This is a genomic window from Enterobacter sp. GER_MD16_1505_Eko_090 (genome assembly GCF_003331015.1).
In the GTDB taxonomy this organism is placed as follows: Bacteria; Pseudomonadota; Gammaproteobacteria; order Enterobacterales; family Enterobacteriaceae; genus Enterobacter; species Enterobacter roggenkampii.
In genome coordinates this window covers 173,015-230,685 of sequence record NZ_PUQF01000007.1, presented here as the reverse complement: position 1 = coordinate 230,685, position 57,671 = coordinate 173,015, and the positions used below count along the sequence as shown (strand labels likewise).

General features: G+C 55.2%; 52 protein-coding genes, 1 tRNA gene, 1 other RNA gene, 1 pseudogene and 1 other annotated feature (2 of these 56 running past the window's edge). Of the genes and pseudogenes, 28 read left to right on the top strand and 27 right to left on the bottom strand.

The window, feature by feature from the left end; genetic code table 11:
- Positions 1–1,355 carry the 3' portion of a YchO/YchP family invasin gene (locus C6A40_RS10505; protein WP_045334915.1) on the top strand. 58 nt of this gene lie to the left of the window's left edge, so 1,355 of the gene's 1,413 nt are visible here — the last part of the coding sequence; its start codon lies off the left edge, out of view; its stop codon occupies positions 1,353–1,355.
- Here C6A40_RS10505 and narL read toward each other — a convergent pair.
- Both narL and narX read right to left on the bottom strand, forming a co-directional pair.
- Positions 1,352–2,002 (bottom strand): two-component system response regulator NarL, encoded by a 651-nt coding sequence (gene narL / locus C6A40_RS10500; protein WP_114191278.1) that lies wholly within the window; start codon positions 2,000–2,002, stop codon positions 1,352–1,354. The genes C6A40_RS10505 and narL overlap by 4 nt on opposite strands.
- Positions 1,995–3,791, bottom strand: a complete 1,797-nt coding sequence (gene narX, locus C6A40_RS10495) for a nitrate/nitrite two-component system sensor histidine kinase NarX (RefSeq protein ID WP_045334913.1) — start codon at positions 3,789–3,791, stop codon at positions 1,995–1,997. The genes narL and narX overlap by 8 nt, the downstream gene beginning before the upstream one ends.
- A 309-nt stretch (positions 3,792–4,100) precedes the next feature.
- On the opposite strand from narX, the gene C6A40_RS10490 reads away from it, so the two are divergent.
- From C6A40_RS10490 to narI, 5 genes are all read left to right on the top strand, one after another.
- Entirely contained in the window at positions 4,101–5,498 is a 1,398-nt protein-coding gene (locus C6A40_RS10490) for a NarK family nitrate/nitrite MFS transporter (protein WP_045334910.1), read from the top strand.
- A 380-nt stretch (positions 5,499–5,878) separates the two neighbouring features.
- Positions 5,879–9,622: a nitrate reductase subunit alpha gene (locus tag C6A40_RS10485; RefSeq protein WP_045334908.1), complete on the top strand. Its 3,744-nt coding sequence runs from the start codon at positions 5,879–5,881 to the stop codon at positions 9,620–9,622.
- On the top strand, positions 9,619–11,154 hold the full coding sequence (narH, locus tag C6A40_RS10480; protein ID WP_114191277.1) for a nitrate reductase subunit beta: 1,536 nt from the start codon (positions 9,619–9,621) through the stop codon (positions 11,152–11,154). Before C6A40_RS10485 ends, narH begins: the two co-directional genes overlap by 4 nt.
- A complete protein-coding gene (narJ, locus tag C6A40_RS10475; protein ID WP_045334906.1) occupies positions 11,151–11,861 on the top strand; it encodes a nitrate reductase molybdenum cofactor assembly chaperone in 711 nt (236 codons plus the stop codon). The genes narH and narJ overlap by 4 nt, the downstream gene beginning before the upstream one ends.
- Positions 11,861–12,538 (top strand): respiratory nitrate reductase subunit gamma, encoded by a 678-nt coding sequence (gene narI, locus C6A40_RS10470; protein ID WP_045334905.1) that lies wholly within the window; start codon positions 11,861–11,863, stop codon positions 12,536–12,538. The genes narJ and narI overlap by 1 nt, the downstream gene beginning before the upstream one ends.
- Here the strand turns inward: narI and C6A40_RS10465 are convergent.
- Positions 12,535–13,431: a DMT family transporter gene (locus tag C6A40_RS10465; protein WP_045334903.1), complete on the bottom strand. Its 897-nt coding sequence runs from the start codon at positions 13,429–13,431 to the stop codon at positions 12,535–12,537. The two genes, narI and C6A40_RS10465, sit on opposite strands and share 4 nt — an antisense overlap.
- Positions 13,432–13,538: 107 nt before the next feature.
- On the opposite strand from C6A40_RS10465, the gene C6A40_RS10460 reads away from it, so the two are divergent.
- Positions 13,539–13,982 carry an Lrp/AsnC family transcriptional regulator gene (locus C6A40_RS10460; RefSeq protein ID WP_032663340.1) on the top strand — a complete coding sequence of 148 codons (444 nt, stop codon included), beginning with the start codon at positions 13,539–13,541 and terminating at the stop codon, positions 13,980–13,982.
- 59 nt (positions 13,983–14,041) lie between these two features.
- On the opposite strand, the gene C6A40_RS10455 is transcribed toward C6A40_RS10460, so the two are convergent.
- The 4 genes from C6A40_RS10455 to C6A40_RS10440 form a co-directional block, all read right to left on the bottom strand.
- Positions 14,042–14,172: non-coding RNA, RtT sRNA (locus C6A40_RS10455), on the bottom strand.
- A 45-nt stretch (positions 14,173–14,217) separates the two neighbouring features.
- Positions 14,218–14,302 (bottom strand) — tRNA-Tyr (locus C6A40_RS10450).
- A 158-nt stretch (positions 14,303–14,460) separates the two neighbouring features.
- On the bottom strand, positions 14,461–15,303 hold the full coding sequence (gene purU / locus C6A40_RS10445; protein ID WP_045334901.1) for a formyltetrahydrofolate deformylase: 843 nt from the start codon (positions 15,301–15,303) through the stop codon (positions 14,461–14,463).
- A gap of 46 nt (positions 15,304–15,349) precedes the next feature.
- Positions 15,350–15,808 (bottom strand): YchJ family protein, encoded by a 459-nt coding sequence (locus C6A40_RS10440; RefSeq protein WP_045334899.1) that lies wholly within the window; start codon positions 15,806–15,808, stop codon positions 15,350–15,352.
- A gap of 114 nt (positions 15,809–15,922) precedes the next feature.
- Between C6A40_RS10440 and rssA the strand changes: the two are divergent.
- From rssA to galU, 3 genes and pseudogenes are all read left to right on the top strand, one after another.
- Positions 15,923–16,824: pseudogene (gene rssA, locus C6A40_RS10435) on the top strand (patatin-like phospholipase RssA).
- 91 nt (positions 16,825–16,915) lie between these two features.
- Complete coding sequence (rssB, locus tag C6A40_RS10430) at positions 16,916–17,929, top strand: two-component system response regulator RssB (protein ID WP_021240333.1); 1,014 nt, start codon at positions 16,916–16,918, stop codon at positions 17,927–17,929.
- A gap of 200 nt (positions 17,930–18,129) precedes the next feature.
- Positions 18,130–19,038: a UTP--glucose-1-phosphate uridylyltransferase GalU gene (gene galU, locus C6A40_RS10425; protein WP_008502780.1), complete on the top strand. Its 909-nt coding sequence runs from the start codon at positions 18,130–18,132 to the stop codon at positions 19,036–19,038.
- 201 nt (positions 19,039–19,239) lie between these two features.
- Here the strand turns inward: galU and hns are convergent, their stop codons facing one another.
- On the bottom strand, positions 19,240–19,653 hold the full coding sequence (hns, locus tag C6A40_RS10420) for a histone-like nucleoid-structuring protein H-NS (RefSeq protein ID WP_008502781.1): 414 nt from the start codon (positions 19,651–19,653) through the stop codon (positions 19,240–19,242).
- 549 nt (positions 19,654–20,202) lie between these two features.
- Here hns and tdk point away from each other — a divergent pair.
- Entirely contained in the window at positions 20,203–20,817 is a 615-nt protein-coding gene (gene tdk, locus C6A40_RS10415) for a thymidine kinase (RefSeq protein WP_045334896.1), read from the top strand.
- 68 nt (positions 20,818–20,885) lie between these two features.
- On the opposite strand, the gene adhE is transcribed toward tdk, so the two are convergent.
- Positions 20,886–23,564: a bifunctional acetaldehyde-CoA/alcohol dehydrogenase gene (gene adhE, locus C6A40_RS10410; RefSeq protein ID WP_021240331.1), complete on the bottom strand. Its 2,679-nt coding sequence runs from the start codon at positions 23,562–23,564 to the stop codon at positions 20,886–20,888.
- Between the two features lie 478 nt (positions 23,565–24,042).
- Between adhE and C6A40_RS10405 the strand changes: the two genes are divergently transcribed.
- From C6A40_RS10405 to C6A40_RS10375, 7 genes are all read left to right on the top strand, one after another.
- The gene (locus C6A40_RS10405; protein WP_021240330.1) at positions 24,043–24,690 is read left to right on the top strand and encodes a YchE family NAAT transporter; all 648 of its coding nucleotides are present in this window, start codon (positions 24,043–24,045) and stop codon (positions 24,688–24,690) included.
- A gap of 770 nt (positions 24,691–25,460) precedes the next feature.
- Positions 25,461–27,092: an oligopeptide ABC transporter substrate-binding protein OppA gene (gene oppA, locus C6A40_RS10400; protein ID WP_023344347.1), complete on the top strand. Its 1,632-nt coding sequence runs from the start codon at positions 25,461–25,463 to the stop codon at positions 27,090–27,092.
- An 84-nt stretch (positions 27,093–27,176) separates the two neighbouring features.
- Positions 27,177–28,097, top strand: coding sequence for an oligopeptide ABC transporter permease OppB (oppB, locus tag C6A40_RS10395; protein WP_008502786.1), 921 nt, complete (start codon positions 27,177–27,179; stop codon positions 28,095–28,097).
- Positions 28,098–28,109: 12 nt separating this feature from the next.
- On the top strand, positions 28,110–29,018 hold the full coding sequence (gene oppC, locus C6A40_RS10390) for an oligopeptide ABC transporter permease OppC (protein WP_008502787.1): 909 nt from the start codon (positions 28,110–28,112) through the stop codon (positions 29,016–29,018).
- Positions 29,019–29,029: 11 nt separating this feature from the next.
- Positions 29,030–30,043 carry an ABC transporter ATP-binding protein gene (oppD, locus tag C6A40_RS10385; RefSeq protein ID WP_023344346.1) on the top strand — a complete coding sequence of 338 codons (1,014 nt, stop codon included), beginning with the start codon at positions 29,030–29,032 and terminating at the stop codon, positions 30,041–30,043.
- Positions 30,040–31,044: a murein tripeptide/oligopeptide ABC transporter ATP-binding protein OppF gene (oppF, locus tag C6A40_RS10380; protein ID WP_008502789.1), complete on the top strand. Its 1,005-nt coding sequence runs from the start codon at positions 30,040–30,042 to the stop codon at positions 31,042–31,044. Before oppD ends, oppF begins: the two co-directional genes overlap by 4 nt.
- 14 nt (positions 31,045–31,058) lie before the next feature.
- Positions 31,059–31,928 carry an ion transporter gene (locus C6A40_RS10375; RefSeq protein WP_008502790.1) on the top strand — a complete coding sequence of 290 codons (870 nt, stop codon included), beginning with the start codon at positions 31,059–31,061 and terminating at the stop codon, positions 31,926–31,928.
- Positions 31,929–31,959: 31 nt separating this feature from the next.
- On the opposite strand, the gene C6A40_RS10370 is transcribed toward C6A40_RS10375, so the two are convergent.
- Positions 31,960–32,289 carry an HI1450 family dsDNA-mimic protein gene (locus C6A40_RS10370; RefSeq protein ID WP_006810881.1) on the bottom strand — a complete coding sequence of 110 codons (330 nt, stop codon included), beginning with the start codon at positions 32,287–32,289 and terminating at the stop codon, positions 31,960–31,962.
- A gap of 33 nt (positions 32,290–32,322) precedes the next feature.
- Entirely contained in the window at positions 32,323–33,783 is a 1,461-nt protein-coding gene (gene cls, locus C6A40_RS10365) for a cardiolipin synthase (protein ID WP_008502791.1), read from the bottom strand.
- 144 nt (positions 33,784–33,927) lie between these two features.
- Between cls and C6A40_RS24860 the strand changes: the two genes are divergently transcribed.
- The 3 genes from C6A40_RS24860 to C6A40_RS10355 all read left to right on the top strand — a co-directional run bounded on the left by C6A40_RS24860 (position 33,928) and on the right by C6A40_RS10355 (position 35,895).
- Positions 33,928–34,101, top strand: coding sequence for a YciY family protein (locus tag C6A40_RS24860; protein ID WP_021240326.1), 174 nt, complete (start codon positions 33,928–33,930; stop codon positions 34,099–34,101).
- A 111-nt stretch (positions 34,102–34,212) separates the two neighbouring features.
- Positions 34,213–34,848, top strand: a complete 636-nt coding sequence (gene leuE, locus C6A40_RS10360) for a leucine efflux protein LeuE (protein ID WP_008502792.1) — start codon at positions 34,213–34,215, stop codon at positions 34,846–34,848.
- A gap of 93 nt (positions 34,849–34,941) precedes the next feature.
- Positions 34,942–35,895, top strand: a complete 954-nt coding sequence (locus C6A40_RS10355; RefSeq protein ID WP_025913085.1) for a bifunctional helix-turn-helix transcriptional regulator/GNAT family N-acetyltransferase — start codon at positions 34,942–34,944, stop codon at positions 35,893–35,895.
- A gap of 41 nt (positions 35,896–35,936) precedes the next feature.
- Here C6A40_RS10355 and C6A40_RS10350 read toward each other — a convergent pair whose 3' ends face one another.
- Positions 35,937–36,233, bottom strand: a complete 297-nt coding sequence (locus C6A40_RS10350) for a YciI family protein (protein WP_008502794.1) — start codon at positions 36,231–36,233, stop codon at positions 35,937–35,939.
- A 220-nt stretch (positions 36,234–36,453) separates the two neighbouring features.
- Between C6A40_RS10350 and tonB the strand changes: the two genes are divergently transcribed.
- Entirely contained in the window at positions 36,454–37,176 is a 723-nt protein-coding gene (gene tonB, locus C6A40_RS10345) for a TonB system transport protein TonB (protein ID WP_023617069.1), read from the top strand.
- 38 nt (positions 37,177–37,214) lie between these two features.
- Here the strand turns inward: tonB and yciA are convergent, their stop codons facing one another.
- The 4 genes from yciA to C6A40_RS10325 all read right to left on the bottom strand — a co-directional run bounded on the left by yciA (position 37,215) and on the right by C6A40_RS10325 (position 39,484).
- Positions 37,215–37,610, bottom strand: coding sequence for an acyl-CoA thioester hydrolase YciA (gene yciA, locus C6A40_RS10340; protein ID WP_008502796.1), 396 nt, complete (start codon positions 37,608–37,610; stop codon positions 37,215–37,217).
- 104 nt (positions 37,611–37,714) lie between these two features.
- The gene (locus C6A40_RS10335) at positions 37,715–38,254 is read right to left on the bottom strand and encodes a septation protein A (RefSeq protein WP_008502797.1); all 540 of its coding nucleotides are present in this window, start codon (positions 38,252–38,254) and stop codon (positions 37,715–37,717) included.
- Between the two features lie 56 nt (positions 38,255–38,310).
- Positions 38,311–39,054 carry a YciC family protein gene (locus tag C6A40_RS10330; RefSeq protein WP_023292236.1) on the bottom strand — a complete coding sequence of 248 codons (744 nt, stop codon included), beginning with the start codon at positions 39,052–39,054 and terminating at the stop codon, positions 38,311–38,313.
- Positions 39,055–39,079: 25 nt separating this feature from the next.
- Positions 39,080–39,484 (bottom strand): YkgJ family cysteine cluster protein, encoded by a 405-nt coding sequence (locus tag C6A40_RS10325; protein ID WP_021240310.1) that lies wholly within the window; start codon positions 39,482–39,484, stop codon positions 39,080–39,082.
- A 282-nt stretch (positions 39,485–39,766) separates the two neighbouring features.
- On the opposite strand from C6A40_RS10325, the gene ompW reads away from it, so the two are divergent.
- Entirely contained in the window at positions 39,767–40,399 is a 633-nt protein-coding gene (gene ompW / locus C6A40_RS10320; RefSeq protein WP_008502800.1) for an outer membrane protein OmpW, read from the top strand.
- Between the two features lie 46 nt (positions 40,400–40,445).
- On the opposite strand, the gene C6A40_RS10315 is transcribed toward ompW, so the two are convergent.
- From C6A40_RS10315 to C6A40_RS10280, 8 genes are all read right to left on the bottom strand, one after another.
- Positions 40,446–40,784 (bottom strand): hypothetical protein, encoded by a 339-nt coding sequence (locus C6A40_RS10315; RefSeq protein WP_071530987.1) that lies wholly within the window; start codon positions 40,782–40,784, stop codon positions 40,446–40,448.
- A gap of 126 nt (positions 40,785–40,910) precedes the next feature.
- Positions 40,911–41,144, bottom strand: coding sequence for a sulfurtransferase-like selenium metabolism protein YedF (gene yedF / locus C6A40_RS10310; RefSeq protein WP_003856774.1), 234 nt, complete (start codon positions 41,142–41,144; stop codon positions 40,911–40,913).
- Positions 41,141–42,352: a selenium metabolism membrane protein YedE/FdhT gene (gene yedE, locus C6A40_RS10305; RefSeq protein ID WP_114191276.1), complete on the bottom strand. Its 1,212-nt coding sequence runs from the start codon at positions 42,350–42,352 to the stop codon at positions 41,141–41,143. The genes yedF and yedE overlap by 4 nt, the downstream gene beginning before the upstream one ends.
- A 181-nt stretch (positions 42,353–42,533) precedes the next feature.
- Complete coding sequence (gene trpA, locus C6A40_RS10300) at positions 42,534–43,343, bottom strand: tryptophan synthase subunit alpha (protein WP_045334893.1); 810 nt, start codon at positions 43,341–43,343, stop codon at positions 42,534–42,536.
- Positions 43,343–44,536 (bottom strand): tryptophan synthase subunit beta, encoded by a 1,194-nt coding sequence (gene trpB, locus C6A40_RS10295; RefSeq protein WP_008502804.1) that lies wholly within the window; start codon positions 44,534–44,536, stop codon positions 43,343–43,345. Before trpB ends, trpA begins: the two co-directional genes overlap by 1 nt.
- 10 nt (positions 44,537–44,546) lie before the next feature.
- Complete coding sequence (trpCF, locus tag C6A40_RS10290; RefSeq protein ID WP_008502805.1) at positions 44,547–45,905, bottom strand: bifunctional indole-3-glycerol-phosphate synthase TrpC/phosphoribosylanthranilate isomerase TrpF; 1,359 nt, start codon at positions 45,903–45,905, stop codon at positions 44,547–44,549.
- A gap of 3 nt (positions 45,906–45,908) precedes the next feature.
- Complete coding sequence (trpD, locus tag C6A40_RS10285) at positions 45,909–47,504, bottom strand: bifunctional anthranilate synthase glutamate amidotransferase component TrpG/anthranilate phosphoribosyltransferase TrpD (protein WP_008502806.1); 1,596 nt, start codon at positions 47,502–47,504, stop codon at positions 45,909–45,911.
- Positions 47,504–49,066, bottom strand: a complete 1,563-nt coding sequence (locus C6A40_RS10280) for an anthranilate synthase component 1 (RefSeq protein ID WP_008502807.1) — start codon at positions 49,064–49,066, stop codon at positions 47,504–47,506. Before C6A40_RS10280 ends, trpD begins: the two co-directional genes overlap by 1 nt.
- Before the next feature lie 25 nt (positions 49,067–49,091).
- Positions 49,092–49,185: a sequence feature (Trp leader region), on the bottom strand.
- 160 nt (positions 49,186–49,345) lie between these two features.
- Here C6A40_RS10280 and rnm point away from each other — a divergent pair.
- The 3 genes from rnm (at position 49,346) to rluB (ending at position 51,816) form a co-directional block, all read left to right on the top strand.
- Entirely contained in the window at positions 49,346–50,227 is an 882-nt protein-coding gene (rnm, locus tag C6A40_RS10275) for an RNase RNM (RefSeq protein ID WP_032674928.1), read from the top strand.
- Complete coding sequence (locus C6A40_RS10270; RefSeq protein WP_003856793.1) at positions 50,224–50,844, top strand: L-threonylcarbamoyladenylate synthase; 621 nt, start codon at positions 50,224–50,226, stop codon at positions 50,842–50,844. The genes rnm and C6A40_RS10270 overlap by 4 nt, the downstream gene beginning before the upstream one ends.
- Before the next feature lie 96 nt (positions 50,845–50,940).
- Positions 50,941–51,816: a 23S rRNA pseudouridine(2605) synthase RluB gene (gene rluB / locus C6A40_RS10265; protein WP_008502809.1), complete on the top strand. Its 876-nt coding sequence runs from the start codon at positions 50,941–50,943 to the stop codon at positions 51,814–51,816.
- A gap of 35 nt (positions 51,817–51,851) precedes the next feature.
- Here rluB and cobO read toward each other — a convergent pair whose 3' ends face one another.
- Positions 51,852–52,442, bottom strand: coding sequence for a cob(I)yrinic acid a,c-diamide adenosyltransferase (gene cobO / locus C6A40_RS10260; protein ID WP_045334890.1), 591 nt, complete (start codon positions 52,440–52,442; stop codon positions 51,852–51,854).
- Positions 52,439–53,200 carry a YciK family oxidoreductase gene (locus C6A40_RS10255; RefSeq protein WP_008502811.1) on the bottom strand — a complete coding sequence of 254 codons (762 nt, stop codon included), beginning with the start codon at positions 53,198–53,200 and terminating at the stop codon, positions 52,439–52,441. The genes cobO and C6A40_RS10255 overlap by 4 nt, the downstream gene beginning before the upstream one ends.
- A 251-nt stretch (positions 53,201–53,451) precedes the next feature.
- Here C6A40_RS10255 and sohB point away from each other — a divergent pair, with 251 nt between their 5' ends.
- Positions 53,452–54,498, top strand: a complete 1,047-nt coding sequence (sohB, locus tag C6A40_RS10250) for a protease SohB (RefSeq protein ID WP_008502812.1) — start codon at positions 53,452–53,454, stop codon at positions 54,496–54,498.
- Positions 54,499–54,532: 34 nt separating this feature from the next.
- On the opposite strand, the gene C6A40_RS10245 is transcribed toward sohB, so the two are convergent.
- Positions 54,533–54,784 carry a YciN family protein gene (locus C6A40_RS10245; RefSeq protein ID WP_003856804.1) on the bottom strand — a complete coding sequence of 84 codons (252 nt, stop codon included), beginning with the start codon at positions 54,782–54,784 and terminating at the stop codon, positions 54,533–54,535.
- A gap of 399 nt (positions 54,785–55,183) precedes the next feature.
- On the opposite strand from C6A40_RS10245, the gene topA reads away from it, so the two are divergent.
- Positions 55,184–57,671 carry the 5' portion of a type I DNA topoisomerase gene (gene topA / locus C6A40_RS10240; RefSeq protein WP_023292242.1) on the top strand. It continues 110 nt past the right edge of the window, so only the first 2,488 of its 2,598 coding nucleotides appear in the window; it begins with the start codon at positions 55,184–55,186; its stop codon lies beyond the right edge, outside the window.

The window sequence follows — 57,671 nt, the reverse complement described above, 5'->3', positions numbered from 1 at the left end:
CCGTTCACGGTGCGCCGAATTCCTTTATGCATCAGGCGCAGCACCCCTTTGATAATAATGGGGATAGTCTGCCCGATCTCGGCCTGGCGGCGCCAACGGGCGAAGGGGAGAAACACCTCGCCGAAATGGCGAAAGCCTTCGGTGAAGCCAGCATGACCGACAACGGGCTGACGACCGGCGAGCAGGCGCGTCAGTTTGCCTTTGGTCAGGTGCGCGACGCGGTAAGCGGGGAAGTGAACCAGCAGATTGAGTCCTGGCTGTCGCCCTGGGGAAACGCCAGCGTGAACGTGCTGTTGGATAATGACGGCAAATTTAACGGCAGCAGCGGGAGCTGGTTCATCCCGTGGAATGATACTAACCGTTACCTCAGCTGGAGCCAGCTTGGCCTGACGCAGCAGACGGATGGCCTGGTCAGTAACGCCGGAATCGGTCAGCGCTGGGTCGCCGGGAAATGGCTGCTGGGCTACAACACCTTTTACGATAATCTTCTGGATGAAAACCTGCAGCGTGCCGGGCTGGGAGCGGAAGCGTGGGGGGAAAATCTGCGCCTCTCAGCGAACTACTATCAGCCCTTTGCCGGATGGCGCGCGCGATCTGACGTTCAGGAGCAGCGCATGGCGCGCGGATATGACGTGACCGCTAAAGCCTGGTTGCCGTGGTTTCATCACCTGAACACCAGCGTCAGCGTTGAGCAGTACTTTGGCGATAACGTTGACCTGTTCAACAGTGGAACCGGGTACCACAACCCGGTTGCGGTCAATCTGGGGCTTAACTATACCCCCGTTCCGCTGGTCACGTTGACCGCCGGGCACAAGCAGGGCGAAAGCGGCGAGAGCCAGAATAACCTTGGGCTGAAGCTCAACTACCGCTTTGGCGTGCCGCTGGCTAAGCAGCTTTCCGCCGATGAGGTCGCCGCGACGCGATCCCTGCGCGGCAGCCGCTACGATTCACCGGAGCGCACTAGCCTGCCGGTGATGGAGTTCCGCCAGCGTAAAACGCTGTCCGTCTGGCTGGCCACGCCGCCGTGGGATCTGAAAGGGGGCGAGACCGTTATGCTGAAGCTGCAGGTTCGCAGCACGCACGGCATCCGTCAGATCCACTGGCAGGGGGATACGCAGGCATTGAGCCTGACGTCGCCGGCCAAAAGTAACAGCGCAGACGGCTGGAGCGTGATTATACCTGCCTGGAATGAACAGGAAGGTGTGACAAACCGCTGGCACCTCTCGGCGGTGGTAGAAGATGAGAAAGGCCAGCGCGTCTCGTCCAATGAGATCACGCTTGCTGTGGTGCAGCCGCTGGTCGCATTGCCTGATGACGACCCGCGCTGGAAGCTGCTGCCGGGGAGTAATCCTTAGAAAATGCGTTCCTGATGCACCCACACGGCGGCTTCAACGCGAGATTTTAACTTCATTTTCTTCAGCATATGCTTCACGTGCACTTTGACCGTGCTTTCGGTGATGTCCAGGCGGCGAGCGATCATTTTGTTCGGCAGGCCCTGGGCAATGAGCTTGAGAATGTCGCGCTCGCGCGGCGTGAGCTGGCTGACGTCACGGTCAGAGGTGGCGCGGTTGGCGCGCAGGCTGGCGGCCAGCACCGGCGTTAAGGCTTCGCTCAATACCATCTCGCCCGCCGCCGCCTGCTGCAGCGCCTTAAGCAGATCTTCCGGCTCCATGTCTTTCAGCAGATAGCCATCCGCCCCGCGCTTCAGCGCCGTGACCACATCCTCTTCATGGTTCGACACGCTAAAGACGACGATGCGTCCGGAAAGCGATTTTTCCCGCAGCTTGTCGAGGGTCTCCAGTCCGTTCATGCCCGGCATATTCAGATCGAGCAGGATCAGATCGGGATCGAGGGATTCGGCAAGCTCAATGCCCTGTTCGCCGTTGCTGGCTTCGCCCACCACGGTGATATCGGGCGCCATGCTGACCAGCTGTTTCACGCCAGTACGCAGCATCGGCTGGTCGTCGATCAACAGGATGGATGCCGGTTCCTGATTAGTCATGGGTATCTCCTTGAGCAGTTGTAAGCGGTTTCTCGGGAATAAAGGTGACGACAACTTCCGTGCCGCCCGTCTCTCTCCGGCGAACCTGGCAATCACCGCGCAGGCTTTGGGCGCGGTCTCGCATAATGATTAAACCATAGTGGTTAGTGCGTTCGGCATTTTCCGGCACGCCGCGGCCGTTATCGTGAACCGTCAGTTTCACCTGATTGTCGTGCTGGCTGACGGTGACCGTGACCGCCGTTGCTTCAGCGTGTTTAAGCACGTTGCTCAGCGCTTCGCGGGCGATCTGCAGTAAATGTATGGCCTGATGGGAGGGGACAAAGCGCGGCGGCAGCTGGTAATCCAGCTTCACCGGGAACCCCAGCCGGGCGCTAAATTCGTGACAGCTGGATTCCAGCGCCGGGCGCAGGCCCGGCTCGGTCAGCTGCAGACGGAAGGTGGTCAGCAGCTCGCGCAGCTGCACCCAGGAGGTGTTCAGCTCGTTGCGGATCTGGCTGAGCAGCTGCTTGTTGCTGTCGGGCATCTCCGCATCCTGCATCTGCAGGCAGCTCACCTGCATTTTCATACAGGAAAGCGACTGGGCGATGGAGTCGTGCAGCTCGCGGGCGATGGTCGCGCGCTCTTCCATGACGATCAGCTGCTGCTGTTTTTCCTGATGCCTGTCGAGCGCCAGCGTGGCCGTCAGCTGTTCAACCAGCGTATCTACCAGCTGCTGCTGGTCGTGGCTCAGGTGGCGTCCGGTTGGCAGGGTGGCCAGCAGAATGCCGTACTGAGTGTGGCTGTCCGTCAGGCGCCACTTCAGGGTCGTGCCGCCGGAGGTCAGCGGCGGCAGGCCGCGAGGGCAAAGATGGCAGCCTTTGTCATCGCAGGACATATCGGACTGACAGGTAAATTCCTGGTGGTTCTCTTCGTCTTCCACATCGTAGACACGCAGCTCCAGATCGCGCAGCAGGGTCAGCTTTTGCAGGCCATTCAGCACCGGTGAGAGACGTTCACATAGCGGCACCTGCATGTGCAAGCGACGGTTGGCCTGCCAGAGGAAAGAGAGGATCTCGTTTTTCTGCTCCAGCCCGGCCGTTTTTTCCTGTACGCGCTGCTCCAGCACCGCGTAGCTCTCGGAGAGCTCTGCCGACATGGTATTGAGTGCCTGGCCGAGCATGGCCATCTCGTTGCGCCCGCTAATGTGCGTGCGCTGGGTAAAATCGCGTGCGGTGACCGCGCGGGCCATCGCCAGCAGCTGTTTCCAGGGATTCAGCAGACGCGCGCGGAGCCAGACGATGGTGAAGATCAGCAGCAGCCCCATAAACAGCGCCATGGCCCGGTGCACCATCACCACCCGGTCGATGCGTAATTCGGTCGTCTGGTCGAACGCGGAGACCAGCGCGTCAATGCGGGAGACAAACCCCGCCACGTCCTGGGCAACGGCTTCTGTACTGCGTGCCTGTTTCAGGCCCGGCTGCAGCTGGGTGTGCCAGTACCCCTGAAGGGCTTTCAACTGGGATTGCTGACCGGCACGGATGGCGGCATTTTCCAGCTCGGGGCTGAACGCCGTGCGCTCCATTTCATCGATTAAAGGCCGATCGTCCTGCGTCAGCGGAACCGCCGCCAGCAGACGGTAACTCTGCATGCGTAGCGAGCCTGCCTCATTAATCGCATGCGCATTACCCTGTACCCCTTGTACCAGCCAGCCGGAGATCGCCATGCCGGTCACACCGATGGCGGTGGACAGCAAAACAATCAGGGCGAGCTGATTCACGAGCGTTAGCGGAGATAAGCATCTTTTTAACATAGAGTGGGCGTGCTCCTGACGTGGCCTGCTTGCAGGAATGGCGCTATTCTGGTGCATACCCTGGAGTATACCCATACCAATAAAGGATTACCCCTAAATTGCCAACGGAGTAGGGGGCCGGAGGTGGGGGGGACAGGGAACCGTCAGTCCCGTGAAAAACCACGTCTTTTTTACCGAATTAGCCTACTCACTAAGGGTGAGGCCTTATTTTGCGCCGCAAATCCCCCCACTTTTCCTTTGATTTATATCAACTTACCGCCGCCCTAAAACCCTAATGTTTGCAGCATCATTCGAGAATCAGAGGTGTCTATGAGTCACTCATCCGCTCCCGAAAGGGAAAATGGTGCCGTTATTACAGACTGGCGTCCAGAGGATCCGGCGTTCTGGCAACAGCGCGGCCATCGTGTAGCAAGCCGGAATCTGTGGATTTCCGTGCCGTGCTTGTTGTTAGCGTTTTGCGTGTGGATGTTGTTTAGCGCGGTGGCGGTAAACCTGCCCAAAGTCGGGTTTACGTTCACAACCGATCAGCTGTTTATGCTGACCGCGCTGCCGTCGCTGTCAGGCGCGCTGCTGCGCGTCCCTTACGCGTTTATGGTGCCGGTTTTCGGCGGCCGTCGCTGGACGGCGTTCAGTACGGGCATCATGATCGTCCCTTGCGTGTGGCTCGGCTTCGCGGTGCAGGATACCTCCACGCCGTTCAGCGTGTTCGTGATTATCTCCCTGCTGTGCGGCTTTGCCGGGGCGAACTTCGCCTCCAGCATGGCGAACATCAGCTTCTTCTTCCCGAAAGCAAAGCAGGGCGGCGCGCTGGGGATTAACGGCGGTCTGGGCAATATGGGCGTGAGCGTGATGCAGCTGATCGCTCCCCTGGCGATCTCGGTCTCCATTTTTGCAGCCTTTGGCGGCGGTGGCGTTGAGCAGGCGGATGGTTCTTCCCTCTTTCTGCAAAACGCAGCCTGGATCTGGGTGCCGTTCCTCGTGGTCTTCACCCTTGCAGCCTGGTTCTTTATGAATGACCTGTCCGCGTCGAAGGCGTCGCTGAGCGAACAGCTGCCGGTGCTGAAGCGTGGACACCTCTGGGTGATGGCGCTGCTGTATCTGGCGACCTTCGGTTCGTTTATCGGCTTCTCGGCGGGCTTCGCGATGCTGTCGAAAACGCAGTTCCCGGACGTGCAGATCCTGCAATTCGCCTTCTTCGGCCCGTTTATTGGCGCCCTGGCGCGTTCGCTGGGCGGTATGATCTCTGACCGTCTGGGCGGGACCCGCGTGACGCTGGTTAACTTCGTCGTGATGGCAGTCTTCTGTGCGCTGCTGTTCCTGACGCTGCCTGCTGACGGACAGGGCGGGAGCTTCATCGCCTTCTTCGGCGTGTTTATGGTGCTGTTCCTGACGGCCGGGCTGGGGAGTGCGTCTACCTTCCAGATGATCTCCGTGATCTTCCGCAAGCTGACGATGGACCGCGTGAAGGCGCAGGGCGGAAGCGAAGAGCAGGCGATGCGTGAAGCGGCAACGGATACGGCTGCAGCACTGGGCTTTATCTCTGCGATTGGCGCAATTGGCGGCTTCTTTATTCCGAAAGCGTTCGGCATCTCGCTGGATCTGACCGGCTCTCCGGCGGGGGCAATGAAGGTCTTCCTCATCTTCTATATCGCCTGCGTTGTGATTACGTGGCTGGTATATGGCCGTAATACCAAAAAAAATAAGTAAGTGTGATTATCCGTTTACGCGGCCTTCGGGCCGCGTTTTTTTTGGGGTCAAAATAGTTACAACATACTGAAAGCCCTGCTGAGGAAATCCGCAGGCAACACTGTGATCGCCATCGCTTTCCAGGGCGCTCTACCCCTTAATACCTGAGATGTTAAATTTTGCCTGGTCTTTTGTAGGATGAAATTGAAATGACTTTATATTTCATATAGATATGAAATTTATAAAGATACCGCTTTGGTGGTATTCGGTGTAATCCCTCGCCTGAAAGTCCCTCGTTGTCTTGATCGTTATCAATTCTCCCTCTCTTTCAGGGCGTTACCTTCGCTGCAAATCAGCAATGTCGATTTAGAGAGCCACAGGCTCCATACAGGAGATACCCGATGAGCAAGTTTTTGGACCGGTTTCGCTACTTCAAGCAGAAGGGCGAAACGTTTGCCGATGGGCACGGCCAGGTTCTGGATACCAACCGGGACTGGGAAGACGGTTACCGCCAGCGCTGGCAGCATGACAAAGTCGTCCGTTCTACCCACGGCGTAAACTGCACTGGCTCATGTAGCTGGAAGATTTTCGTTAAAAACGGTCTGGTGACGTGGGAAATGCAGCAGACCGACTACCCGCGCACCCGTCCGGATATGCCGAACCATGAACCGCGCGGCTGCCCGCGCGGCGCCAGCTACTCCTGGTATCTCTACAGCGCCAACCGTCTCAAATACCCGCTGATGCGTAAACGCCTGATGAAAATGTGGCGTGAAGCGAAAGTGCAGCACAGCGATCCGGTTGATGCGTGGGCATCCATCATCGAGGACGCCGACAAAGCGAAAAGCTTCAAGCAGGCGCGTGGTCGCGGTGGTTTCGTTCGCTCTTCCTGGAAAGAGGTGAACGAGCTGATTGCCGCCTCCAACGTCTACACCGTGAAAACCTACGGTCCTGACCGCGTGGCAGGCTTCTCGCCAATCCCGGCGATGTCGATGGTCTCTTACGCTTCCGGCGCGCGCTATCTCTCCTTAATCGGCGGTACCTGCCTGAGCTTCTACGACTGGTACTGCGACCTGCCGCCAGCGTCTCCACAGACCTGGGGCGAACAGACCGACGTGCCGGAGTCCGCCGACTGGTACAACTCCAGCTACATCATCGCCTGGGGCTCAAACGTGCCGCAGACCCGTACGCCGGACGCGCACTTCTTTACCGAAGTCCGTTACAAAGGCACCAAAACCGTGGCGGTGACCCCGGACTACGCCGAAATCGCCAAGCTGTGCGACCTGTGGCTGGCACCGAAACAGGGTACCGATGCCGCGATGGCGATGGCGATGGGCCACGTCATGCTGCGTGAGTTCCATCTTGATAAGCCAAGCCAGTACTTCACCGACTACGTCCGCCGCTACACCGACATGCCGATGCTGGTGATGCTCGAAGAGCGTGACGGCTACTACGCCGCAGGCCGTACGCTGCGCGCCGCCGATCTGGTGGACGCGCTGGGCCAGGAAAATAACCCAGAGTGGAAAACCGTCGCCTATAACAGCAACGGTGAGCTGGTGGCGCCAAACGGCTCTATCGGCTTCCGCTGGGGCGAGAAGGGCAAGTGGAACCTTGAGCAGCGTAACGGCACGACCGGTGAAGAGACGGAACTGCGTCTGAGCATGCTGGGTAGCCAGGACGAGATTGCTGATGTGGGCTTCCCGTACTTTGGCGGCGAAGGTTCCGAGCACTTCAACAAGGTTGAGCTGAAAAACGTGCTGATGCACAAGCTGCCGGTGAAACGCCTGCAGCTGGCCGACGGGACTACCGCGCTGGTCACCACCGTCTATGACCTGACCATGGCTAACTACGGCCTGGAACGCGGTCTGGGTGATGAAAACTGCGCAACCGGCTATGACGACGTGAAGGCTTATACCCCGGCATGGGCGGAGCAGATCACCGGCGTTCCACGCGCGCAGATCGTGCGTATCGCCCGAGAGTTTGCGGAAAACGCCGATAAGACCCACGGTCGTTCCATGATCATCGTCGGTGCGGGTCTTAACCACTGGTATCACCTCGATATGAACTACCGTGGTCTGATCAACATGCTGATCTTCTGCGGCTGCGTCGGCCAGAGCGGCGGCGGCTGGGCGCACTACGTGGGTCAGGAAAAACTGCGTCCGCAGACCGGCTGGCAGCCGCTGGCGTTTGCCCTTGACTGGCAGCGTCCGGCACGCCACATGAACAGCACCTCCTACTTCTATAACCACTCCAGCCAGTGGCGTTACGAGACGGTCACCGCACAGGAGCTGCTGTCGCCGATGGCGGATAAATCCCGCTACAGCGGCCATCTGATTGACTTCAACGTCCGCGCCGAGCGCATGGGCTGGCTGCCGTCGGCGCCGCAGTTGGGCACTAACCCGCTGCGCATTGCGGAAGCGGCGAAGAAAGCGGGCATGTCACCGGTGGATTACACCGTGCAATCCCTGAAGGATGGCTCAATCCGCTTTGCGGCAGAACAGCCGGAAAACGGTAAAAACCACCCGCGCAACCTGTTCATCTGGCGCTCCAACCTGCTGGGCTCGTCCGGTAAAGGCCACGAGTACATGCTGAAGTACCTGCTCGGTACCGAAAACGGTATCCAGGGGAAAGATCTCGGCAAGCAGGGCGGCGTGAAGCCGGAAGAGGTGGAGTGGAAAGACAACGGTCTCGACGGCAAGCTGGATCTGGTGGTGACCCTCGACTTCCGTCTGTCCAGCACCTGCCTTTACTCCGACATCGTGCTGCCTACCGCCACCTGGTACGAAAAAGACGACATGAATACCTCGGATATGCATCCGTTTATTCATCCGCTGTCTGCGGCCGTTGACCCGGCGTGGGAATCAAAAAGCGACTGGGAAATCTACAAAGACATCGCGAAGACCTTCTCCGAAGTCTGCGTGGGGCACCTCGGCAAAGAGACCGACGTGGTAACGCTGCCCATCCAGCACGACTCCGCTGCCGAACTGGCGCAGCCGCTGGACGTGAAGGACTGGAAAAAAGGCGAATGCGACCTGATCCCGGGCGTGACCGCACCGCACATCATTCCGGTTGAACGTGACTACCCGGCAACCTACGAGCGCTTTACCTCTATCGGCCCGCTGATGGAGAAAATCGGTAACGGCGGCAAAGGCATCGCCTGGAACACCCAGAGCGAAATGGATCTGCTGCGCAAGCTCAACTACACCAAAGCGGACGGCCCGGCGAAAGGCCAGCCCATGCTGAACACGGCGATTGATGCGGCAGAGATGATCCTGACCCTGGCCCCGGAAACCAACGGCCACGTCGCGGTGAAGGCCTGGGCGGCGCTGAGCGCGTTCACCGGTCGCGACCATACGCATCTGGCGACGAATAAAGAGGAAGAGAAAATCCGCTTCCGCGATATTCAGGCCCAGCCGCGCAAGATTATCTCCAGCCCGACCTGGTCAGGTCTGGAAGACGAGCATGTGTCCTATAACGCGGGCTACACCAACGTTCACGAGCTGATCCCATGGCGCACCCTGTCCGGCCGCCAGTCGCTGTATCAGGACCACCAGTGGATGCGCGACTTCGGTGAAAGCCTGCTGGTGTACCGTCCGCCTATCGACACCCGCTCCGTGAAAGCGGTGATGGGCGCAAAATCCAACGGTAACCCGGAGAAGGCGCTGAACTTCCTGACGCCGCACCAGAAGTGGGGGATCCACTCCACCTACAGCGACAACCTGCTGATGCTGACCCTGTCGCGCGGCGGTCCGATTGTCTGGATGAGCGAAACGGATGCCAAAGATCTGGGTATTGAAGATAACGACTGGATCGAAGTGTTCAACAGCAACGGTGCCCTGACGGCGCGTGCGGTGGTGAGCCAGCGCGTACCGGCCGGGATGACCATGATGTACCATGCGCAGGAACGTATCGTGAACCTGCCGGGGTCAGAGATCACCGAGCAGCGCGGCGGGATCCACAACTCCGTGACCCGCATTACGCCGAAGCCGACCCATATGATTGGTGGCTATGCCCAGCTGGCCTACGGCTTTAACTACTACGGCACCGTAGGATCGAACCGCGATGAGTTCGTGGTGGTACGTAAGATGAAGAATATTAACTGGTTAGACGGCGAAGGTAATGACCAGGTACAGGAGAGCGTAAAATGAAAATTCGTTCACAAGTCGGCATGGTGCTGAATCTGGATAAATGCATCGGCTGCCATACCTGCTCGGTCACCTGTAAAAATGTCTGGACCAGCCGCGAAGGTATGGAATACGCCTGGTTCAACAACGTGGAAAGCAAGCCGGGCACCGGCTTCCCGACCGACTGGGAAAACCAGGAGAAGTGGAAGGGCGGCTGGATCCGCAAAATCAACGGCAAGCTGCAGCCGCGCATGGGTAACCGCGCTTGGCTTCTGGGAAAAATCTTTGCTAACCCGCACCTGCCGGGCATCGAGGATTACTACGAGCCGTTTGACTACGACTACCAGAATCTGCACAACGCGCCGGAAGGTAAACACCAGCCGATCGCCCGTCCCCGCTCGTTGATCACCGGTCAGCGCATGGACAAAATTACCAGCGGTCCAAACTGGGAGGAGATTCTGGGCGGCGAGTTCGAAAAACGCGCCAAAGACCAGAACTTCGAGAACATGCAGAAGGCGATGTACGGCCAGTTCGAAAACACCTTCATGATGTATCTGCCGCGCCTGTGCGAGCACTGCCTTAACCCGGCGTGCGTGGCGACCTGCCCGAGCGGCGCCATCTACAAGCGTGAAGAAGACGGGATCGTGCTGATCGACCAGGACAAGTGCCGCGGCTGGCGCATGTGCATCACCGGCTGCCCGTACAAAAAGATCTACTTCAACTGGAAGAGCGGCAAGTCCGAGAAGTGCATCTTCTGCTACCCGCGTATCGAAGCCGGTATGCCGACCGTCTGTTCCGAAAGCTGCGTAGGCCGTATTCGCTACCTCGGCGTGCTGCTGTACGACGCGGACGCGATTGAAAACGCCGCGAGCACCGAGAACGAGAAGGATCTGTATCAGCGTCAGCTGGACGTGTTCCTCGACCCGAACGATCCGAAAGTGATTGAGCAGGCGCTGAAAGACGGCATTCCGCAGAGCGTAATCGACGCCGCGCAGCAGTCTCCGGTGTACAAAATGGCGATGGACTGGAAGCTGGCCCTGCCGCTGCATCCGGAATACCGCACGCTGCCGATGGTCTGGTACGTGCCGCCGCTGTCGCCGATTCAGTCTGCCGCTGACGCGGGTGAGCTGGGCAGCAACGGCATTCTGCCGGATGTGGAGAGCCTTCGTATTCCGGTTCAGTACCTGGCCAACCTGCTGACCGCAGGGGATACCCAGCCCGTACTGCTGGCGCTGAAGCGTATGCTGGCGATGCGCCACTTCAAGCGTGCCGAAACCGTGGACGGCGTAACCGACACCCGCGCGCTGGAAGAGGTCGGTCTGACCGAAGCGCAGGCGCAGGAAATGTACCGCTATCTGGCGATAGCCAACTACGAAGACCGTTTCGTGGTGCCGAGCAGCCACCGTGAGCTGGCCCGCGAGGCCTTCCCGGAGAAAAACGGCTGTGGCTTTACCTTTGGCGACGGCTGCCACGGGTCAGACAGCAAATTCAACCTGTCCAACAGCCGCCGCATCGACGCCATGGATGTGACCAGTAAAACGGAGCCGCACTCATGATTGAACTCGTCATTGTTTCGCGTCTGCTCGAGTACCCGGATGCTGCGCTGGCGCAGCACCAGCAGGAACTTTTTGATGCGCTTGCGGCATCTGAAAACCTGGATAAAGAAGATGCCCAGCGGCTTGGCGTTTTCCTCCGTGACCTGCTGGCGCGCGATCTTCTTGATGCGCAGGCGGACTACAGTCAGCTGTTTGATCGGGGGCGTGCGACCTCGCTGCTGCTGTTCGAACACGTTCACGGTGAATCCCGCGACCGCGGTCAGGCGATGGTTGACCTGATGGCACAGTACGAGCAGCACGGCCTGCAGCTCGACAGCCGCGAGCTGCCGGATCACCTGCCGCTCTATCTGGAATATCTGGCGCAGCTGCCAAAAGAAGAGGCGCTGGGCGGTCTGCAGGACATCGCGCCGATCCTGGCGCTGCTCGGCGCGCGTCTTCAGCAACGTGAGAGCCGCTACGCGGTGCTGTTCGAACTGCTGGTGAAGCTCGCCAACGCCTCTGTCGACAGTGAAAAAGTGGCGGAGAAAATCGCCGATGAGGCCCGTGACGATACGCCACAGGCGCTGGATGCGGTCTGGGAAGAAGAGCAGGTCAAATTCTTTGCTGACCAGAACTGCGGCGAGTCTGAAATCGCTGCTCACCAGCGCCGTTTTGCCGGCGCGGTTGCCCCGCAATATTTGAAAATCTCTAACGGAGGACGGCACTAATGCACTTCCTGAATATGTTCTTCTTTGACATTTACCCGTATATCGCGGGCACCGTGTTCCTGGTGGGAAGCTGGCTGCGTTACGATTATGGCCAGTACACCTGGCGTGCCGCCTCCAGCCAGATGCTGGACCGCAAGGGGATGCACGTGGCGTCTAACCTGTTCCACATCGGGATTCTGGGCATTTTTGCCGGTCACTTCCTCGGGATGCTGACGCCGCACTGGATGTATGAAGCGTGGCTGCCGATTGAGGTGAAGCAGAAGATGGCGATGATCGCGGGCGGTGCCTGCGGCGTGATGACCCTTGTTGGCGGCCTGCTGCTGCTCAAGCGTCGTCTGTTCACCCCGCGTGTGCGTGCGACCACAACCGCAGCGGATATCCTGATCCTCTCCCTGCTGATGGTACAGTGCGCGCTGGGTCTGCTGACCATTCCGTTCTCGGCGCAGCATATGGACGGAAGCGAAATGATGAAGCTGGTCGGCTGGGCGCAGTCCGTGGTGACCTTCCACGGCGGAGCATCTGAGCACCTGGACGGCGTGGCGTTTATCTTCCGCGTTCACCTGGTGCTGGGGATGACGCTGTTTGTGCTGTTCCCGTTCTCCCGCCTGGTCCACATCTGGAGCGCGCCGGTGGAGTACCTGACGCGCAAATACCAGATTGTACGCGCCCGTCGCTAATTCGCCGTTTTGATACTAACCCCGCGCTCGCGGGGTTTTTTTTCACCCCAGCCCAGGTTGTTGCCTGCGGCAGCAAACAGGATCAGCGCACCGCCCGCCAGCTGCGTCAGGTTAAGCGCGTGTCCGAACACCAGATTATCGACAACAATTGCCACCACCGGATAGATAAACGACAGGGAGCCGGTGATGGGCGTAGGCAGCTTCTGAATTGCGCTGTAGAGCAGCTGGTACATAATGCCGGTATGGACAATGCCGAGCGTCAGCAGCATCGGCCAGGGGAAATCGCCGGAAAATGACGGCAGGCTGGCAAACGGCAAAAGCATCACGACGCCGGTCAGCACCTGGATAAAGGCAATATGCTGCGGTGCGATTGTTTTCAGTTTGCGCGCAATGATTGCCGTCAGCGCGTAGAAGAAGGCCGCGGCCATGGCCAAACCTATTCCGGTGAGCCATTCGCTGCCATGCGCGCCGGTCAGCTCGCTGGAGAGCAGGATCACCACGCCGCCAAAGGCGAGGAATAGCCAGCCCCATTTCACCAGGCTGACGCGTTCGCCCAGAAACATCCCCATCAAGACCAGCATAAAAGGCTGGGTGTTATAGACCACGGTTGAAAGACCAATTGAGATGCGCTCATAGGCCGCGAAGAGCAGCAGCCAGTTCACCACGAGCGCCACGCCGCCGAGAATAGCCAGCAGCAGCGTGGTGCGGGTGAGGGGGCTGAAGGGCTTTTGACTTGCCCGGATAAAAATAAAAAGCGCCATAGCCCCGATAAGACAGCGCCAGAACACCACTTCCGTCACCGGCAGACCGGAGAGCAAAACAAACGCGCCGATAGAGCCGGAAATTAACATCGCCAGGCTCATTTGCCAGACGCCTTTATGGAAATCACGCATCATCCACCTCCTGATTAATGACGCTATTGTCGAAAATCGCTGTCGGGTTTTACAGGGGTGAGATAAGGTTGAAAAGGTAAATGACTTTTTAAAATTAGGTGAAACGAATGGAATGCCTTATCGATGATATCGACCGACAAATTTTAACCTGCCTGGTTGAGGATGCGCGCATGTCGTTGAAGGTGCTCAGCGGCCGCATCGGTCTGACGTCCCCCAGTACGGCAGAGCGCCTGAAGCGGCTGGAAGAGCGCGGTGTGATTCAGGGTTATGGTGCACGGGTGAATCTGGCGGCGCTGGGGTATACGCTGCAGGCGCTGGTGCGCGTACGGCCGTTGCCAGGGCTGTTGCATAAGGTGGATAAGTATATTCAGGCGATGCCGGAGTGTATTGAGAGCGACAAAGTCACCGGGGAGGACTGCTTCGTCATCAGGCTGGTGGTGCGGTCAATCGAACAGCTTGATGCGCTGCTGGACGGCCTGGCGGAACATGCCCAGTGTAATACGTCGATTGTGAAGAGTTCGCCGGTCAGGCGTCGCTTGCCTCCGATGTAGGTTTCTGTCGCCGGGTGGCGGCTGCGCCTTACCCGGCCTACAAGGGCGGACTCGGTTTTTTTATGTTGGGGAAGGATGACCCGGCGCGTTGCGCCTCGCCCTTCGGGTCGTTGCCTTCGGCAACGCTTTCTCGCTGCGCTCGGATCGAACCTTAGTCGAAGCTTCTCTTCCTTCCCCGTTACGGAAATGCATGATGCCCGGTGCGAACAGGAGATTTGGAGTTATTTGAAAGTGATGGTGGTGGGGGAAGGATTCGAACCTTCGAAGTCGATGACGGCAGATTTACAGTCTGCTCCCTTTGGCCGCTCGGGAACCCCACCACGGGGTAATGCTTTTTTACTGGCCTGCTTCCTGCTGGAAGCGGGGCGCATCATATCAAATGAGACGCCCCTGTAAAGCTTTCCTTTAGGGAAATGAAGTTGTTTGCCTGCTTTTTATCCGTAAAGGCGCAAAGCTAATCAATTCATTTTCCGAAAGATTAAAGAATGATGGTTCTGTTGCCGTAAACGAAGACACGCTGGGCCAGTACCTGATACAGCGCGCGGCTTAACACATTCTTCTCAACGTCACGCCCTGCACGCATCATGTCCTCAGCGGTGTAAGTGTGATCCACATGAATCACGTCCTGCATGATGATGGGACCTTCGTCCAGATTGTCATTCACGTAGTGGGCTGTCGCGCCGATGATCTTCACGCCGCGCTCGTAGGCCTGGTGGTATGGACGCGCACCAATAAAGGCCGGCAGGAACGAGTGGTGGATGTTGATGATCTTGTTCGGGAAACGCGCCACGAAAGACGGCGTTAACACGCGCATGTATTTCGCCAGCACCACGTAGTCCGGGTTATGCGCTTCAATGGCCTGCGCCATCAGATCGTCGTGCTCTTCACGCGTAAGGCCTTCATGGCTAACCAGCTCGAACGGAATATCAAAACGCTCGACCAGCGAGCGCAACGTCTCGTGGTTACCAATAACAGCCGCAATTTCGACATCCAGACCGCCGTAGTTGGCTTTCATCAGCAGGTCGCCCAGACAATGTGCTTCTTTGGTCACCAGGATCACGATGCGGCGTCGGCCCGCAGGGGTCAGCTCGCGCACGGAACCTTCCGGAAGCGCGCTGTCCAGATCGGCCAGCAGCGTGGTGTCGTTGAAAATACCTTCCAGTTCGGTACGCATGAAGAAGCGGCCGGTACGGTGGTCAACGAACTCGTTGTTCTGCACGATATTCAGTTCATGCTTGTAGCAAATGTTGGTAATTCGTGCGATCAGCCCTTTTTGATCGGGACAGATGGTGCGCAGAACTTTACGTTGTAATGATTGCATCGCCGGGAAATCCTGTTTGTATTTGCGAAGTCTGGGTTGTCAGGCATTACTGCCCGCAACACTTTTTAAATTTTCTACCTGAACCACACGGGCAGGGATCGTTACGACCAAACTGTGGACGCGTTCCGTCAATATAATACCATTGCCCGCCTTCCTTTAAGAACCGGGAACGCTCGATAATGGCGCCAGGCTTAGCGTTCTCGGTAAAACGGGCAACAAAGCTGACGTAACCTTCATCTTCATGACTGCCTGGAGAGGATTCATAGACGGTGAGGCCGAGCCACTGCGTGTTCGCAAACCCGGCTTCGATGTCCTGTTTGAAATCGGCTGCGTGGCAGGATGGATGCCAGGTTTTAATCAGGTAGTCTGCGTCTTTGATCACAAAAGCAGTGTACCGTGAACGCATAAGGTGTGACGGGTCTGGTGCAACCTGATCGCCAGAAAGATATCGCTGGCAACATAGGCTATACTCCAGAGCGCTACCACAAGGGCAGAGTTGAGACACGATTCTCTTCCTGGAACAAAAAATAAAGGCGTAAAACGCTTCGGGTAGCACTATGTTAACTGAGGCGTTGCGTTGATGCCATGTCAGGAATCCAGGGGACGTAAAACAGGACTAATGAGAAAGGTTAAAATTGGGCTGGCGCTGGGTTCAGGTGCCGCCCGGGGATGGTCACACATCGGCGTGATTAATGCCTTAAATCAGATGGGCATTACTGTCGATATTGTTGCAGGGTGCTCAATCGGATCGCTTGTCGGCTCCGCTTACGCGTGCGGGAAGCTTCCGGAGCTCGAGACGTGGGTGCGCTCCTTCAGCTACTGGGACGTGCTGCGTCTGATGGACCTCTCCTGGCAGCGTGGTGGACTGCTGCGCGGCGAACGCGTCTTTACCAGTTCCGCCAGGTTATGCCCCTCGAAGACTTCACTGATTGTCAGATGCCTTTCGGCGCCGTCGCGACGAACCTCAGTACAGGTCGCGAACTCTGGCTAACCGAAGGGGATATCCATCTTGCCGTGCGTGCCTCCTGCAGTATGCCGGGACTCATGGCGCCTGTCCCACACAACGGTTACTGGCTTGTCGATGGTGGCGTCGTTAACCCGGTTCCCATCTCTCTGACGCGTGCAATGGGTGCTGACATCGTGATTGCCGTCGACCTGCAGCACGACGCCCACCTGATGCAACAGGATCTCATGCCGGTCAACCTCCAGAGCGAAGATGCTGAGGGCGAGAAACTGGCCTGGCACGAGCGCCTGCGCGGAAGAATCGGGCGTATGACTGCACGTCGTTCGGTTGCTGCGCCGACGGCGATAGAAATCATGACCACGTCAATTCAGGTACTCGAGAATCGCCTTAAACGTAACCGTATGGCAGGCGATCCTCCGGATATTCTTATTCAGCCGTACTGTCCGCAAATCTCTACTCTTGATTTCCATCGGGCTGAGGCCGCCATCGCAGCGGGCTCGTTAGCCGTCGAAAAGAAAATGGACGAATTGTTGCCTTTTGTGCAAACCGCACGTTAAGCACCTTTTTTTGACTACTTCAGCAAAATCTGACAGGCGATAGTGCCGATTGCATGCCACTATTTAGTTACTGTCAGCCAGGGGAGGAACCATGACGCAGCCATTGGCCGGAAAACACATTTTGATTGTTGAAGACGAGCCCGTTTTCCGATCGCTACTGGATTCGTGGTTATCCTCGCTGGGCGCAATGACGTCACTGGCTGAAGATGGCATCGACGCCCTGGAAAAAATGATCAGCATTACGCCCGATTTGATGATTTGCGACATTGCGATGCCGCGCATGAATGGACTGAAGCTGGTTGAGCATCTGCGTAACGAAGGCAATCAGACGCCGATTCTGGTCATCTCTGCCACCGAAAACATGGCGGATATCGCAAAAGCATTACGTCTAGGGGTACAGGATATTCTGCTTAAACCGGTTAAAGATTTGAACCGGCTGCGAGAAACGGTCTTAGCGTGCCTTTATCCGAATATGTTTAATTCCCGGGTTGAGGAAGAGGAACGTCTTTTCCAGGACTGGGACGCTCTGGTGAGTAATCCGCCTGCTGCGGCGAAACTGTTGCAAGAGCTCCAGCCGCCCGTCCAGCAAACTATTTCCCACTGTCGCGTAAATTATCGGCAGCTGGTGGCCGCTGACCAGCCTGGACTGGTGCTGGATATTGCGCCACTGTCTGACTCTGACCTTGCGTTTTATTCCCTGGATGTCACCCGGGCGGGGGATAACGGTGTATTAGCGGCGTTGCTTCTTCGTGCGCTATTTAATGGTTTGTTGCAGGAGCAGTTATCCCATCAGGGACAACGGTTGCCGGAGTTAGGCAGTTTACTCAAACAGGTAAACCAGCTTTTTCGTCAGGCCAATTTGCCTGGACAGTTTCCGCTATTGGTCGGCTATTACCACAGCGGTTTAAAAAATCTGATCCTCGTTTCAGCCGGTCTCAATGCATCACTGAATACCGGTGAACATCATATTCAGGTGAGTAACGGTGTACCGCTTGGGACGTTGGGAACGGCGTATCTTAATCAAATTAGCCACCGCTGTTCCTCCTGGCAGTGCCAAATTTGGGGCGCCGGGGGGCGGCTACGCTTAATGTTGTCCACGGAATAAGCAATTGGATCGTCATTTTAAGATTGCTTTACCTGTGTTTTGCGGGGAGTGCTACTATCGCTGCCCGGTTTCATGCGTATTTATCCTAATTGATCGGCAACGCGTTCTTTTCAGACCCGGACTGCGGGGCGAGACTGATATACTCAACGCGTTATTTATTGCATAAAAGTTCAAAACTTGAACAGCTCAGGAGAATTTGAATGGCTGCCCTAAATTCGAAAGTCAGAAAGGCCGTTATCCCGGTAGCGGGATTGGGGACCAGGATGTTACCAGCAACCAAGGCGATTCCTAAAGAGATGCTGCCTCTGGTTGATAAGCCATTAATCCAGTATGTCGTGAATGAATGTATCGCAGCCGGCATCACTGAAATTGTGCTGGTTACGCATTCATCTAAAAACTCTATCGAAAACCATTTCGATACAAGCTTTGAACTTGAAGCCATGCTGGAAAAGCGCGTTAAGCGTCAGCTGTTAGAAGAAGTTCAGTCTATTTGCCCTCCACACGTCACCATTATGCAGGTTCGTCAGGGGCTGGCTAAAGGTCTGGGCCACGCTGTTATGTGCGCGCACCCTGTCGTGGGTGATGAGCCTGTAGCGGTAATTCTGCCTGACGTTATTCTGGATGAATACGAATCCGATCTTTCTCAGGATAACCTGGCTGAAATGATCAAGCGTTTCGACGAAACCGGCAGCAGCCAGATTATGGTTGAGCCTGTTGAAGACGTAACGGCATACGGTGTGGTTGACTGCAAAGGCGTTAACCTTGAGCCGGGTGAGAGTGTGCCAATGGTTGGCGTCGTAGAGAAGCCTAAAGCCGACGTAGCGCCTTCAAACCTTGCTGTTGTAGGTCGCTATGTCCTGAGTGCTGAGATCTGGCCTCTGCTGGCTAAAACGCCTCCAGGAGCGGGTGATGAGATCCAGCTGACGGATGCCATCGATATGCTGATCGAGAAAGAGACCGTTGAGGCCTACCATATGAAAGGTAAGAGCCATGACTGCGGTAATAAGCTCGGTTATATGCAGGCGTTTGTTGAATATGGTATCCGCCACAATACCCTCGGCGAAGAATTTAAAACCTGGCTCAAAGAGAGCGTAGGTATTAAGAAATAAGCCACCGCTGCTAATGTTCAAACCGGTGAGGCGTTGCCCACCGGTTTTTTTATGCCCGTAACACTCCCGAAAACCTGTCTTAAAGTACAGTCGATGAAATTGCTAAATAATGCTTTATGACAGAGTGTAAGAGGATGTTTGCGACAAATTTAGGTTAAAAAAAATCCCGCAATAAGCGGGATTTTTCTGAATAAGGCTCGATTAATCCTTGATCAGGAAGTCGTCCAGCTGTTTACCTTGCTCATCCATCGCTTTCTTGATAACAGCAGGAGTACGACCCTGGCCAGTCCAGGTTTTAGTTTCGCCGTTCTCATCAACGTAGCTATATTTAGCAGGACGGGCAGCACGCTTTGCTTTAGTACCGGTTTTAGCGGCAGCCATGCTGTTCAGCAATTCATTTGGATCGATACCATCAGCAATCAGCATTTCACGATATTGCTGCAGTTTACGAGTACGTTCTTCGATTTCAGCCGCAGCAGCGCTTTCTTCTTCACGACGTTCATTAACTACAACTTCTAATTTTTCCAGCATTTCTTCAAGCGTTTCGAGGGTGCATTCTCTTGCCTGCGCACGAAGAGTACGGATGTTGTTCAGAATTTTAAGTGCTTCGCTCATTGTAGTAATCTCAAACTTATAATGGGGGGTGGTTTGTTGACCTAATAATAGAGCCATAAATTCAGTTGTGCAATAGCCAGGAATGTAAGGAATTCAAAAAATACTAAATATTGCCGCTATTATTAATTACGCTAACTTAAATTCCGCCACCCAGCAGTCTCGGTTGTTATCATCTGAGCATGCTAAAACAGGCCGCCTGCATCTTTTTTTTGTGACATTTCCCGCAGGAATTATAGTTCCGGCGGAGAAATATCAGCCTTTTGTATTAGTTCTCACCCCTGGTGTTAAGCCTGAAATAGTTAATAAATAGTGAATCTTAAAGAACACGGATTCCACTATAAAAAGAAGTGTTATGTTTGGTTGAACTTATAACCTCGTCGTCTGGCTGAATGCGTTTACTTCATGTTTTAACGGGTTATTTTGTTAAACAGACGGTACTGAACGCCGTACTGAACTGCATCCTCTGTGCGCTGCATCGCTGATGACCAGACAAAATATGGTACAATGACTCATCGGGAATATTACACATTGATTAGGGTTTTACGGCCAATGGCACAACTTTATTTCTACTATTCGGCAATGAATGCCGGGAAATCCACCGCGCTGCTGCAATCCTCGTACAATTACCAGGAGCGAGGGATGCGTACCGTTGTTTATACGGCGGAAATTGACGATCGCTTTGGTGCGGGGAAGGTGAGCTCCAGAATAGGGCTCTCGTCGCCTGCAAGGCTGTTTAACCCGAAAACCGATCTGTTTGAAGACATTCGTGCAGAACATGCTGCGCAGCCCATTCATTGTGTCCTGGTCGATGAGAGCCAGTTTCTGACGCGTGAACAGGTCTATGCCCTGTCAGAGGTAGTCGATGAGCTTGATATCCCCGTGCTGTGTTATGGCCTGCGCACGGATTTCCGCGGCGAGCTTTTTGAAGGGAGCCAGTATTTGCTCGCCTGGTCGGATAAACTTGTCGAACTGAAAACGATCTGCTTCTGCGGTCGTAAAGCCAGTATGGTACTTCGTCTTGACCAGGCCGGAAAACCTTATGCAGATGGTGAGCAGGTGGTGATAGGCGGCAATGAACGTTATGTTTCGGTCTGCCGTAAGCATTATAAAGAAGCGCTGTCTGTAGGCTCGCTGACGGCGATTCAGCACGACAACAGAAAATAACGTCTGGCTTATTATTCACACATAAAAAAACCCGCCATAAAGGCGGGTTTTTCATCTGCTGATGTCAATTAAGCGCTTTTCTTCGCTTTCTTGTCAGCTTTGATGACAGGTGCTTCTGTTTTCACAGCGGCAACGTCACCTTCTTTGAACTCACGACCGTAGTAGGTATCCAGCAGAATCTGTTTCAGCTCGGAGATCAGTGGGTAGCGCGGGTTAGCACCAGTACACTGGTCATCGAATGCATCTTCAGACAGCTTATCTACGTGAGCAAGGAAGTCAGCTTCCTGTACGCCCGCTTCACGGATTGACTTAGGAATACCCAGTTCAGCTTTCAGGCTTTCCAGCCATGCCAGCAGTTTCTCAATCTTGGCAGCAGTACGGTCGCCCGGTGCGCTCAGACCAAGGTGGTCAGCGATTTCAGCATAGCGACGACGTGCTTGTGGGCGGTCGTACTGGCTGAAAGCAGTCTGCTTGGTTGGGTTGTCGTTAGCGTTATAACGGATAACGTTGCTGATCAGCAGGGCGTTCGCCAGACCGTGAGGAATGTGGAACTGTGAGCCCAGTTTGTGCGCCATTGAGTGGCAAACACCCAGGAAGGCGTTGGCAAACGCGATACCGGCGATGGTTGCGGCACTGTGGACACGTTCACGTGCTACAGGGTTTTTAGACCCTTCGTTGTAGGACGCTGGCAGGTTTTCTTTCAGCAGTTTCAGAGCCTGCAGAGCCTGACCGTCAGAGAACTCAGATGCCAGTACAGAAACGTAGGCTTCCAGGGCGTGAGTTACCGCATCCAGACCACCGAACGCACACAGAGACTTCGGCATCTCCATGACCAGGTTCGCATCAACGATAGCCATGTCTGGCGTCAGCGCATAGTCAGCCAGTGGGTATTTCTGACCGGTTGCATCGTCTGTTACTACCGCGAATGGCGTGACTTCTGAACCGGTACCGGAAGTGGTGGTGACCGCGATCATTTTCGCTTTTACGCCCATTTTCGGGAACTTGTAGATACGTTTACGGATATCCATAAAGCGCAGCGCCAGTTCTTCGAAGTGAGTTTCTGGATGCTCGTACATCACCCACATGATTTTCGCGGCGTCCATTGGGGAACCACCACCCAGTGCGATAATCACATCTGGTTTGAAGGAGTTAGCCAGTTCAGCACCTTTACGAACCACGCTCAGGGTTGGGTCAGCTTCAACTTCGAAGAACACTTCAGTTTCGACGCCAGCCGCTTTCAGCACAGAGGTGATCTGGTCAGCGTAGCCGTTGTTGAACAGGAAACGGTCAGTCACGATGAGCGCACGTTTGTGGCCATCAGTAATCACTTCATCCAGCGCGATTGGCAGAGAGCCACGGCGGAAGTAGATAGATTTCGGAAGTTTGTGCCACAACATGTTTTCAGCTCGCTTAGCAACGGTTTTCTTGTTGATCAGGTGTTTTGGACCAACGTTTTCAGAGATGGAGTTACCACCCCAGGAACCACAACCCAGAGTCAGGGAAGGTGCGAGTTTAAAGTTGTACAGGTCACCGATACCACCCTGAGAAGCAGGGGTGTTGATCAGGATACGTGCGGTTTTCATCATCTGACCGAAGTGAGCAACACGCTCTGGCTGGTTATCCTGGTCAGTGTACAGACAAGAGGTGTGACCGATACCGCCCATGGCAACCAGCTTCTCCGCTTTCTCTACCGCCTCTTCGAAATCTTTCGCACGGTACATGGCAAGCGTAGGAGACAGTTTTTCGTGTGCGAACGGCTCGCTTTCGTCAACAACTTTCACTTCACCGATCAGGATTTTGGTGGTTGCCGGAACGGTAAAGCCTGCGAGTTCAGCAATTTTGTAGGCTGGCTGACCCACGATAGCGGCGTTCAGCGCGCCATTTTTCAGGATGATGTCCTGAACCGCTTTCAGCTCTTTGCCCTGCAGCAGGTAGCCGCCGTGGCTGGCGAAACGTTCGCGAACCGCGTCATATACGGAATCCACAACTACAACAGACTGTTCAGATGCACAGATTACACCGTTATCGAAGGTTTTAGACATCAGTACAGACGCGACAGCACGTTTGATGTCAGCAGTTTCGTCGATAACAACAGGGGTATTACCCGCGCCCACACCGATAGCCGGTTTACCGGAGCTGTATGCAGCTTTAACCATGCCTGGACCACCGGTCGCCAGAATCAGGTTAATGTCCGGGTGATGCATCAGCGCGTTGGAGAGCTCAACAGAAGGTTGGTCGATCCAGCCAATCAGGTCTTTTGGTGCACCCGCAGCGATAGCGGCCTGCAGGACGATATCTGCAGCTTTGTTGGTCGCGTCTTTCGCACGTGGGTGTGGAGAGAAGATGATTGCGTTACGGGTCTTCAGGCTAATCAGTGATTTGAAGATAGCGGTAGACGTTGGGTTAGTGGTCGGAACGATACCGCAGATAATGCCGATAGGTTCAGCGATGGTGATAGTACCGAAGGTGTCGTCTTCAGACAGCACGCCACAGGTTTTCTCATCTTTATAGGCGTTGTAGATATACTCTGAAGCAAAGTGGTTTTTGATCACTTTATCTTCAACGATACCCATGCCGGATTCGGCAACGGCCATTTTAGCGAGAGGGATTCGAGCATCTGCAGCAGCCAGTGCGGCCGCGCGGAAGATTTTATCAACCTGTTCTTGGGTGAAATTGGCATATTCACGCTGGGCTTTTTTCACGCGCTCGACGAGGGCGTTCAGTTCAGCGATATTAGTAACAGCCATAATGCTCTCCTGATAATGTTTAAACTCTTTTAGTAAACCAGCGCTCGATACGTCACACAGTATAGACAGAGCCGATAGCACTTGCGTAACACAAAATAAAACAAAGAGTTACTTTGTACACCAGCACACTAATTTACTAAAAGAGCCTTACCTTAGCATCATCCCTTTTTGGCAGGTGGCCTCCCTGGGGGTGTAACCAAGATTACTCACTTCTGAGTACGAAAATCATGATCTGCGTCAATTTTCCCCTAAGCTGATACCTTTCAGCAGGGTTATTTCGTGCTGATTTTTCCAGTGTTAAATAATTACGTAAGTATTGGAAGCGGCACTATCATTGATTATACAAATGTTTAACATCCTGAAATGATAACGTTTTGGTACAGATTTCAAGTGAAGTATGCTGATAAAAAGGGTATCTTCAGCGCGATTTCTCATGACAAATTGTCAGTCCAGGGCATATGTATAAGCGGAGCAAAACGTGATCCAAACGCTCTTTGATTTTCCAACGTATTTTAAATTTTTTATTGGTTTGTTTGCCCTGGTCAACCCGGTGGGGATCATTCCTGTCTTCATTAGTATGACGAGTTACCAGACAGCGGCGGCCAGGAATAAGACCAACCTCACCGCTAACCTGTCGGTGGCGATCATATTGCTCACCTCTCTTTTTCTGGGTGACGCCATTCTCCAGCTTTTCGGGATTTCGATAGATTCTTTCCGCATTGCAGGTGGGATCCTGGTGGTGACCATCGCCATGTCCATGATCAGCGGTAAGCTGGGCGAGGATAAGCAGAATAAACAAGAGAAGTCAGAAACCGCCATCCGCGAAAGCATTGGCGTGGTGCCGCTGGCCTTACCGCTGATGGCCGGTCCTGGGGCCATCAGTTCAACCATTGTCTGGGGCACGCGTTATCATAGCCTGATGCACCTGATTGGCTTTTCCGTGGCTATTGCCATTTTTGCGCTCTGCTGTTGGGGCGTGTTCCGCATGGCACCCTGGCTGGTGCGCTTGCTGGGTCAGACGGGCATCAACGTCATTACCCGTATCATGGGCCTGTTGCTGATGGCGTTAGGGATCGAATTCATCGTAACGGGTATTAAAAGCATTTTCCCCGGATTATTGCATTAATACTTCATATGAAAGAACGGAGCGACGGCTCCGTTTTTTTACGTGATTATCAGCAAATCATATAACTAAAGTTGAAATGCTCACATATCATAATAAATTCTACTAATAATGTTCATTTCTTGTATTTCAATAGGTTATTAATTCCGCCTTACCCCGCCTGCGCAGAAAATCTTCGATCGCTCTGTTATTTTACTCACATGATACTCTGGGGCTTGCTGAGAGATAACCGAAATGATATTAGTAATTTCAACATTCCCCTAGATGAATGTGCTAAATAATAACCAGTTGTTAAATTTTTGTACAAAATCACACGATGATAGCGCAGCGACGCGCTTGTAGAGAAAATTTTCTCTATCCTATTGAATATCATGTCTTTATAGTGATGTTCGATGTCCGGCAGGGCTGCCCTCAACGATACGGTACTCACCGTAAAAGAGAATTGCTTAACAAATTTGCAAAATGTATTGGCGCACGATTACGCCATTTGATACTTTCCGGCCTAATATTTTGCAGCATAAAACAATCAGATGAGAATTATTTTCATATGGTTCTCATCTCGGATATCCAGAACAGGTCTCAAACAGGGGAGGCCTGTAAAGAATCGACGCAAGACTGCCATACGAGCGGTCAGTAATAAAAAAGTCGGTGATAGCAAGCAGTAAAAGAAGAACCTGACAGCAGCAAAAAAAACTCCTGCGCTGTACAGGCCCCAACAGGGGATTACACAGCTGGCGAAGGCCAGTCATTATAATGAGTGGAGTATCAACACAATGTCCATCATCACAAAAAAAAATCTGGTAGCGGCGGGGATTTTAACTGCGCTAATCGCGGGAAACGCTGCAATGGCTGCGGACGTTCCTGCAGGTGTTCAGCTGGCGGAGAAGCAGACGCTGGTGCGTAACAACGGTGCGGAAGTTCAGTCTCTTGACCCGCACAAAATTGAAGGTGTTCCTGAGTCTAACGTTAACCGCGACCTGTTCGAAGGCCTGCTGGTCACTGACGTAGACGGCCACCCGGCACCGGGCGTGGCAGAAAAATGGGAAAACAAAGATTTCAAAGTCTGGACCTTCCATCTGCGTAAAGATGCGAAATGGTCCGACGGTACGCCGGTCACGGCTGAAGATTTCGTTTATAGCTGGCAGCGTCTGGCGAATCCAACGACCGCCTCTCCGTATGCGAGCTACCTGCAATATGGCCATATTGCCAATATTGATGACATCATCGCGGGCAAAAAACCGATCACCGATCTGGGCGTTAAAGCGATCGATGCCAATACCTTCGAAGTCACGTTGAGCGAACCTGTTCCGTACTTCTATAAGCTGCTGGTTCACCCGTCCGTCTCCCCGGTACCAAAATCCGCGGTGGAAAAATTTGGTGAAAAATGGACCCAGCCTGCCAATATCGTGACCAACGGCGCCTATAAGCTGAAAGACTGGGTGGTCAACGAGCGTATGGTGCTTGAGCGTAACCCGCAATACTGGGACAACGCTAAAACCGTCATTAATCAGGTGACCTACCTGCCAATTTCTTCCGAAGTGACTGACGTCAACCGCTACCGCAGCGGCGAAATCGACATGACCTATAACAACATGCCGATTGAACTGTTCCAGAAGCTGAAGAAAGAGATCCCGAAAGAAGTTCACGTCGACCCGTACCTGTGCACCTACTACTATGAAATCAACAACCAGAAAGCACCGTTCACCGACGTACGTGTTCGTACTGCGCTGAAGCTGGCACTGGATCGCGATATCATCGTGAACAAAGTGAAAAACCAGGGCGATCTGCCGGCATACAGCTATACCCCTCCATACACCGATGGCGCAAAACTGACCGAGCCAGACTGGTTCAAACAGACGCAGGAAGAGCGTAACGCAGAAGCGAAGAAACTGCTGGCCGAAGCGGGCTATACCGCCGATAAGCCGCTGACCTTCAGCCTGTTATACAACACGTCCGATCTGCACAAAAAACTGGCTATCGCCGTCGCCTCGATCTGGAAAAAGAACCTGGGTGCGAACGTGAAGCTGGAGAACCAGGAGTGGAAGACCTTCCTCGACAGCCGTCATCAGGGCACCTTTGACGTGGCGCGTGCCGGCTGGTGTGCGGACTATAACGAACCGACCTCCTTCCTGAACACCATGCTGAGCGACAGCTCAAACAACACCGCGCACTATAAGAGCCCGGCGTTTGACAAGCTGATTGCCGACACGCTGAAAACCACTGACGAAGCACAGCGTACTGAACTGTACTCTAAAGCTGAGCAGCAGCTGGATAAAGATTCCGCGATCGTTCCGGTTTACTACTACGTTAACGCCCGTCTGGTGAAACCGTGGGTAGGTGGGTACACCGGTAAAGACCCGATGGATAATATCTACGTTAAAAACTTGTATATTATCAAGCATTAATGGCAATGAGTGGGGCGGGCGTGCTCGCCCCACGGTGTCTAACCAACGTCACATTATATAGGCACACGCCAGAAGGTACGGGCAATGTTGAAATTTATCCTACGTCGCTGTCTTGAAGCGATTCCAACGCTATTTATTCTCATCACGATTTCCTTCTTCATGATGCGCCTTGCGCCGGGAAGTCCATTTACCGGTGAGCGTACGCTGCCGCCAGAAGTGATGGCGAATATCGAAGCGAAATACCACTTAAACGATCCTATCTCTACCCAGTACTTCAATTACCTGAAGCAGCTGGCCCACGGTGATTTTGGACCGTCATTTAAATATAAAGACTATTCCGTTAACGACCTGGTGGCGTCCAGCTTCCCGGTTTCGGCGAAATTGGGTGCTGCGGCATTCATTCTGGCGATCGTTTTCGGGGTCACCGCAGGCGTCATCGCCGCGCTCAGACAAAATACCAAATGGGATTATGCCGTAATGGGGGTGGCAATGACCGGGGTAGTCATACCCAGCTTCGTTGTCGCGCCATTACTGGTGATGATATTTGCCATTACGCTGAAGTGGCTGCCTGGCGGCGGCTGGAACGGCGGGGCATTAAAGTTCATGATTTTGCCGATGGTGGCATTATCCCTGGCGTACATCGCCAGTATCGCGCGTATCACCCGTGGTTCAATGATCGAAGTGCTGCACTCGAACTTCATTCGTACCGCGCGCGCGAAAGGGCTGCCGATGCGTCGGATTATCTTCCGCCACGCGCTCAAACCGGCGCTGTTGCCCGTGCTCTCCTACATGGGACCAGCATTCGTCGGGATCATCACCGGCTCGATGGTTATCGAAACCATTTACGGCCTGCCGGGCATTGGCCAGCTGTTTGTTAACGGCGCGCTTAACCGCGACTATTCGCTGGTACTGAGTCTGACCATTCTCGTCGGTGCGCTGACCATTCTCTTTAACGCTATCGTCGATGTGCTGTATGCCGTCATCGACCCGAAAATCCGTTACTAACTGGAGCACGCCATGATGTTGAGTAAGAAAAACAGCGAGGCGCTGGAAAACTTCAGTGAAAAACTGGAAGTGGAAGGTCGTAGCCTCTGGCAGGACGCGCGTCGTCGCTTTATGCACAACCGCGCGGCGGTGGCGAGTCTGGTAGTTCTGGTGATCATCGCGCTGTTTGTGACCCTGGCCCCGATGCTGTCGCAATTTACCTATTTCGACACCGACTGGGGCATGATGTCCAGCGCGCCGGATATGGAGTCTGGCCACTATTTTGGCACGGACTCCTCCGGACGTGACCTGCTGGTACGTGTCGCTATCGGTGGGCGTATCTCGCTGATGGTCGGGATTGCTGCCGCGCTGGTGGCGGTGATCGTCGGGACGCTCTACGGCTCACTGTCCGGCTACCTTGGCGGCAAAGTGGACTCGGTGATGATGCGTCTGCTGGAAATCCTGAACTCCTTCCCGTTTATGTTCTTCGTCATCCTGCTGGTGACCTTCTTTGGTCAGAATATCCTGTTGATCTTCGTGGCCATCGGGATGGTGTCATGGCTGGATATGGCGCGTATTGTTCGCGGCCAGACGCTGAGCCTCAAACGCAAAGAGTTTATCGAAGCCGCGCAGGTCGGCGGTGTCTCTACCGGGAATATCGTGGTTCGCCATATCGTTCCTAACGTGCTGGGCGTGGTGGTGGTCTATGCATCACTGCTGGTACCAAGCATGATCCTGTTTGAATCCTTCCTGAGCTTCCTCGGTCTGGGTACGCAAGAGCCGCTGAGCAGCTGGGGCGCGCTGCTGAGTGACGGTGCAAACTCAATGGAAGTGTCACCGTGGCTGCTGTTATACCCGGCGGGTTTCCTGGTCGTTACCCTGTTTTGTTTTAACTTTATCGGCGATGGCCTGCGTGATGCCCTCGACCCGAAAGACCGTTAAGGAGCGCCGTCATGACAATGATTGAAACGGCAACCGCGCCACAGGCGCAGCAGCGGAGCGACCTTCTGCTGGACGTCAAAGATCTTCGCGTCACCTTTAAGACCCCGGACGGGGATGTGACCGCCGTGAACGATCTCAACTTCAACCTGCGCGCGGGTGAAACGCTCGGTATCGTGGGGGAATCTGGTTCCGGTAAATCCCAGACCGCCTTTGCGTTAATGGGCCTGCTGGCCGCTAACGGTGTGATTGGCGGTTCTGCGAAATTCAACGGTCGTGAAATCCTCAACCTGCCGGAGCAAGAGCTGAACAAGCTGCGCGCCGAGCAGATCTCGATGATTTTCCAGGATCCGATGACCTCGCTGAACCCGTACATGCGCGTCGGTGAGCAGCTGATGGAAGTCCTGATGCTGCACAAAGGTCTGGGCAAAGCCGAAGCCTTTGAAGAGTCGGTCAAAATGCTCGATGCGGTGAAAATGCCGGAAGCGCGCAAGCGTATGCGCATGTTCCCGCACGAGTTCTCCGGCGGTATGCGTCAGCGCGTGATGATTGCGATGGCGCTGCTGTGCCGGCCAAAACTACTGATTGCCGACGAACCGACCACCGCGCTGGACGTTACCGTTCAGGCGCAAATCATGACCCTGCTGAACGAGCTGAAGCGTGAGTTCAACACGGCGATTATCATGATCACCCACGACCTGGGCGTGGTGGCGGGCATCTGTGACAAAGTGCTGGTCATGTATGCCGGTCGTACCATGGAATACGGCAAAGCGCGTGAGGTGTTCTATCAGCCAGCCCATCCTTACTCGATCGGCCTGCTGAACGCGGTGCCGCGTCTCGATGCGGAAGGGGAATCCCTGCTGACCATTCCGGGCAACCCGCCAAACCTGCTGCGCCTGCCGAAAGGCTGTCCGTTCCAGCCGCGCTGTCCGCACGCGATGGAAATCTGCAATAGCGCACCGCCGCTGGAAGAGTTTGCACCAGGCCGTCTGCGCGCCTGCTTTAAGCCGCAGGAGGAGCTGGTATGAACGCATTAGATGAAAAACGCAATGTCCTGCTCGAAATTGCTGACCTTAAAGTGCATTTCGACATCAAGGACGGCAAACAGTGGTTCTGGCAGCCGTCGAAGACCCTGAAAGCGGTGGACGGCGTCACGCTGCGCCTGTACGAAGGGGAAACCCTGGGCGTGGTGGGCGAGTCCGGCTGCGGTAAATCGACCTTTGCGCGCGCCATTATCGGCCTGGTAAAAGCCACCGACGGCAAAGTGGCCTGGCTGGGTAAAGATCTGCTGGGCATGAAGCCCGACGAGTGGCGCGACGTGCGCAGCGATATCCAGATGATTTTCCAGGATCCACTGGCGTCATTAAACCCGCGTATGACCATCGGTGAGATTATTGCCGAGCCGCTGCGGACCTATCATCCGAAGATGTCTCGCCAGGAAGTGCGCGATCGCGTTAAGGCGATGATGCTGAAAGTCGGGCTGTTGCCTAACCTCATCAACCGCTATCCTCACGAGTTCTCCGGCGGTCAGTGTCAGCGTATTGGTATTGCGCGCGCCCTGATCCTCGAACCGAAGCTGATTATCTGTGATGAGCCAGTTTCCGCGCTCGACGTCTCCATTCAGGCGCAGGTGGTTAACCTGCTGCAGAAGCTGCAGCGCGAAATGGGGCTGTCGCTGATCTTCATCGCGCATGACCTGGCCGTGGTGAAACACATTTCTGACCGCGTGCTGGTGATGTATCTGGGGCACGCCGTGGAGCTGGGCACCTATGACGAGGTGTACCACAATCCGCTGCACCCTTACACCAAAGCGCTGATGTCGGCGGTGCCGATCCCCGATCCCGATCTGGAAAAGAATAAGACCATCCAGCTTCTGGAAGGGGAATTGCCTTCACCGATTAACCCGCCGTCGGGCTGCGTCTTCCGCACGCGCTGCCCTATGGCCGGGCCGGAATGTGCGAAAACGCGGCCGGTTCTGGAAGGCAGTTTCCGACATGCGGTTTCCTGCCTGAAAGTAGACCCGTTATAATCGCAAGGGCTGACATGATGTCAGCCCTTATTTTTTGCGAGGTCACTGTGTCGCGTTTATTCACGTCAGCCCGTCGGCGGCTTTATCATGTTTTATTCGATCCTGAAACGGTATCCGGACGGCGCTTCGAGGGTCTTTGTGGTTTATTTGCGCTCCTCAGCGTGGTTATCATCTTTATTGAATCGGGTGCCGGGACGCAATACCACCTGACGTTTGACGAATGGCATGTCTTTGTCTGGCTTGAGCTGGCGATTACCCTGGTGTTTACCGCTGAATATCTCCTCCGAGTGATTGCCTGGCCTAACCCGGCCCGATATGTTTTCAGCTTCTGGGGATTTATCGATTTAGCCACCATTCTGCCGCTCTACGTCATGTGGCTGTGGCCGGAAATCAGCCTGAGCTATGTCTTTGCCTGGCGAGCGATGCGCGTTATTCGCGTATTACGTATTCTGAAATTACTGCGCTTTATGCCCTCACTGCGCATATTCTGGAGCGCAATCGTCAGCGCCCGTCATCAGCTTATTCTGTTCTATTCGTTTATTGCCATTGTCATGATTGTTTTTGGCGCACTGATGTATCTGATTGAGGGGCCGAAATATGGCTTTACGACGCTCAATGCGTCCGTCTACTGGGCGATCGTGACCGTAACGACCGTGGGGTACGGGGATATCACGCCCCATACGCCGCTGGGGCGAATTGTGGCCTCAGTGCTGATTTTGATTGGCTATTCGGTCATTGCCATTCCGACCGGGCTGATTACCACGCACATGAGTAGCGCATTTCAGAGCCGCAAGCAGCAGCGCAAATGTCCGCGATGTCATCAGGGGGAACATGAACTCAACGCGCGTTATTGTCACCGCTGTGGGAATCCGTTGCCGGAGTAAATAAAAAAGGCTGCAATCGCAGCCTTTTTTATTATTCGCGCCAGAGAATATGGCACAGCTTGTGGTCTTTCTCACGGCAGAGCAGGACGCGAGCGAAGATATCATTAATTTCGCCACCGTCTTCATCGGCCAGCCCGATCACCACTTCGGCGAAGAAGTCAGGGTTCAGGTCGAAATCCACATGCTCAGCCCAGTCTTCTGAAGGGTCGAACAGTTCGGCACCGCCGCGCTCTTCGAACTGCAGATTAAAGAGGATCACGTCTGCGGGATCGAGGTTATCAACCGCCAGTTCGAGAAAAATGTCATAGGCCTGCTCGAGCGTTTCGTCTTCGGTCAGGCGATTGTTCAGATCCATTTCCATGATGACTACCTGTTTAACATCGTTGGGCACGTTTTACAGCAACGGACTAAAGAAGTAAAACAGTCGTTCGGCAATTCTCTGCCACAGCGGACGTTTTACCCACAGTCTGGCATCCAGCAGGCGGGAGCGAGAGATATAATCATCCTGCACCGCCGCGAGATCGCCGCCAAAGCCGGCATCATCAATAACCAGCGTGATTTCAAAGTTGAGCCACAGGCTGCGCATATCCAGGTTCACCGTTCCCACCAGGCTTAACTCGCCGTCGACAAGCACGCTTTTGGTGTGGAGCAATCCACCTTCGAACTGGTAGATCTTCACCCCTGCAGCCAGCAGTTCGCTAAAGAATGCCCGGCTGGCCCAGCCCACCAGAAGGGAGTCATTTTTGCGCGGCAAAATAATGCTCACATCGACGCCGCGCTGCGCCGCGGTACAGATCGCGTGCAGGAGGTCATCGCTGGGAACAAAGTAGGGCGTCGTCATGATCAGATATTCACGCGCCGAGTAGGTCGCCGTCAGCAGCGCCTGATGAATCAAATCCTCCGGGAAGCCCGGCCCGGAAGCAATGGTATGAATAGTGTGACCGCTGGCCTCTTCAAACGGCATAATATTGCCGTCCGGCGGTGGCGGCAGGATGCGTTTGCCGGTCTCTATCTCCCAGTCGCAGGAGTAGACGATGCCCATCGAGGTGGCAATCGGCCCCTCCATGCGCGCCATCAAATCCACCCACTGACCCACGCCCGAGTCCTGTTTAAAAAAGCGCGGGTCAACCATGTTCATGCTGCCGGTGTAGGCAATATAGTTATCGATCATGATCATTTTACGGTGCTGACGAAGGTCCATCCGGCGCAGAAACACGCGCAGGAGGTTAACCTTCAGCGCCTCAACCACCTCGATACCGGCATTGCGCATCATCCCTGCCCAGGGACTGCGGAAAAATGCCACGCTGCCCGCAGAGTCAAGCATCAGACGGCAGTGAATGCCGCGTCGCGCCGCGGCCATCAGCGATTCCGCGACCTGGTCAGCCATCCCGCCGGGCTGCCAGATATAGAAAACCATCTCGATATTATGACGCGCCAGCTGGATATCGCGGATTAACGCCTGCATAACGTCGTCGGACGAGGTTAGCAGCTGGAGCTGATTACCCTTAACGCCGCCAATCCCCTGACGGCGCTCGCACAGCTTAAACAGTGACGAGGCGACGCTGCTGTTCTCTTCGGCAAAGATATGCTTGCAGGCTTTAAGGTCGTTCAGCCACTTCGCGGTGGAGGGCCACATGGCGCGGGCCCGCTCGGCGCGGCGTTTACCGAGATGAAGCTCACCGAAAGAGAGATAGGCGATAATTCCCACCAGCGGCAGGATATAGATGATCAGAAGCCAGGCCATGGCAGAGGGTACGGCTCTGCGCTTCATCAGGATGCGTAACGTCACACCCGCGATTAACAGCCAGTATCCCAAAATGACCAGCCAACTCACCACGGTGTAGAAGGTTGTCATAGTTAAAAAAATCCTTTTGAAAGCGTATTGTTATGAGTGTACGCATCAGGATTCATCTGGCAAATAAAAACGCCAGGTAAAAGCGCTGGTTTGCAGCCGGGTTGGGTTTATAATGGCGTCTCTGTTTGAGAAAGAGTTGTAGACATGAAGCGCAGTAGAACAGAAGTAGGGCGCTGGCGCATGTTGCGACAGGTGAGTCGTCGCAAGGCTCGTTGGCTGGAAGCTCAATCCCGCCGCAATATGCGTATTCACGCCATCAGAAAATGTGGAATGACCCGGCACCGCAACGCGTTGCTGTTCGCCGTCCAGGATATCTGAGTACCATGAGGGCACCGTAATGGTGCCCGCTGATTTTATAAGGTCTGATTTTTGGGAGTAGCGTGGTTGCAGCGCTATTCCGGTTGTGTTGAGCAAAAGGAGGGAGAAGAAGTGTTTGCGGAGTTTGGCGTACTGAATTTCTGGACGTATGTTGTTGGCGCGTTTTTTATCGTGCTGGTACCGGGGCCGAATACCCTGTTTGTGCTTAAAACTGGAATTGGACACGGCGTTAAAAAAGGGTACCTGGCCGCCACGGGTGTATTTATCGGCGATGCGGTGCTGATGTTTCTTGCCTGGGCGGGCGTCGCGGCATTAATCCAGACCACACCGGTACTGTTTAATATCGTGCGTTATCTCGGCGCCTTCTACCTGCTGTGGCTGGGCGGCAAAATGCTCTGGTCGGTCATTACCCGCCAGAATCACGCTCAGGAAAGCGGCACCGAGCCTGCCAGCACGATCATGAAACGTTCGCTGGTGCTGAGCCTGACGAATCCAAAAGCGATTCTGTTCTACGTATCGTTCTTTGTTCAGTTCATTGACGTGAATGCGCAGAACACCGGTACCTCTTTCCTTATCCTCGCGACGACGCTTGAGTTGATAAGCTTCATGTACATGAGCTTCCTGATCTTCTCCGGTGCATTTGTCACGCGCTATCTCAAAACGAAAAAGAAACTGGCAAAGCTAGGGAACGGGCTGATAGGGCTGCTGTTTGTCGGGTTTGCGGCGAGGTTGGCGTCGCTGCACTGATGTATGAAAGGCTCCTGCGGGAGCCTTTTTCATTCTGTTTGACAATCCCTCACCATTTAGTTGTATAGTACAACTAAATGGTGAGGATATAACATGCACAGCGAAACCCCGGTAGTCAGTGTTATTCGACGTTCCTCGCGCCTGATGGTGCGAGAGTTAGGTTTTATGGGTTCTACCCTGGCCTCAACGAATTATTCGCCTTCGGCCGTCCATACTCTGGTCGAAATTGCCCTACGAAAAGAGATGACGGCGAGCCAGCTGGTACAGCTGCTGGGCCTGGAAAAGTCCAGCGTCAGCCGGATGCTGGCTCGCCTGATTGCCGCAGGCGAACTCGAGGAGGTCATTTCTACAGAGGATGCGAGAGCAAAGAGCCTCAGGCTGACCGCGAAGGGTCACGAGACGGTCAGTAAAATTAATACCTTCAGCAATGAGCGCGTGGTCACAGCAATAAAACGTCTTGCTCCTGCCCAGCAGCAGACCATTTCTGAGGGGCTCTCCCTTTATGCCAACGCGCTGCTGGCGTGTCGGGAGGCTGGCAACGATATGCAGCCCGATGAGCTGAAGATAGTGCAGGGGTATATCCCGGGCATGATTGGCCGTATCGCGGAGATGCATGGCAGTTATTATTCGCGGGAGCATAATTTTGGTCGCTTCTTCGAGGCCAAAGTGGCTTCGGGGCTGGCTGAGTTTAGTGAAAGACTGGAGAAGCCCTGTAACCAGATTTGGCTGGCAGTGCTCAACGACAAAATTGTCGGCTCGGTGGCGATCGATGGCGAGGATCTGGCGCCGGGTGAAGCCCATCTTCGCTGGTTTATTCTTGATGATGGCTGCCGGGGGCACGGCGTGGGGAAAAAACTGCTGAATGAAGCCATGCGGTTTTGCGACAGCGCCGGTTTTTCAGCTGTGCACCTCTGGACGTTCAATAAGCTGACCGCCGCCAGGCGTCTGTACGAGTCGTATGGGTTTACGCTGGTAAAAGAGTGGGAAGGCGATCAGTGGGGAAGCCTTATTACAGAGCAGCAGTTTACCCGGCACAGAGGCGCGTAATCGCCACCCTAAAAAAGGCTCCTTTCGGAGCCGCTTTGGTATCAGAACACTTTTTTATACGGTCTCACCGTCACTTTTGCATACACGCCCGCTGCAACGTACGGGTCTGCATCAGCCCAGGCCTGAGCGGCTTCCTGGGATTCAAACTCAGCAATGACCGTGGAGCCGGAGAAACCGGCAGCACCCGGATCGTTGCTGTCTACTGCAGGCATGGGGCCAGCGGTCAGTAATCGGCCTTCATCCTGAAGCAACTGCAAACGTGCCAGATGCGCAGGGCGCACAGACTGGCGTTTTTCGAGCGAATCAGCAACATCTTCAGAGTAAATCACGTAAAACACGGCGAAGCTCCTTAACCGGTAAAAGTGTCAGTTACGTTATGTGAAAGGGCAAACGACTGCAATGTAAAATAAAAACAATGTTAATACCCTGATCTGTATGTGCCTTTTTTGGCCTCTCGGGCGCTAAAATTGCGCCAGAGCAAAGTGTCTTATTGAATATGATTGCTATTTGCATTTAAAATCAGGGTTCGGTTTTTTAACGTTGATGACTATGACTTCGATGACCCTTGATTTACCTCGCCGCTTTCCCTGGCCGACGCTGCTATCTGTCGTGATTCACGGTGCCGTTGTGGCGGGTCTGCTGTATACCTCGGTTCATCAGGTTATTGAAATGCCCGCGCCCGCGCAGCCGATTTCGGTGACGATGGTCTCGCCAGCGGATCTTGAACCGCCGCAGGTTGCCCCTCCGCCGCCACAGCCGGTGGCTGAACCGGAGCCAGAACCCGAGCCCGTTCCGGAGCCACCGAAGGAAGCCCCGGTGGTGATCCACAAACCTGAACCGAAGCCAAAACCTAAGCCGAAGCCAAAGCCGGTGAAGAAGGTCGAGGAGCGTCCGAAACGCGAGGAACGTCCGGTTGAACCGCGCGCGACCCAGCCGGTCGAAAATGCAGCGCCTTCACGTCCGGTGATGAACAATACGGCAACGACGTCAAAGCCAACCGTAACCGCACCAGCGGGCCCGCGCGCCGTAAGCCGCAATCAGCCTCAGTATCCGGCGCGAGCTCAGGCCTTGCGTATTGAAGGGCGCGTACGGGTGAAATTTGACGTCACTGCGGATGGCCGCGTGGATAATGTGGAAATCTTGTCTGCGCAACCTTCTAATATGTTTGAGCGCGAAGTGAAATCTGCCATGCGCAGATGGCGCTATGAGCCAGGCAAGCCGGGCAGCGGATTGATCGTCAATATTGTTTTCCGCCTGAACGGCGGGGCGCAGATGGAATAAAAAAAGCCTCCGAAAGGAGGCTTTTTTTTGCCTGTCGATCAGGCCTGCGGAAGCTGACGAGGTTTACCCTCGCTGTCCACGGCAACATAAATAAACAGCGCTTCAGTGGCCTTATAGCGTTGCCCAATCGGCTCAGAAGAGACTTTCTTCACCCAGACTTCGATGTTGATGGAAATGGAGGTATTACCGCGCTTCACGCAACGCGCGTAGCAGCAAACCACATCACCCACCGCAACCGGGCGCAGGAAGGTCATGCCGTCCACTCTCACGGTGACCACGCGCCCGTGGGCAATCTCTTTTGCCAGAATTGCGCCGCCCATATCCATCTGCGACATCAGCCAGCCGCCAAAAATATCGCCATTGGCATTGGTGTCCGCGGGCATTGCCAGTGTGCGTAAAACCAGTTCGCCCTGAGGGGCGTTAGTTGTTGTCATTGTTTTAACTCGTAACGGAAGACTTCAGGCGGGATGCTACTATGATTCGCGTGCGGAGAGAATAGACCAGAACGCCCGTCGTTGACGTTCTGGTCAGTCAGTAATCAGTGGTTGTCGTCCTGGGGCATATGACGATAGATGTATACGCCGCTTAACAGCGTGAAGATAAGCGTCAGCGCGGTCAGGCCAAAGACCTTAAAGTTGACCCAGATATCCTGCGGCAGCCAGAAGGCAATATAGATGTTAGCGAGACCGCAAAGAATAAAGAAGATTGCCCAGGCGGTATTCAGACGCGACCAGACCACCTGCGGAAGCGTTAGTTCTTTACCTAACATGCTCTGGATAAGGGGTTTTTTCATGAACCATTGACTGAACAATAGCGCTGCTGCAAACAACGCATAAATAACAGTCACCTTCCACTTAATAAATTCAACATCATGCAAGGCAATGGTCAATCCACCGAACACCGCTACTAAAACGAACGTGATAAGCGCCATTTTTTCGACTTTGCGATAGCGAATCCAGCTGTAGATCAGCACAACGGCGGTCACGACGATTAACGCTTTTGTTGCAGCAAAAATGTCGTACAACTTATAGACAGCGAAAAACACCGCGAGCGGTAAAAAATCAAGAAACTGCTTCATTCTGTGATTCCATCTTCTGAGCGGGGCGGGAGACAGCGATGCCCCCCGCCTCGGGATTACTGACGAATTAACATGTACAGGCGGAACAGATAGACGAGCAGTACCGCTGAAATGAGATTGCTCAGCGTATTCGCCACCACGGCGCCGACGTTAGGCGTTAATACCGCAAAATTCGGTGCAAACAATAACAGCAGCGTTTTGGCCAGCAGCCAGCCGATCACGGCGGGCGCCACCAGACGCATATTAGCCCATGCCAGTCTGATGCTGCTGCGCATCGCGGTAAAAATTCCCATCTTATCCTGCACAACCATCACCGGCGCAAATGCGAGCACGATAGCCAGTAAAACGCCCGGCACCACGACCAGCATAATCCCCATTTGCACCAGCATCGTGGTTAAAAAGATCAGGATAAACAGCTTAGGTAAGACCGGTGCACTCGCACCAATCGCGCGTAAGGCGCTGACGCGGTGACCCGCCGATACCAGCTGAATCATCAGCAAAACGCCGCCCGCCAGAATTGCATTACCAATCAGGCCTGAGAACGTGGACGCGGCAGAGGCGCGCAGCAGGATTTGCTGCTGCTCCGGCGTCATATTTTGCACCAGCTCAAACAACCCCACGCTACCCGCAAGATGGTCGCCCTGGCTCAGGCTGGCAATCTGTTCTTCACTCGGTGAGAAGGCATGGCCCAGCACCACCGTGATAAAGGCGCAAAGCAACGCGATCAGTAAAAAGGTAATGAACTGATTGCGGAAAAAGTTTCCCGTGTCACGGTAGACAGACTTCGCCGTGATAGACATGCACTCTCCTTGAGTATTGCAGGTGTTAATTAGCCGGCAATTGTACACCGGATGCACCTGCTGTGGCAGCATCAAGGCTTGTATGGAAAAGCATATCTTTGTAAAGCGGCGGTAATCCAACCCGCGCGCGGGCGCGGTTACAGGCTTCGTTGACCTGGCCATCTTCCCCCGACATGGCAAATTCCCGGCACGGGCTGGGGCGATCCTCATAGATGGAACATCGGGTCGAGACCCCAGGCTCACCCTGTAGCGCCACACAGCGGGCCTGCTTTTGGTTCGTGCCGCTCATGCAGCGCAAAAAGGGGGTTAACGGCTCGGTAAGATGAACCGGAACGGTACCACCGCCATCGCTGGCTTCGGCCCAGTAGAAAGAGACTCGAAAATACGCACAACAGGCTCCGCACGTCATGCACGGGTTGATATCACTCATGGCACACCTGCAAAAGAAGAACGCATCAAATCAATTTGTGAGAGCGATAAATTATCCAGCCGCCAGAGGAAGAGCAAGAGGGGGAAAAGGGAAAATTTTGTAACCGTGAAATGCCAAAAATTGACATGGAAACAACTTATTGGTTTTGAGTGCGTAACAAAAAATTAATCCAGATCAATGAATGTTAAGTTACTGGTTTTAATGTGATCTGTGGCAGATCACTTATTACTCTTTTGTGAGTATATTCTCATCCGCGATTAAAACCACAACGATGGAGCGGATATGAAAAAATTAGCGGTGGCAGCCCTTGTATTAAGCAGTCTCTCTGGCGGCGCGTATGCGCATGAAGCAGGCGAATTCTTTATTCGTGCCGGTTCGGCTACGGCTCGCCCAACTGAAGGTTCGGATAACGTGCTGGGAATGGGCGGTTTTAACGTCAGTAATAACACCCAGTTAGGTTTAACCTTTACCTATATGGCGACGGATAACGTGGGCGTTGAGCTTCTGGCCGCAACGCCGTTCCGTCATCGCGTCGGTTTAGGACCAACCGGTGATATCGCCACGGTTCACCATTTACCGCCAACGCTGATGGCGCAGTGGTACTTCGGCGACTCAAGCAGCAAGGTGCGTCCTTATATTGGCGCCGGTGTGAACTACACCACCTTCTTTGATGAGAAATTCAACGATACTGGTAAAGAGGCGGGTCTGACGGATCTCAGCCTGAAAGATTCGTGGGGCATGGCGGGGCAGGTTGGCCTGGATTATCTGATTAACCGCGACTGGCTGATCAACGCCTCGGTCTGGTATATGGATATTGATACGGACGTACGCTTCAAGGCGGGCGGCCAGCAGCAAAGTATCAGCACTCGCCTGGATCCGTGGGTGTTTATGTTCTCTGCGGGTTATCGTTTCTGATTCCCCGTCAAACTGGCCACAGGGTGGCCAGTTTGCTTTGCTCACGTCAAAACGACGGATAAACCGGCCGCTCATCGAGCTTTACGCAGTGCCTCAGGATCGTTTCCCCATCATATAAATAGCTGAAAGCGTCGCTGGATACGGAATGGAAGAGAATATCGCCGTTGGCAAACGGGATCATTTCGGTATCACCCGCACGTTTATGCCCCGCACCGGTTTCAAAATGGCCGCGCCACCGTTCCTGAGTGTGGTCATAAACGTGCAGAATAACCTCGACAAGTCCTCTTTGCGGACAATTAAGACGCAGGAAAGTAGAAGAGAAATTCAGGGACAGCGCGTGGAAGGGAATCAATAAGGCGAAGACCAGTAAAGCTCGTAAATACATCAAACCGCGAAAACCTCTTTCAAAAGGGAAATGAGATTTTACTTAAGTCATAAATAACGTTTTTGCCGTGGATCAAGATGTCTTATAATTCAATGCGATAAAGGCCCCTGACGAGGCCCTTAGCGATCATTTTTGAATCAGATAGCGAATGGTTGGGCCATCCTGCTGGATATCCAGCACCGTATAACCGTGGTTTTTCGCATCCAGCGGTATGTTGTTGATGGACTGCGGGCAGTCGCTGACCACCTCCAGAATTTCACCTTTCTTAAGCTGCGGCAGCGCTTCAAGCGTAGCCACCGCCGGATATGGACAGGGCTCGCCAACCATATCCAGACGATAATCAGGCACGATCTCTTTCATGCTGCATTCTCCTGCGTTTCTGTTTTAACGCCCGCACGGCGGAAGAAACGTCTCTCCTGTGCGACGACCAGTAAAAAAGCGACCAACAACAGGGCGTAGGTGACGAGCAGGCCGCCGAGAGGCCCGAAGGTATTCAGCAGATTAACCTTATCCCACCGGGTAGCCAGGACGGGTGACACGTCATCCCAGCAGTACGCCAGGATCGTCGAGCCAATCACATTTCCCAGACCCACCCACCAGTAGTGCACCTGGCCTTCCACGGCGCGATACATCCAGCCGGTTTCACACCCGCCAGCCAGCACGATCCCGAAGCCGAACAGCAGACCGCCAATGACCGCGTTAGGACCGGCCCACATGATTTTCGGTTCGACGCCCAGTTGGACATAGCTGAAGATGCCGATGGCGCTGACCGCCATCCCGGCGATAATCGCTTTCGCCATCATCGTGCGCCCGGTGATCCACATATCGCGAAACGCGGAGGTAAAGCAGATCTGCGCGCGTTCAATGAGCAGACCAAAACCCACACCGAACAGCATCGCCAGACCGAGCTTAGGCTGGTTCAGGGCGGTGCAGAGCGCCCATGCCACCATGGCGAAAAAGACCAGCATTCCGAGGCGGAAACGGCGGCGGGCCTGAGAGGGCTTCTGGGGCAACGGAGACGCTGCGCTGACTTTTGTCATTTTCACTGGAATACGAAACAGCGGCAGCAGGGTGAATTTTGCGCCAAAGTAAGAGCCGATGGCCGTGGCGACGGCAAAGAACCAGGCGTGAAGCGAAAACTGCGGGATCCCGGTAAAGAAGGCGGCAAGGTTACACCCCATCGCCAGACGCGCGCCGAAACCGGCAATCATGCCGCCGACAACCGCCTGCAAAATGCGGATCCGGCTTTTGGGCATACGCAACTTAACGTTATTTGCCCACAGCGCGGCCGCGAAACAGCCGCCGAACATGCCGATAATCATCATCCCGTCGATGCGGGTAAGCGGGGTGCCGTCCAGATGAATGAGTTTAAAGTAACCCCACTCTTCGGCATGCACGCCAGCGAGTTGCAGCAATTGACCACCCCAGCGGGTGAACTCGCCGGTCACGGCCCAGAAGGTGCCGGTAATGCCAAAATAATAAGTAGAGAGAATGCCTGCCGCGATAACGGCCGGAACGGGTGACCAGAACTTAACCAGGTAAGCCTGTTTGAAGGATTGCCATGACATGAATAAGCCTCTGAACTCAGAAGGATTAAAGATAAAAAAGAGTCCAGATCATACGCTCACACGACAGTTTGAAAAGCCATTCACACCGAAAATATCGATAGGATCAATTTTGACGTAATCCTTTGTTGAAGGCGGGGAAGAAAGGGTAACCGTCTGGCAAGGGTGCCAGACGGTGGAGGGGTCAGGCTTTACGCGTCGCCGCCTTCATGGCGGTCACAAACGCCTTCAGCTCGGCCAGCATCTGCTCGGGCTTGTCCACGTTCTTCTCAATGATCTTCACAATCGCAGAGCCGGAAATGGCACCTGCAGCCTTCGCGTCAATCGCCGCGGTGACCTGATCCGGAGAAGAGATCCCGAAGCCCTGCAGCGGCGGCGCGGCATGGTACTCGGCCAGCTTTTCCACCAGATGATGCAGCGGTAGGGCCGCTTTATTCTCGGCACCGGTTACGCCTGCGCGGGAGAGCAGGTACGTGTAACCGCGCCCGTAAGAGGCTATCTGGCGCAGCAGTGTGTCATCGGCGTTCGGCGGGCAGATGAAAATCGGGGCGACGTTGTGACGCATCGCCGCCTGGCGGAACGGCGCGGACTCCTCGACCGGCACGTCGGCGACCAGAACAGAGTCGACGCCCACGCGTGCGCACTCGGCGTAAAATTCATCGATACCGCGGTTGAACACGAGGTTGGCGTACATCAGCAGGCCAATCGGGATAGTGGGGTGCTTCTGACGGATCGCTGCCAGCATTTCGAAGCACTGGGTTGGCGTCACGCCCGAAGCAAACGCGCGCAGCGTCGCATTCTGGATAGTCGGGCCATCCGCCAGCGGGTCAGAGAACGGGATCCCCAGCTCCAGCGCATCGGCACCGGCTTCAATCAGGGTGTCGATGATCTTCAGCGACTGTTCAGGGCCCGGATCGCCCAGGGTGACGAAGGGAACGAACGCGCCTTCCTGGCGGGATTTCAGTTCTGCAAATACGTTATCGTAGCGTTCCATCAGATTTCCCCTCGTGCTTTCAGAATATCGTGAACGGTGAAGATATCTTTGTCACCGCGTCCGGAAAGGTTGACCACCAGCAGCTGCTCTTTTTCCGGATTGTCTTTCATCATTTTCAGCGCATGGGCCAGAGCGTGTGAAGACTCCAGCGCCGGGATGATCCCTTCGCTGCGGCACAGCGTTTTGAACGCTTCCAGCGCTTCGTCATCGGTAATGGAGACATAGTCCGCACGACCGGTGCTGTTAAGATAGGCGTGCTGCGGTCCGACGGATGGGAAGTCGAGGCCAGCGGAGATAGAGTAAGACTCTTCAATCTGGCCTTCATCGGTCTGCATCATCGGGGATTTCATGCCGAAGTAGATCCCCACGCGGCCATGCTTCAGCGGCGCGCCGTGTTCACCCGATTCAATGCCGTGACCCGCAGGCTCGACGCCAATCAGACCCACGCGGGTGTCGTCGATAAAGTCTGCGAACATACCGATGGCGTTAGATCCGCCGCCGACGCAGGCGATGACTGCATCCGGCAGACGACCCTCTTTTTCGAGGATCTGCGCTTTGGTCTCTTCCCCGATCATGCGCTGGAACTCACGCACGATGGTTGGGAACGGGTGCGGGCCCGCCGCGGTACCGAGCATATAGTGCGCGGTTTCGTAGCTGCCAGACCAGTCGCGCAGCGCTTCGTTACAGGCATCCTTCAGCGTCGCGGAGCCGCTGTGCACCGGGATCACTTCTGCACCCATCAGACGCATACGGAAGACGTTCGGAGACTGACGCTCAACGTCTTTCGCCCCCATATAGATGCGGCATTTCAGGCCGAGCAGGGCGCTGGCGAGCGCCGAGGCCACGCCGTGCTGGCCTGCGCCGGTTTCGGCGATGATTTCGGTTTTGCCCATACGCTTCGCAAGCAGCGCCTGGCCCAGCACCTGGTTAGTCTTGTGCGCGCCGCCGTGCAGCAGGTCTTCACGCTTAAGATACAGCGTAGTTTTCGTGCCTTCCGTCAGATTGCGGCATTTGGTCAGGGCCGTTGGGCGGCCTGCATAGTTTTTCAGCAGGTCGGTAAATTCCGCCTGAAATGCCGGATCCTTCTGCGCGCTCACAAACGCTTCTTCCAGCTGGCGCAGCGCGGGCATCAGGATTTGCGGGACGTACATCCCGCCGAACTCACCAAAATACGGGTTAAGTAATGTCGTCATCTTCTCTTCCTTAATATGCACGCAGAGTTTTAAAAACCGAGGCCAGTTTGCTGGCATCTTTACTACCCGGCTGGGACTCTACGCCTGAATTGAAATCGAGGCCTGCGCAGCCGGTTTTCGCGGCTTCTACACAGTTATCCGGGCTTAATCCGCCCGCCAGCAGAACGTTGTCCAGCTTTTCGCCGTTCAGCAGAGACCAGTCAAAACGCTGGCCGGTTCCGCCCTGGCCGTTATCGAGGACGTATTTATCCACGTGGTTCAGGTTACGCGGGGGCAACGTATCGTCAACGCGTTGCGCTTTCCAGATCTGTACCTGCGGCGCCAGCGTGGCGCGCAGGGCATCGATATAGGCCTGATCTTCATCGCCGTGAAGCTGCACCGCGCTCAGGGATAACGCGTCGGCTTTTTCAACCACCTCGGCGATATCCGCATTGCGGAACACGCCAACATAGCTGAGTGGAGCCGCGGCGATGACCTTACGCGCCTGCTCTTCGCTGACCGCGCGAGGAGAGGAATCCACAAAAATCAGCCCGCCATAAATCGCTCCGGCTTCATACGCGGCTTGGGCGTCCTGTTCGCGGGTTAAACCGCAGACTTTGTTCTCACCCAGCAGCACGCGACGTACTGCCGCATTGAGATCGTCATGTTCCATCATGGCGGAGCCAATCAGGAAACCGTTGGCGAAGTGGCTCAGCTCGCGCACCTGGGCGTAGCTGTTAATGCCGGATTCGCTGATGACCGTGACGCCAGAGCCCAGCCGCGGCGCCAGCTGGCGCGTGCGGTTCAGGTCAATGGACAGGTCACGCAGATCGCGGTTGTTAATGCCGACCACTTTGGCTTCCAGCGCAATCGCGCGCTCCAGCTCCTCTTCGTTGCTCACTTCGGTCAGCACGCCCATTTTCAGGCTGTGCGCGACGGCAGAGAGCTGGCGGTACTGCTCGTCGTCAAGCACCGAGAGCATCAGCAGGCAGGCGTCGGCCTGGTAAAAGCGCGCCAGCCAGATCTGATACGGATCGATAATGAAGTCTTTACAGAGGATCGGCTGCGGCGCGATGCCGCTGACGATCGGCAGAAAATCGAAGCTGCCCTGAAAATATTTCTCATCCGTCAGCACGGAGATGGCTGAGGCATGATGCTTATAAATACCGGCAATGCGCGCCGGGTCGAAATCGTCACGGATAACGCCTTTTGAGGGAGACGCCTTTTTGCACTCAAGAATAAACGCGGTGCGCGCACCCTGCAGGGCGTCATAGAAACGACGGCTGCTCGGGACGACGTCGTTCTGGAAACTGGCAAGCGGCTGCTGTTGCTTGCGGGCTTCCACCCAGATGGCCTTATCGGCAACGATTTTCGCTAAAACGGTCTGCATTCTTTACCCTCTTGCCGCAAGTGCGGTAACGCGATCGTAAGCTGCACCGGAGCGCAGTACATCCAGAACTTTTTGAACGTTGGCCTTCAGGTCTTCCTCACCGTGCAAACGCATCAGCATGGCGACGTTGGCGGCAACGGCGGCCTCATGGGCGACCTCTCCCTTACCTTGTAATAAGCGCGTCAGAATGTCACGGTTTTCTTCCGGGGTACCGCCTGCCAGCGCTTCCTGGTGATACGGAGTTAAACCAAAGTCAGCGGCTTCCAGCTGGTAGCTCAGGATTTCACCGTCGCGCAGTTCGGCTACCAGCGTCGGCGCATGCAGTGACACTTCGTCCATTCCGCCGCTGTGCACCACGGCGGCACGCTGGTAACCCAGCACGCGCAAGGTCTCGGCAATCGGCAGGACCAGTTCCGGACTGTAGACACCGATCAGCGCCAGCGGCGGATGGGCCGGGTTGATCAGCGGGCCGAGCACGTTAAACAGCGTGCGGGTTTTCAGCTGCTGACGAACCGGCATTGCGTGGCGGAAACCGGTGTGATACTTCGGCGCAAACAGGAAGCAGACGCCCAGGTCATCCAGCGCTTCACGGGAACGTTCGGCGTTCATATCGAGATTAATGCCGAAAGCCGCGAGCAAATCAGACGAGCCCGACCGGCTGGACACGCTGCGGTTACCGTGCTTCGCCACCTTCAGGCCACACGCTGCGGCCACAAAGGCGCTGGCGGTTGAAATATTGATACTGTTGCTGCCGTCACCGCCGGTGCCGACGATATCGGCAAACGGATAGTCCGGGCGCGGGAACGGGGCGGCATTTTCCAGCAGGGCCGTGGCGGCACCGGCGATCTCCTGCGGGCTTTCACCGCGGACCTTCATGCTCACCAGCGCGGCTGCGAGCTGTTCTGGCTTCAGCTCGCCGCGAACCACGGCGGAGAAGAGCTGGTGGCTCTCCTGCTGGCTCAGGGTTTGCGCCTGATACAGTTTTTCCAGAATCGGCTGCAGGGTGTTGGTCTGCTCCAGCTTCTGTAACGCCCAGTCGAGGGTCTGCTCCAGCAGGCGGGCACCGTGGGAGGTCAGGATGGATTCCGGATGGAACTGCATCCCGCAGACGCGATCCGCGTCGTGACGTACCGCCATCACCATCCCTTCAAACGAGGCGTTGATCGTCAGCCCGGCGGGAATGTTGCTGCCGACCAGCGAGTGGTAGCGCGCGACCGGAAGCGGATTCGGCAGCCCGGCAAACATTGCCTGGCCGTCATGTTCTATGCTGGACGCTTTACCGTGCAGGATTTCACCTGCCTGGCCAACGTAGCCGCCATAGGCTTCAACAATCGCCTGATGACCGAGACAGATGCCGATAATCGGCAGCTTGCCGCGCATGCGGGTCAGCAGCTCCGGCATACAGCCCGCTTCGCTCGGTGCGCCTGGTCCGGGGGAGAGCATCAGCACCGGGTTTTGCATGGTTGCCAGACGGTCAATCAGGGTCTGCGCCGGGACGTGGTTGCGATAGATAACGACGTTATGTCCATTCGCACGCAGCTGATCTGCCAGGTTATAGGTAAAGGAGTCGATATTATCGAGCAGCAGAATGTCAGCCATCAGAAAATCTCCTGTGCATGGTGTGCGGTAGCAATGGCGCGAAGGACCGCACGCGCTTTGCTGCGCGTTTCGTCAGCTTCAGACTGCGGAACAGAATCAAGAACAATCCCGGCACCCGCCTGGACGGTGGCAATACCGTCTTCGACATAGGCGGAGCGGATCACGATGCAGGTATCGAGGTCACCGTGGGCCGTAAAATAGCCCACCGCGCCGCCGTAGCTGCCGCGACGGCGTCCTTCGGCGGCGGCAATCAGCTGCATGGCGCGCACTTTCGGCGCACCGCTCAGGGTGCCCATGTTCATGCAGGCGCGGTAGGCGTGCAGCACGTCGAGGTCGTGGCGCAGCTCGCCCACCACGCGGGAGACCAGGTGCATCACGAACGAATAGCGGTCGACTTTAGTCAGGTCCGCCACGTAGCGGCTGCCCGGGGTGCAAATACGGGCCAGATCGTTACGTGCCAGGTCAACCAGCATCAGGTGCTCGGAGAGTTCTTTGTGGTCGGTGCGCATTTCCAGCTCGATGCGGCTGTCGAGATCGCGATCCAGCGAGCCGTCGGCGCGACGTCCGCGCGGACGGGTTCCGGCGATCGGGTAGATCTCAATCTGGCGGCTGGTGGCGTCATATTTCAGCGAGCTTTCCGGCGAGGCGCCGAACAGCGTGAAGTCATTGTCCTGCATAAAGAACATGTACGGGCTTGGGTTGCTCTTTTTCAGCACGTCGTAAGCGGCCAGCGGGGACGGGCAGGGCAGAGAGAAGCGACGGGACGGTACAACCTGGAAAATTTCCCCGGCGCGAATCGCCTTTTGCATCTGGCGAACCACGGCACCGTACTGATCGTCGGTCTGGTTCACATCGCAGGTCATTTTTTCCACGCGCTGCACCGGTAGCGCAGGCGGCGCTTCCGTCATTTGCTGCTGCAGTTGGGCAATGCGGTGCTCCAGACGGGTTTTCTCAGCGCCAGAAGGCGTGAACAGGCTGGCCTGAATGCGGGTGTATTGTTTCTGATGGTCGATCACCAGCAGGGTTTCGGCCAGATAGAAGCAATAGTCCGGGCAGCGATTGCCCTGCTCGGTTTCCGGCAAATCTTCAAATCCCGCGACCAGGTCGTAAGCAAACAGCCCGCCAAAGAACATCGCTTCACGCTCATCGTGCGGAACGGTGACCAGGTTTTGCAGCAGGCGGAAGGCATCAAAGACGGACAGGGAACAGAGGCGCGCGTCTTCATCTAACAGTTGGCTAACCGGCGGGAAATGCAGAATGCGCATTTCCGGATGACGCTCGTTTTCGATGCCTGAAGGCAGGGCGGCATCAAGCAGCGGCAGCAGCGATGCGCCATTGTCTGACAAAGCCTTAATAGTGACAGTGTCACCTAAGGCGGTAATGCGCAACGCGCTGTCGACCAGCAGAAGGCTTTTCAGATCGTCCTTGCTGTCGATGTCCGCAGATTCCAGCAGCAGCGTTGCCGGGCGAGCCCCGCACACCTGATGAAACAGCGCGGTCGGGTTGTGGCGATAGGCCGCCTCGCAGGTCAGCAATTCGAGATGGGGTTTGGCTGTTTGCATGTTGGTGTTCTCATTTATTCTGTTCAAAAAAAAGCCCGCTGGGTAGCGGGCGGGTATCTGTTTGCATTTCGCAGACGCGTGACACTGCCCGATGATCAGGAAGTACGCCACCAGCCGTGCAGAGTGAAATGTGCTCTCATTTTCAGATACCTTTCTCGTGTGAACTTGCGTACTAGTTAACTGGTTCGATGGCGTGTTGTCAACCCTTGATTTCAGAATTTCACGTTAAGTCGGTATCATGGCGGTTTCGGATGTCTTCAACCTGTTATGGGAAGTGCTTTGAGCGATACCACCTACGCGATTATTTATGATTTACACAGCCATACTCAGGCCTCTGATGGCCTGCTGACACCCGAAGCCCTGGTTCATCGTGCCGTTGAAATGCGCATCGGCACGCTGGCGATAACCGATCACGATACGACGGATGCCATTCCGGCTGCGCGCGCCGAGATTGCCCGCTGCGGGCTGGCACTCAATCTGGTGTCCGGCGTCGAGATTTCGACCGTCTGGGAAAACCATGAGATTCATATCGTTGGCCTGAACATCGATATAGACCATCCGGCACTTATTGAGTTTTTGCAAGAACAAAAAACGCGCCGCAACCAGCGCGCAGAGATGATCGGCGAGCGTCTGGAAAAGGCACATATTCCTGGCGCGCTGGAAGGTGCGCAAAAGCTGGCGAACGGCGGGGCGGTTACGCGCGGTCATTTCGCCCGTTTTCTGGTAGAGGCGGGTAAAGCCACGACGATGGCGGATGTCTTTAAAAAGTATCTGGCGCGCGGGAAAACCGGATACGTTCCGCCACAGTGGTGTACAATAAAACAAGCTATTGATGTGATTCATCATTCTGGCGGTAAGGCCGTGCTGGCCCATCCGGGGCGGTATAATCTTTCTGCTAAATGGCTGAAAAGGCTGCTGGCGCACTTTGCCGAAAACGGTGGAGAGGCGATGGAAGTCGCCCAGTGTCAGCAGGCACCCAACGAGCGCGCGCAGCTCGCGACCTATGCCCGACAGTACGGCCTGCTTGGCTCACAGGGTTCTGATTTCCATCAGCCCTGCGCCTGGATCGAACTGGGGCGCAAGCTCTGGCTGCCCGCTGGCGTTGAGCCGGTCTGGCAGCTATGGGAACAGCCGCAGCAAATTGAAGAGAGGGAAGTATGAGTCAGTTTTTCTATATCCATCCGGATAACCCGCAGCCACGCCTGATTAACCAGGCCGTGGAGATCGTCCGCAAAGGCGGCGTGATTGTCTACCCGACCGATTCCGGCTACGCGCTGGGCTGCAAAATTGAAGATAAAGGGGCGATGGAACGCATTTGCCGTATTCGCCAGTTGCCGGACGGCCATAACTTTACCCTGATGTGCCGCGATCTCTCTGAGCTGTCCACCTATGCTTATGTGGATAACGTGGCGTTTCGCCTGATTAAGAACAACACGCCGGGCAACTACACCTTCATCCTGAAAGGGACCAAAGAAGTGCCGCGTCGTCTGCTGCAGGAAAAACGTAAAACCATCGGCATGCGCGTGCCGTCGAACCCGATTGCGCAGGCGCTGCTGGAAACCCTCGGTGAACCAATGCTGTCTACCTCGCTGATGCTGCCCGGCAGCGAGTTTACCGAGTCCGATCCGGAAGAGATCAAAGATCGTCTGGAGAAGGTGGTCGAGCTGATTATTCACGGCGGTTATCTCGGCCAGCAGCCGACCACCGTGGTCGACTTAACCGAAGATGCACCGGAAGTGATTCGTGAAGGCGTGGGTGACGTAAAGCCTTTCTTGTAATGGTATAAGCAGATATACTACGCGGCCATCAAAGCAGGGCTCGGCCCTCTTTTGACCTGATTCGACGCCTGTGAAGGCGACACCTGAGGAAGCTCAATGAGCGAGAAGTTACAGAAAGTGCTGGCGCGTGCCGGCCACGGTTCACGCCGTGAAATCGAAGCCATTATTGAAGCGGGCCGCGTGAGTGTGGACGGTAAAATCGCCACGCTGGGTGACCGCGTAGAAATCGTACCGGGGCTAAAGATCCGTATCGACGGTCATCTTATCTCCGTGAAAGAGTCCGCTGAGCAGATCTGCCGCGTGCTGGCTTACTACAAGCCGGAAGGCGAGCTGTGTACCCGCAATGACCCGGAAGGTCGCCCGACGGTGTTTGACCGTCTGCCTAAACTGCGTGGCGCTCGCTGGATTGCCGTTGGTCGTCTGGACGTGAATACCTGCGGTCTGCTGCTGTTTACTACCGATGGTGAACTGGCAAACCGTCTGATGCACCCAAGCCGTGAAGTGGAACGTGAATACGCCGTGCGTGTGTTCGGCCAGGTTGACGAGAATAAACTGCGCGACCTGTCGCGTGGCGTTCAGCTGGAAGACGGTCCTGCGGCGTTCAAAACCATCAAATTTACCGGTGGGGAAGGCATCAACCAGTGGTATAACGTGACCCTGACCGAAGGCCGCAACCGCGAGGTGCGTCGTCTCTGGGAAGCGGTAGGTGTGCAGGTTAGCCGCCTGATCCGTGTCCGTTACGGCGACATCCTGCTGCCAAAAGGCCTGCCGCGTGGGGGTTATACCGAACTGGATCTGACCCAGACCAACTATCTGCGCGAGCTGGTCGGTCTGACGCCGGAAACCACCTCTAAAGTGGCGGTGGAAAAAGATCGTCGCCGCATGAAGGCGAATCAGATTCGCCGTGCGGTGAAGCGTCACAGCCAGGTGAGCAGCAACCGCCGCTCTGGCAGCCGTAATAACAACGGTTAATGTAAAAGCCCGGTGAAGATACCGGGCTTTATTCTTTAGTAATCAATCCCTATTTGCGCTTTGATGCCCGCATCAAACGCATGTTTAACCGGACGCAGCTCGCTGACGGTATCTGCCAGCTCCAGAATATCCCGATGACACCCGCGCCCCGTGATGATGACCGTCTGATGGGCGGGACGGTTTTTCAGGGCATTAAGCACGGTGTCCAGCGGCAAATAGTCGTAGGCGACCATATAGGTGATCTCATCCAGCAGAACCAGGTTGAGTGAGGGATCGGCCAGCATTCTTTTGGCGTGCTCCCAGACGGCCAGACAGGCTGCGGTATCGGTTTCGGGGTTCTGAGTGTCCCACGTAAAGCCGGTCGCCATCACCTGGAACTCAACGCCGTGAGGCTCAAGCAGATTACGCTCGCCGTTAGGCCACTCACCTTTAATAAACTGGATAACGCCGACCTTCTGACCGTGGCCGACGGCGCGTGTCGCCGTGCCGAATGCGGCCGTGGTTTTCCCTTTGCCGTTGCCGGTAAAGACGATGACGATCCCGCGCTCGTCCTGAGCGGCCGCGACGCGCGCATCAACCTGTTCCTTCAGACGCTGCTGGCGCTGCTGATGACGTTCTTCACTCATTGCGAGATTCCTGGTTTACGGCCCGGCTGGGCGTCAAAGGTCATCCCGGTTTTGCGGCGGCTGTCGTCGCCCATCAGCCAGAGATAGAGCGGCATAATGTCTGCCGGCGTTTTCAGCTTCTGCGGGTCTTCCGTCGGGAAGGCGCTGGCGCGCATTTTTGTGCGCGTACCGCCCGGGTTAATGCAGTTTACGCGCAGATGGCGGCTTTGGTACTCCTCTGCCAGCACCTGCATCATGCCTTCGGTCGCGAATTTTGACACGGCATAGGCACCCCAGTTTGCGCGCCCCTCACGGCCTACGCTGGAGGAGGTGAACACCAGTGAACCCGAATCCGATTTGAGTAATAAAGGAAGGAGTGCCTGGGTCAGGAAAAACGTCCCGTTGACGTTGACCTGCATGACCTCCTGCCAGATCTCGGGATCCTGTTCATCCATCGGGCGAACTTCGCCAAGCAAGCCGGCATTATGCAGTACGCCGTCCAGGCGCGGGTAATGGGTGCTGATGCGGTGAGCAAGCTCCTGACATGACGCGGGCGTGCAGGTGAGCAGATCGAGCGTGTACCAGCGAGCAGGAATCCCACCTGCGGCTTCAATCTCCTGCGCCACCCCTTTAAGTTTTTCTTCGTTGCGGCCGGTCAGGATGACGCTCGCGCCATACTCAGCGTAGGTCAGCGCCGCTTCACGGCCAATCCCGTCGCTGGCCCCAGTGACAAGAATGATGCGGTTCTGCAGCAGATTTTTTTGCGGTTGATAATGCAAGGTGACTCCTCGGCGCACGGTGACTTAAACACGCCTTCTTTTGTGACTTTTCGGCTTTATGCCCGAATTCGCCTGATAATTCAATCAGTCTACAGGACGCATTGCTGTAAAATTAACAATTTGCAAATATTTAAACGCCAGACCGGGGATTCCTGAAGGCGCCTCGCAGAGGTAGTGTCACGAGCGAGACGCATGGGCAGGGGTGTTGTACACTGCCGTGAAAGATTCGTGGTTAAATCAAGGTGGAACGCGTGGAATTACTTTCTCAATATGGGTTGTTTTTGGCGAAAATCGCGACGGTGGTGATTGCCATTGCGGTGGTTGCCGTTCTGATTGTCAACCTGACGCAGCGCAAGCGTCAGCGTGGGGAGTTACGCATCACCCGCCTGAGCGAGCAGTATAAAGAGATGCAGGAAGAGATGTCTCTGGCCCTGCTTGATAGTCATCAACAGAAGCTGTGGCTCAAAGCGCAGAAGAAAAAGCATAAGCAGGAAGCCAAAGCGGCAAAGGCAAAGGCGAAGCTCAATACGCCACAGGATAAGGTCACGCCACGGGTTTACGTGCTCGATTTTAAAGGCAGCATGGATGCGCATGAAGTCGCGTCTTTGCGCGAAGAGGTCACTGCCGTGCTGGCCGTGGCGACGCCGCAGGATCAGGTCGTTGTTCGTCTTGAAAGCCCGGGAGGCGTGGTGCACGGCTACGGCCTGGCGGCCTCTCAGCTGCAGCGCCTGCGTGAAAAACAGATCCCGCTGACCGTGGCCGTAGATAAAGTGGCAGCGAGTGGTGGCTACATGATGGCCTGCGTGGCGGACAAAATTGTGGCCGCACCGTTCTCGATTATCGGCTCGATCGGCGTGGTCGCACAAATCCCGAACTTTAACCGCTTCCTGAAAAATAAAGAGATTGATATCGAGCTTCACACCGCGGGTCAGTACAAACGCACCCTGACGCTGCTGGGGGAAAACACGGAAGAAGGGCGCCAAAAATTCCGTGAGGATCTCAACGAAACGCATCATCTCTTTAAAGACTTTGTGCACCGTATGCGCCCGACGCTGGACATTGAGCAGGTCGCAACGGGTGAGCACTGGTACGGCGTTCAGGCGCAGGAGAAAGGGCTGGTGGATGAAGTCGGAACCAGCGACGATCTGCTGCTCAACCTGATGGAAGGCCGGGAACTGGTGGGCGTCCGCTTTGCCCAGCGCAAGCGACTCCTTGACCGCTTTACCAACAGTGCGGCAGAAAGCGCGGACCGCCTGCTGCTCCGCTGGCTACAGCGTGGACAAAAACCGCTGCTGTAAACAAAAACGCGAGGCTTATGCCTCGCGTTTTGCGTTAATCGACCAGGTGATATTTCTCGGAAAGCGTATGTGCCAGGTATTTAAACATGTTAAACACGGCGGTGCTTTTCGGGGTCGGTAAGCCCTGTTCATCAAGGAAGTATTCGCCGCTGAAAACCAGCACGCCATTTCGCTGCTCTACGCCGGTGGCTTCAATGCCTGCCAGCGTATCTTCATGGTCACGAATAAGCTTGTTTGCTTCGATAAGCAGAGAGGCTCGGTCAATAGGTTGGGTCGTATTCTGCATAATCCACTCCTTAAACAGTGACAATAGTCTACGCCGAGGGCGCTTTGGGGGCAAATTTTCCCTGTAATGTGAGGGGATAAGGTGCAGGGGCCTGGCTGGCAGGATTTGCTTTTGCATGCTAATAAAGTTGCGTAACGAATTTTATCAGGTAGAGTGTGCGCTTTCGTCATTCTGGCAACAGAATTGCTTGACATTCAACCGGGAATTCGTCACGAATTACACGAGATGTGAGAAAAATACCCGAGAACTCAATCACCTGGGCGTCTTTTCTTTAACGCCCGGTAAGACAAAGGGGTTGATATCTCCTGACGCAGTCGCAATATCATTGGCTCGTCGTCAGCGGAAGGGAAATCAACGTGCGGCGTATTCCTGGAAGAATTAAATTAGGTAAAGGTGAATATGGGTAAAGCTCTCGTCATCGTTGAGTCCCCGGCAAAAGCCAAAACGATCAATAAGTATCTGGGTAATGACTACGTGGTTAAGTCCAGCGTTGGTCATATCCGCGATTTGCCGACCAGTGGCTCAGCCAGCAAAAAGAGCGCAGACTCTACCTCCACCAAAGGGGCTAAAAAGCCTAAAAAGGATGAACGTAGCGCGCTTGTCAACCGCATGGGTGTTAACCCATGGCATAACTGGGATGCACAATATGAAGTGCTTCCAGGGAAAGAAAAAGTCGTTAACGAGCTGAAGCAGCTGGCTGAAAAAGCAGACCACATCTATCTCGCAACCGACCTTGACCGCGAAGGGGAAGCCATTGCGTGGCACCTGCGGGAAGTGATCGGGGGTGATGACAAACGCTACAGCCGCGTAGTGTTTAACGAAATTACGAAGAATGCGATTCGTCAGGCGTTTGAGAAGCCGGGCGAGCTAAACATCGACCGTGTTAACGCCCAGCAGGCGCGTCGCTTTATGGACCGCGTTGTGGGCTACATGGTTTCTCCACTGCTGTGGAAAAAGATTGCCCGTGGCCTGTCCGCAGGTCGTGTGCAATCCGTCGCCGTGCGTCTGGTCGTTGAGCGCGAGCGCGAAATTAAAGCCTTCGTGCCGGAAGAGTTCTGGGAAGTCGATGCCAGTGTGACCACGCCGGGCGGTGACGCTCTGCCGCTGCAGGTAAGCCACCAGAACGATAAGCCTTTCCGCCCGGAAAACCGCGACCAGACCATGGCCGCCGTGGCGCTGCTGGAAAAGGCACGCTATCAGGTGCTGGAACGTGAAGACAAGCCGACCAGCAGCAAGCCTGGTGCGCCGTTTATCACCTCCACCCTGCAACAGGCGGCGAGCACCCGTCTGGGTTACGGCGTGAAGAAGACCATGATGATGGCCCAGCGCTTGTATGAAGCAGGTTACATCACCTACATGCGTACCGACTCAACCAACCTGAGTCAGGACGCGGTCAACATGGTGCGTGGCTACATCAGCGACAACTTCGGTAAGAAATACCTGCCGGAAAGCGCTAACCAGTTCGCCAGTAAAGAGAATTCTCAGGAAGCGCACGAAGCGATTCGTCCTTCTGATGTCTCCGTGCTGGCTGAATCGCTGAAAGATATGGAAGCCGACGCGCAGAAGCTGTATCAGCTGATCTGGCGTCAGTTCGTGGCGTGCCAGATGACCCCGGCCCAGTACGACTCCACCACGCTGACCGTTGGCGCGGGTGATTTCCGTCTCAAGGCGCGCGGTCGTATTCTGCGTTTCGACGGCTGGACAAAAGTGATGCCTGCGCTGCGTAAAGGTGATGAAGACCGAACGCTGCCTGCGGTGAACAAAGGTGATGAACTGTCTCTGGTTGAGCTGATCCCGGCTCAGCACTTCACCAAGCCACCGGCACGCTTCAGTGAAGCATCTCTGGTAAAAGAGCTGGAAAAACGCGGTATTGGCCGTCCGTCGACCTACGCGTCAATTATCTCGACGATTCAGGATCGCGGTTACGTCCGTGTTGAAAACCGTCGTTTCTATGCGGAAAAAATGGGTGAGATCGTCACCGATCGTCTGGAAGCCAACTTCCGCGAGCTGATGAACTACGATTTCACCGCGCAAATGGAAGACAGTCTCGACCAGGTTGCCAGCCACCAGGCGGAATGGAAAAAGGTCCTCGACAGCTTCTTCAGCGATTTCACCGACCAGCTTGAAAAGGCGGAGAAAGACCCTGAAGAGGGCGGCATGCTGCCTAATCAGATGGTACTGACCAGCATCGACTGCCCAACCTGTGGCCGCAAGATGGGGATCCGTACTGCCACCACGGGCGTGTTCCTGGGCTGCTCCGGCTATGCGCTGTCGCCAAAAGAGCGCTGCAAAACCACCATCAACCTGGTGCCGGAGAACGAAGTTCTCAACGTGCTGGAAGGTGACGATGCGGAAACGAACGCTCTGCGTGCCAAGCGCCGCTGCAAAAAATGCGGCACGGCAATGGACAGCTACCTGATCGATCCAAAACGCAAGCTGCACGTGTGCGGTAATAACCCAACGTGTGACGGGTATGAGATTGAAGAGGGCGAGTTCCGCATTAAAGGCTATGACGGCCCGATTGTGGAGTGCGAGAAGTGTGGTTCTGAAATGCACCTGAAAATGGGGCGTTTCGGTAAGTACATGGCCTGTACCAACGACGAATGTAAAAACACGCGCAAAATTCTGCGTAACGGTGAAGTGGCCCCGCCGAAGGAAGATCCGGTTCCGCTGCCGGAGCTGCCGTGTGAGAAATCCGACGCGTACTTCGTGCTGCGTGACGGCGCGGCAGGTGTCTTCCTGGCCGCCAACACCTTCCCGAAATCGCGCGAAACCCGCGCGCCGCTGGTGGAAGAGCTATATCGCTTCCGCGATCGTCTGCCGGAGAAACTGCGTTATCTGGCCGATGCGCCGCAGCAGGATCCGGAAGGCAACAAAACCGTGGTGC

Coding starts and splice junctions, on each gene's coding strand:
- yciA (WP_008502796.1), bottom strand. CDS start 37,610: ATGACAACAACTAACGCCCCTCAGGGCGAACTGGTTTTACGCACACTG.
- oppC (WP_008502787.1), top strand. CDS start 28,110: ATGATGTTGAGTAAGAAAAACAGCGAGGCGCTGGAAAACTTCAGTGAA.
- C6A40_RS10375 (WP_008502790.1), top strand. CDS start 31,059: ATGATGTCAGCCCTTATTTTTTGCGAGGTCACTGTGTCGCGTTTATTC.
- rssB (WP_021240333.1), top strand. CDS start 16,916: ATGACGCAGCCATTGGCCGGAAAACACATTTTGATTGTTGAAGACGAG.
- C6A40_RS10460 (WP_032663340.1), top strand. CDS start 13,539: ATGGAATGCCTTATCGATGATATCGACCGACAAATTTTAACCTGCCTG.
- trpCF (WP_008502805.1), bottom strand. CDS start 45,905: ATGCAGACCGTTTTAGCGAAAATCGTTGCCGATAAGGCCATCTGGGTG.
- C6A40_RS10485 (WP_045334908.1), top strand. CDS start 5,879: ATGAGCAAGTTTTTGGACCGGTTTCGCTACTTCAAGCAGAAGGGCGAA.
- C6A40_RS10315 (WP_071530987.1), bottom strand. CDS start 40,784: ATGTATTTACGAGCTTTACTGGTCTTCGCCTTATTGATTCCCTTCCAC.
- C6A40_RS10490 (WP_045334910.1), top strand. CDS start 4,101: ATGAGTCACTCATCCGCTCCCGAAAGGGAAAATGGTGCCGTTATTACA.
- tdk (WP_045334896.1), top strand. CDS start 20,203: ATGGCACAACTTTATTTCTACTATTCGGCAATGAATGCCGGGAAATCC.
- oppD (WP_023344346.1), top strand. CDS start 29,030: ATGACAATGATTGAAACGGCAACCGCGCCACAGGCGCAGCAGCGGAGC.
- C6A40_RS10325 (WP_021240310.1), bottom strand. CDS start 39,484: ATGAGTGATATCAACCCGTGCATGACGTGCGGAGCCTGTTGTGCGTAT.
- ompW (WP_008502800.1), top strand. CDS start 39,767: ATGAAAAAATTAGCGGTGGCAGCCCTTGTATTAAGCAGTCTCTCTGGC.
- C6A40_RS10465 (WP_045334903.1), bottom strand. CDS start 13,431: ATGCGTGATTTCCATAAAGGCGTCTGGCAAATGAGCCTGGCGATGTTA.
- narX (WP_045334913.1), bottom strand. CDS start 3,791: ATGTTAAAAAGATGCTTATCTCCGCTAACGCTCGTGAATCAGCTCGCC.
- oppF (WP_008502789.1), top strand. CDS start 30,040: ATGAACGCATTAGATGAAAAACGCAATGTCCTGCTCGAAATTGCTGAC.
- narI (WP_045334905.1), top strand. CDS start 11,861: ATGCACTTCCTGAATATGTTCTTCTTTGACATTTACCCGTATATCGCG.
- C6A40_RS10355 (WP_025913085.1), top strand. CDS start 34,942: ATGCACAGCGAAACCCCGGTAGTCAGTGTTATTCGACGTTCCTCGCGC.
- hns (WP_008502781.1), bottom strand. CDS start 19,653: ATGAGCGAAGCACTTAAAATTCTGAACAACATCCGTACTCTTCGTGCG.
- C6A40_RS24860 (WP_021240326.1), top strand. CDS start 33,928: ATGAAGCGCAGTAGAACAGAAGTAGGGCGCTGGCGCATGTTGCGACAG.
- cls (WP_008502791.1), bottom strand. CDS start 33,783: ATGACAACCTTCTACACCGTGGTGAGTTGGCTGGTCATTTTGGGATAC.
- adhE (WP_021240331.1), bottom strand. CDS start 23,564: ATGGCTGTTACTAATATCGCTGAACTGAACGCCCTCGTCGAGCGCGTG.
- galU (WP_008502780.1), top strand. CDS start 18,130: ATGGCTGCCCTAAATTCGAAAGTCAGAAAGGCCGTTATCCCGGTAGCG.
- narL (WP_114191278.1), bottom strand. CDS start 2,002: ATGACTAATCAGGAACCGGCATCCATCCTGTTGATCGACGACCAGCCG.
- C6A40_RS10270 (WP_003856793.1), top strand. CDS start 50,224: ATGAGTCAGTTTTTCTATATCCATCCGGATAACCCGCAGCCACGCCTG.
- cobO (WP_045334890.1), bottom strand. CDS start 52,442: ATGAGTGAAGAACGTCATCAGCAGCGCCAGCAGCGTCTGAAGGAACAG.
- C6A40_RS10330 (WP_023292236.1), bottom strand. CDS start 39,054: ATGTCTATCACGGCGAAGTCTGTCTACCGTGACACGGGAAACTTTTTC.
- trpA (WP_045334893.1), bottom strand. CDS start 43,343: ATGGAACGCTACGATAACGTATTTGCAGAACTGAAATCCCGCCAGGAA.
- purU (WP_045334901.1), bottom strand. CDS start 15,303: ATGCAATCATTACAACGTAAAGTTCTGCGCACCATCTGTCCCGATCAA.
- narJ (WP_045334906.1), top strand. CDS start 11,151: ATGATTGAACTCGTCATTGTTTCGCGTCTGCTCGAGTACCCGGATGCT.
- C6A40_RS10245 (WP_003856804.1), bottom strand. CDS start 54,784: ATGCAGAATACGACCCAACCTATTGACCGAGCCTCTCTGCTTATCGAA.
- narH (WP_114191277.1), top strand. CDS start 9,619: ATGAAAATTCGTTCACAAGTCGGCATGGTGCTGAATCTGGATAAATGC.
- rluB (WP_008502809.1), top strand. CDS start 50,941: ATGAGCGAGAAGTTACAGAAAGTGCTGGCGCGTGCCGGCCACGGTTCA.
- tonB (WP_023617069.1), top strand. CDS start 36,454: ATGACCCTTGATTTACCTCGCCGCTTTCCCTGGCCGACGCTGCTATCT.
- C6A40_RS10335 (WP_008502797.1), bottom strand. CDS start 38,254: ATGAAGCAGTTTCTTGATTTTTTACCGCTCGCGGTGTTTTTCGCTGTC.
- trpD (WP_008502806.1), bottom strand. CDS start 47,504: ATGGCTGACATTCTGCTGCTCGATAATATCGACTCCTTTACCTATAAC.
- oppA (WP_023344347.1), top strand. CDS start 25,461: ATGTCCATCATCACAAAAAAAAATCTGGTAGCGGCGGGGATTTTAACT.
- yedF (WP_003856774.1), bottom strand. CDS start 41,144: ATGAAAGAGATCGTGCCTGATTATCGTCTGGATATGGTTGGCGAGCCC.
- yedE (WP_114191276.1), bottom strand. CDS start 42,352: ATGTCATGGCAATCCTTCAAACAGGCTTACCTGGTTAAGTTCTGGTCA.
- trpB (WP_008502804.1), bottom strand. CDS start 44,536: ATGACGACATTACTTAACCCGTATTTTGGTGAGTTCGGCGGGATGTAC.
- C6A40_RS10280 (WP_008502807.1), bottom strand. CDS start 49,066: ATGCAAACAGCCAAACCCCATCTCGAATTGCTGACCTGCGAGGCGGCC.
- oppB (WP_008502786.1), top strand. CDS start 27,177: ATGTTGAAATTTATCCTACGTCGCTGTCTTGAAGCGATTCCAACGCTA.
- C6A40_RS10370 (WP_006810881.1), bottom strand. CDS start 32,289: ATGGAAATGGATCTGAACAATCGCCTGACCGAAGACGAAACGCTCGAG.